37 protein-coding genes (1 of these 37 running past the window's edge) are annotated in these 57,671 nt (G+C 69.6%); 15 read left to right on the forward strand and 22 right to left on the reverse strand.

The window, feature by feature from the left end; all coding sequences use genetic code 11:
- Positions 1-780, reverse strand: a 780-nt coding sequence (locus GH747_RS00005) for a glycosyltransferase family 2 protein (RefSeq protein ID WP_323740617.1), incomplete at its 3' end; no start/stop codon positions are given.
- Entirely contained in the window at positions 665-2,566 is a 1,902-nt protein-coding gene (locus GH747_RS00010) for a glycosyltransferase family 2 protein (protein ID WP_149767114.1), read from the reverse strand. The genes GH747_RS00005 and GH747_RS00010, both read right to left, overlap by 116 nt.
- On the opposite strand from GH747_RS00010, the gene GH747_RS00015 reads away from it, so the two are divergent.
- On the forward strand, positions 2,556-4,793 hold the full coding sequence (locus tag GH747_RS00015; protein ID WP_149767116.1) for a CDP-glycerol glycerophosphotransferase family protein: 2,238 nt from the start codon (positions 2,556-2,558) through the stop codon (positions 4,791-4,793). The genes GH747_RS00010 and GH747_RS00015 overlap by 11 nt on opposite strands.
- Positions 4,790-8,035 carry a CDP-glycerol glycerophosphotransferase family protein gene (locus GH747_RS00020; RefSeq protein ID WP_149767118.1) on the forward strand — a complete coding sequence of 1,082 codons (3,246 nt, stop codon included), beginning with the start codon at positions 4,790-4,792 and terminating at the stop codon, positions 8,033-8,035. Before GH747_RS00015 ends, GH747_RS00020 begins: the two co-directional genes overlap by 4 nt.
- Before the next feature lie 26 nt (positions 8,036-8,061).
- On the opposite strand, the gene GH747_RS00025 is transcribed toward GH747_RS00020, so the two are convergent.
- Positions 8,062-9,741, reverse strand: coding sequence for a class I SAM-dependent methyltransferase (locus GH747_RS00025; RefSeq protein WP_163695203.1), 1,680 nt, complete (start codon positions 9,739-9,741; stop codon positions 8,062-8,064).
- Positions 9,742-9,882: 141 nt separating this feature from the next.
- Here GH747_RS00025 and GH747_RS00030 point away from each other — a divergent pair, with 141 nt between their 5' ends.
- From GH747_RS00030 to GH747_RS00040, 3 genes are read left to right on the forward strand one after another with little or no spacing between them, the layout of a single operon-like run.
- Complete coding sequence (locus GH747_RS00030) at positions 9,883-11,385, forward strand: glycosyltransferase family 2 protein (RefSeq protein WP_163695205.1); 1,503 nt, start codon at positions 9,883-9,885, stop codon at positions 11,383-11,385.
- On the forward strand, positions 11,297-13,534 hold the full coding sequence (locus GH747_RS00035) for a CDP-glycerol glycerophosphotransferase family protein (protein WP_149767116.1): 2,238 nt from the start codon (positions 11,297-11,299) through the stop codon (positions 13,532-13,534). The genes GH747_RS00030 and GH747_RS00035 overlap by 89 nt, the downstream gene beginning before the upstream one ends.
- On the forward strand, positions 13,531-16,776 hold the full coding sequence (locus tag GH747_RS00040; RefSeq protein WP_149767118.1) for a CDP-glycerol glycerophosphotransferase family protein: 3,246 nt from the start codon (positions 13,531-13,533) through the stop codon (positions 16,774-16,776). The genes GH747_RS00035 and GH747_RS00040 overlap by 4 nt, the downstream gene beginning before the upstream one ends.
- 26 nt (positions 16,777-16,802) lie before the next feature.
- Here GH747_RS00040 and GH747_RS00045 read toward each other — a convergent pair whose 3' ends face one another.
- Entirely contained in the window at positions 16,803-18,482 is a 1,680-nt protein-coding gene (locus GH747_RS00045) for a class I SAM-dependent methyltransferase (RefSeq protein ID WP_163695203.1), read from the reverse strand.
- Between the two features lie 141 nt (positions 18,483-18,623).
- Between GH747_RS00045 and GH747_RS00050 the strand changes: the two genes are divergently transcribed.
- Positions 18,624-20,714, forward strand: coding sequence for a glycosyltransferase (locus tag GH747_RS00050; protein ID WP_163695207.1), 2,091 nt, complete (start codon positions 18,624-18,626; stop codon positions 20,712-20,714).
- Here GH747_RS00050 and GH747_RS00055 read toward each other — a convergent pair.
- Both GH747_RS00055 and GH747_RS00060 read right to left on the reverse strand, forming a co-directional pair.
- A complete protein-coding gene (locus GH747_RS00055) occupies positions 20,704-23,244 on the reverse strand; it encodes a bifunctional glycosyltransferase/CDP-glycerol:glycerophosphate glycerophosphotransferase (protein WP_149767125.1) in 2,541 nt (846 codons plus the stop codon). The two genes, GH747_RS00050 and GH747_RS00055, sit on opposite strands and share 11 nt — an antisense overlap.
- Before the next feature lie 170 nt (positions 23,245-23,414).
- Entirely contained in the window at positions 23,415-24,656 is a 1,242-nt protein-coding gene (locus GH747_RS00060; protein WP_228552710.1) for a nucleotide sugar dehydrogenase, read from the reverse strand.
- A 98-nt stretch (positions 24,657-24,754) separates the two neighbouring features.
- Between GH747_RS00060 and wecB the strand changes: the two genes are divergently transcribed.
- Both wecB and GH747_RS00070 read left to right on the forward strand, forming a co-directional pair.
- Positions 24,755-25,834 (forward strand): non-hydrolyzing UDP-N-acetylglucosamine 2-epimerase, encoded by a 1,080-nt coding sequence (gene wecB / locus GH747_RS00065; RefSeq protein ID WP_149767129.1) that lies wholly within the window; start codon positions 24,755-24,757, stop codon positions 25,832-25,834.
- Between the two features lie 327 nt (positions 25,835-26,161).
- The gene (locus tag GH747_RS00070) at positions 26,162-26,779 is read left to right on the forward strand and encodes an FkbM family methyltransferase (protein ID WP_163695209.1); all 618 of its coding nucleotides are present in this window, start codon (positions 26,162-26,164) and stop codon (positions 26,777-26,779) included.
- Positions 26,780-26,818: 39 nt separating this feature from the next.
- On the opposite strand, the gene GH747_RS00075 is transcribed toward GH747_RS00070, so the two are convergent.
- The 7 genes from GH747_RS00075 to GH747_RS00105 all read right to left on the reverse strand — a co-directional run bounded on the left by GH747_RS00075 (position 26,819) and on the right by GH747_RS00105 (position 32,909).
- Entirely contained in the window at positions 26,819-27,154 is a 336-nt protein-coding gene (locus GH747_RS00075; protein ID WP_149767133.1) for a histone-like nucleoid-structuring protein Lsr2, read from the reverse strand.
- 53 nt (positions 27,155-27,207) lie between these two features.
- Positions 27,208-28,713: a lysine--tRNA ligase gene (gene lysS, locus GH747_RS00080; protein ID WP_149767135.1), complete on the reverse strand. Its 1,506-nt coding sequence runs from the start codon at positions 28,711-28,713 to the stop codon at positions 27,208-27,210.
- 31 nt (positions 28,714-28,744) lie between these two features.
- Complete coding sequence (locus GH747_RS00085; protein WP_149767137.1) at positions 28,745-29,515, reverse strand: type III pantothenate kinase; 771 nt, start codon at positions 29,513-29,515, stop codon at positions 28,745-28,747.
- 25 nt (positions 29,516-29,540) lie between these two features.
- Entirely contained in the window at positions 29,541-29,966 is a 426-nt protein-coding gene (gene panD, locus GH747_RS00090) for an aspartate 1-decarboxylase (protein ID WP_149767139.1), read from the reverse strand.
- The gene (gene panC / locus GH747_RS00095; RefSeq protein ID WP_149767141.1) at positions 29,966-30,835 is read right to left on the reverse strand and encodes a pantoate--beta-alanine ligase; all 870 of its coding nucleotides are present in this window, start codon (positions 30,833-30,835) and stop codon (positions 29,966-29,968) included. Before panC ends, panD begins: the two co-directional genes overlap by 1 nt.
- Entirely contained in the window at positions 30,832-31,755 is a 924-nt protein-coding gene (locus GH747_RS00100; RefSeq protein WP_149767142.1) for a Rossmann-like and DUF2520 domain-containing protein, read from the reverse strand. The genes panC and GH747_RS00100 overlap by 4 nt, the downstream gene beginning before the upstream one ends.
- A gap of 116 nt (positions 31,756-31,871) precedes the next feature.
- The gene (locus GH747_RS00105) at positions 31,872-32,909 is read right to left on the reverse strand and encodes a DUF6270 domain-containing protein (protein WP_149767144.1); all 1,038 of its coding nucleotides are present in this window, start codon (positions 32,907-32,909) and stop codon (positions 31,872-31,874) included.
- Between the two features lie 131 nt (positions 32,910-33,040).
- Between GH747_RS00105 and GH747_RS00110 the strand changes: the two genes are divergently transcribed.
- Positions 33,041-34,141, forward strand: a complete 1,101-nt coding sequence (locus tag GH747_RS00110; RefSeq protein ID WP_149767146.1) for a mannose-1-phosphate guanylyltransferase — start codon at positions 33,041-33,043, stop codon at positions 34,139-34,141.
- A gap of 92 nt (positions 34,142-34,233) precedes the next feature.
- Positions 34,234-37,317 carry a bifunctional glycosyltransferase/CDP-glycerol:glycerophosphate glycerophosphotransferase gene (locus tag GH747_RS00115; RefSeq protein WP_149767148.1) on the forward strand — a complete coding sequence of 1,028 codons (3,084 nt, stop codon included), beginning with the start codon at positions 34,234-34,236 and terminating at the stop codon, positions 37,315-37,317.
- A 619-nt stretch (positions 37,318-37,936) separates the two neighbouring features.
- On the opposite strand, the gene GH747_RS00120 is transcribed toward GH747_RS00115, so the two are convergent.
- The 5 genes from GH747_RS00120 to rfbA all read right to left on the reverse strand — a co-directional run bounded on the left by GH747_RS00120 (position 37,937) and on the right by rfbA (position 45,450).
- Complete coding sequence (locus tag GH747_RS00120; RefSeq protein ID WP_163695211.1) at positions 37,937-38,875, reverse strand: class I SAM-dependent methyltransferase; 939 nt, start codon at positions 38,873-38,875, stop codon at positions 37,937-37,939.
- Between the two features lie 176 nt (positions 38,876-39,051).
- Positions 39,052-39,999 (reverse strand): hypothetical protein, encoded by a 948-nt coding sequence (locus tag GH747_RS00125; protein WP_149767151.1) that lies wholly within the window; start codon positions 39,997-39,999, stop codon positions 39,052-39,054.
- A gap of 27 nt (positions 40,000-40,026) precedes the next feature.
- On the reverse strand, positions 40,027-42,165 hold the full coding sequence (locus tag GH747_RS00130; RefSeq protein ID WP_149767153.1) for an acyltransferase family protein: 2,139 nt from the start codon (positions 42,163-42,165) through the stop codon (positions 40,027-40,029).
- A gap of 61 nt (positions 42,166-42,226) precedes the next feature.
- Complete coding sequence (locus tag GH747_RS00135; RefSeq protein ID WP_149767155.1) at positions 42,227-44,527, reverse strand: CDP-glycerol glycerophosphotransferase family protein; 2,301 nt, start codon at positions 44,525-44,527, stop codon at positions 42,227-42,229.
- A 44-nt stretch (positions 44,528-44,571) separates the two neighbouring features.
- On the reverse strand, positions 44,572-45,450 hold the full coding sequence (gene rfbA / locus GH747_RS00140) for a glucose-1-phosphate thymidylyltransferase RfbA (protein ID WP_149767156.1): 879 nt from the start codon (positions 45,448-45,450) through the stop codon (positions 44,572-44,574).
- 69 nt (positions 45,451-45,519) lie between these two features.
- Between rfbA and GH747_RS21920 the strand changes: the two genes are divergently transcribed.
- The 3 genes from GH747_RS21920 to GH747_RS00155 are packed head-to-tail and all read left to right on the forward strand — an operon-like array spanning position 45,520 to position 49,697.
- On the forward strand, positions 45,520-47,286 hold the full coding sequence (locus GH747_RS21920; protein WP_205602706.1) for a glycosyltransferase family 61 protein: 1,767 nt from the start codon (positions 45,520-45,522) through the stop codon (positions 47,284-47,286).
- Between the two features lie 36 nt (positions 47,287-47,322).
- Positions 47,323-48,321, forward strand: coding sequence for a dTDP-glucose 4,6-dehydratase (rfbB, locus tag GH747_RS00150; RefSeq protein WP_149767158.1), 999 nt, complete (start codon positions 47,323-47,325; stop codon positions 48,319-48,321).
- Positions 48,318-49,697, forward strand: coding sequence for a sugar nucleotide-binding protein (locus tag GH747_RS00155; protein WP_149767160.1), 1,380 nt, complete (start codon positions 48,318-48,320; stop codon positions 49,695-49,697). Before rfbB ends, GH747_RS00155 begins: the two co-directional genes overlap by 4 nt.
- Here the strand turns inward: GH747_RS00155 and GH747_RS00160 are convergent.
- The gene (locus GH747_RS00160) at positions 49,685-51,952 is read right to left on the reverse strand and encodes a hypothetical protein (protein WP_149767162.1); all 2,268 of its coding nucleotides are present in this window, start codon (positions 51,950-51,952) and stop codon (positions 49,685-49,687) included. The genes GH747_RS00155 and GH747_RS00160 overlap by 13 nt on opposite strands.
- An 81-nt stretch (positions 51,953-52,033) precedes the next feature.
- On the opposite strand from GH747_RS00160, the gene GH747_RS00165 reads away from it, so the two are divergent.
- Entirely contained in the window at positions 52,034-53,821 is a 1,788-nt protein-coding gene (locus GH747_RS00165) for a glycosyltransferase (protein ID WP_149767164.1), read from the forward strand.
- A 33-nt stretch (positions 53,822-53,854) separates the two neighbouring features.
- Here the strand turns inward: GH747_RS00165 and GH747_RS00170 are convergent, their stop codons facing one another.
- On the reverse strand, positions 53,855-54,703 hold the full coding sequence (locus GH747_RS00170) for a TylF/MycF family methyltransferase (protein WP_228552793.1): 849 nt from the start codon (positions 54,701-54,703) through the stop codon (positions 53,855-53,857).
- 51 nt (positions 54,704-54,754) lie between these two features.
- Here GH747_RS00170 and GH747_RS00175 point away from each other — a divergent pair, with 51 nt between their 5' ends.
- Positions 54,755-55,672 carry an SAM-dependent methyltransferase gene (locus tag GH747_RS00175; RefSeq protein ID WP_149767168.1) on the forward strand — a complete coding sequence of 306 codons (918 nt, stop codon included), beginning with the start codon at positions 54,755-54,757 and terminating at the stop codon, positions 55,670-55,672.
- On the opposite strand, the gene GH747_RS00180 is transcribed toward GH747_RS00175, so the two are convergent.
- Together GH747_RS00180 and GH747_RS00185 are read right to left on the reverse strand one after the other, a co-directional pair.
- Positions 55,656-56,510, reverse strand: coding sequence for a class I SAM-dependent methyltransferase (locus tag GH747_RS00180; RefSeq protein ID WP_149767170.1), 855 nt, complete (start codon positions 56,508-56,510; stop codon positions 55,656-55,658). The two genes, GH747_RS00175 and GH747_RS00180, sit on opposite strands and share 17 nt — an antisense overlap.
- Before the next feature lie 12 nt (positions 56,511-56,522).
- A protein-coding gene (locus tag GH747_RS00185) for a long-chain fatty acid--CoA ligase (RefSeq protein WP_149767172.1) crosses the window boundary here: on the reverse strand, positions 56,523-57,671 show its 3' portion. It continues 486 nt past the right edge of the window; 1,149 of the gene's 1,635 nt are visible here — the last part of the coding sequence; the start codon falls outside the window, past its right edge; the stop codon is at positions 56,523-56,525.

Consider the following 57,671-nt stretch of genomic DNA (forward strand, 5'->3'; position numbering starts at 1 on the left):
CCAGCGGTAGCAAGGGTAGGACGCCAGCACCGACGCCACCGGCGCGCACGCGAACACCTGACCCATGAAGTGGTGATCCTCCAACCGCACCCGACCCTCCAGGAACCGGATCCCGTGCTCCATCAGGAACGACCGCCGAAACAGCTTGTGCACCGTCCGCGACTGCATCACCCCGTCGGCAACCAGATCCGCACGCTCCACGTCACGCCGCGCCAACCCCCAGTACGGCGTCCCCCCACCGACCCGCACCACCTTGCCCGCCACCACGTCCGACCCGTTGCGATCAGCCATCGCGACCATCCGCTCCAACGCCTCCGGGAACAGCTCGTCGTCCTGATCGGAGAAGAACACATACTCACCCCGCGCCCGCTCCAACCCCACGTTGCGCGGACGCCCCGGCCACCCCGAGTTCGCGATCGAGACCACCACCATGTTCGAACGCTCCGCCGCCCGCGCCCGCAACCACCCCAACGTCTCCCCATCACGAGACCCGTCGTCGACGAACACCAGCTCCACCGCACGCCGCCCCAACGACTGCGCATCCAACGACGCCAACAACGGCACGATGTTCTGCCCAGGCTCGAACACCGGCACCACCACCGACACCCGCGGACCACCCCACGGCAACAGCCGCCGTACCCACCCCGCCCGACCAACGACCACGTCAAGCCCCCACCACGTCGACGCTCTGCTCCGGTCGGGTCTCTGCACGCGTGCCCGAACGACCGTCGCGCAGCACGAGGACCAGTGCTCCCCTGGCGCCACGGCGCACCCGGGCACGCCGAAGCGCTCCCTTCGACCGCACGCGCGCGCGTCCCGCGAGTACGGCGTGCCCTGGCGGAAGCGGGACGGGCCGCACCGCACCGCGACCGATCAGCCGCGATCGCACGTAGAGCGTCCACCGCCCGGCGTCGAGCCGCTGCCCGAACGAGCCCTCTTGGGGATCGAGCGTGGCCTCGACGGTCGCCGTCTGCAGGATGTCGCCTGAACGAGGTGTCTCGACCACGCACCGTACGGTCGAGACCGGCCACTCGATCCCGGAGTCTCGCTCACGGATCGACAGCTCCGCCCAGCCCGCATCGGGCGAGCCGACCGCCAGCGCAGGCTCCGAGTACGCCGGCACGACGATCTCGGAGACCCCGTCCACGCCGGCGCTCGTCACCGTCCGGACCAGAGCGGGATCGGTCGTACGCAGGCGAGCCAGGACGACCAGCCGCAGCAGACCGTCGTCCCACGAGGCGTCGATCAGCTCGGCGTCGACGACCGTCGCGCGCGCCGCGCGCCGGATCGCGAAGAGGTCGCCGGCATCGCCGCGGCGGAGTGCGGAAACCTCCGCACGACGCCACACCGGCAGGTGGGGGTCGACTGACTCCGGGACAGAGCGGCGGACCAAGTCCGAGACCGCGTCGAAGATCTCGGCCGCATCATCGGCCGGGATACGGTCCACGTTCGCGACGACGGCCCGCCCCATGGCCTGGGCTGCACCGACCGTCCGCAGCGCGGTGACCACGGCAGGGTCTGCGCCCGGACGGTCCACCGCGTCGACCGCGCGACGGTAGTGCTCCCAGTACGCCGCCTGGGTCACCGTCGCGGCCGAGTTGTTGGTGCCGTCGCGGCGATCGATCCAGCGGTAGCAAGGGTAGGACGCCAGCACCGACGCCACCGGCGCGCACGCGAACACCTGACCCATGAAGTGGTGATCCTCCAACCGCACCCGACCCTCCAGGAACCGGATCCCGTGCTCCATCAGGAACGACCGCCGAAACAGCTTGTGCACCGTCCGCGACTGCATCACCCCGTCGGCAACCAGATCCGCACGCTCCACGTCACGCCGCGCCAACCCCCAGTACGGCGTCCCCCCACCGACCCGCACCACCTTGCCCGCCACCACGTCCGACCCGTTGCGATCAGCCATCGCGACCATCCGCTCCAACGCCTCCGGGAACAGCTCGTCGTCCTGATCGGAGAAGAACACATACTCACCCCGCGCCCGCTCCAACCCCACGTTGCGCGGACGCCCCGGCCACCCCGAGTTCGCGATCGAGACCACCACCATGTTCGAACGCTCCGCCGCCCGCGCCCGCAACCACCCCAACGTCTCCCCATCACGAGACCCGTCGTCGACGAACACCAGCTCCACCGCACGCCGCCCCAACGACTGCGCATCCAACGACGCCAACAACGGCACGATGTTCTGCCCAGGCTCGAACACCGGCACCACCACCGACACCCGCGGACCACCCCACGGCAACAGCCGCCGTACCCACCCCGCCCGACCAACGACCACGTCAAGCCCCCGGCATGTCGACAAACCCGAGACGGAACGAGACTCAGGATAGACTCGCTCGCTACCGGCGGAGGGCTTCCGAGGAGGAGGCGGTCGCGTGAGATGGGTGCTCGAGCGATCGCGTGCGCGCTCCTGGGGCCTGAAGGGCCGTCGGACGCCGACCCCGTCTGCACCCCCTCCCACGTGGACTGCCGCCCTCCGATCAGCGTCGTGGTCACCCGACGGGTCCTTGACCATCGCGGGCTGGGTGTACGTCGGGGGCGTCGCCATGGAGTCCATCCCCACGTCGGCGCGGGTCTCGCTGACAGATCTTGCGACCGGCCGCACGATCGACGTGCGCACACAGAGCCGGCGTGACCCCGAGGTCAACCACGTCGCGGCCGACCCTGACCACGACTACGCCGCCGGCGCCTTCGCGGCCGAGCTGCCTGTGCCCGACGGCGCTCCCGGGACGGACTGGGACGTGCGCATCGCGCTCGGGACGGGCGCCCAGCGGTGGTCCGGCCCGCTGACGACCCTCTTCCGACGTGCGTCGGCCGGCTGGATCCCCCGTCGGCTCCTCGACGACGGAGCACAGGTCGTGCCGACCTGGCTGCCGGACCGAGGACTTGTCCTCCGCCTCGTACGACGCCAGGTGACCGCCCGGTCCTCGTCGGTGTCGGAGGGGCGATGGACCATCGGCGCCACCATCACCGGGCGGCGCCCGGTCGCTGCGCAGCTGGTCGGGCCGGAAGGTGCCGTGCTCGACGGCGAGGTCGAGGACGGCGCCAAGGTGGAAGGAGGGTGGCGCGCCAGCCTCCGGTTTCCCCTCCCGGCCGCAGGAAGCGGTGTCTGGCAGCCTCACGTGGGCCTCGCCGGGGGAAGCCGCAGGCCCGTCCACTGGTCCGAGGAAGACGCGCCCGCACAGGCCGGGTCGTTGAGCATCGTGGTGACGCCGACCGGCAAGCTGGACGTCACCCACCCGGCCGACGAGGTCGTCGTCGACGAGGTCGAGGTCGTCCCCGGGGAGCTTCCGGAGCTGCTCCTGCGTGGCCGCGCGGCGGCCGGCTGCGAGACCTTCACGCTCGTCCTCAGCGGACCTCGCACCGACAGCACCGCGCACGTCTCGGTCACAGACGGACGGTTCGCCGCCAACGTCCCCCTCTTCGCGGCGTCACAGCTCTGGTCGACCGACGCGCTTCCGCTGCCGATCGGAACGTACCGCGCCGACGCGGTGCGTCCCGACGGCGTCCAGGTCCTCGTCCGGCTCACCGAAGAGGCCGTCAGACGCGCCTGTGGCCGGTGGACGTCCGCGCCTGCCGTGATGGTCCGTCCAGAGCGCGGCCCCCGCAACCGTCTTGAGGTCAGGCTGGCACCGCCGCGCGAGGCCGAGGAGTGGAGCGAGCTCGGTCAGCGCCGCGAGGATGCCGCGTATCGCTCGCGGCACTACGCACCGGAGGATGCCGTGCTCTTCGAGAGCTTCCTCGGCAAGCGAGCAGCGTGCAACCCGCTGGCGATCCGCAACGAGGTGGCGCGGCGGCAGCCGGAGCTTCGACGCGTGTGGAGCGTGTTCGAGGCCTCTGTGCCCGTTCCCGAGGGCGACGAGAAGGTGCTGATCGGGACCCGGAGGTGGCGGGACGCCCGAGGGTCCGCCCGCTACATCGTGACCAACGACTGGCTCCGTCGTTTCGAGCACCGTCCGTTCCAGACGTTCGTCCAGACGTGGCACGGCACACCATTGAAGAAGCTCGCGCTCGACCGCCGCCCGCGCGGCCTGGACGCGGACTACCAACAGCTCGTGCGCGACGAGGTCTCGCGATGGGACCTTCTCGTGAGCCAGAGCCCGTTCATGACCCATGCGCTGCGCAGTGCATACAGGTACGAAGGGCCTGTCCTCGAGGTGGGCTACCCGCGCAACGACATCCTGAGCGGCCCACCCGACCCTGAGCGGGTCCGTCGCGTCCGCGAGCGCCTGGGACTCTCGGCTGAGTCCCCGGTGATCCTGTACGCGCCGACCTGGCGGGAGGACAACGAGCGTCGCACACCGCTGCCACCCGATCCTCAGACGCTCGTCGCGCGCCTGGGCTCGTCGATGACGTTGCTGGTCCGCGGCCACGCAGAGAACATCCGCCACGACCGACGGATCCACGGGCCGAACGTGCTCGACGTGACGTTGTACCCCGACATCTCCGAACTGTTCCTCGTCACCGACGTGCTGGTCACCGACTACTCGTCGCTGATGTTCGACTTCGCGGTGACAGGGCGTCCCATCGTCTTCTTCGTCCCGGATCTCGACGAGTACCAGAACGTCAGCCGCGGCCTGTACCTCGTGCTCGAGGACATCGCACCAGGCCCCGTGCTGCACACCAGCGAGGACGTCGCAGAAGCCCTGTCGGACCTGCAGTCGTTGCGAGCGGAGCACCGCAGCGCCTACGCCGCCTGGCGCGAGCAGTTCGTTCCCTTTGATGACGGTGGCGCGACCGCCCGCGTGGTCGATGCCGTGTGGCCGGGCTCCGTCACATCGTGAGCGGCATCGTCCTCGGCCGTCGGCGGGGCGGCCCGACCCGGTCTCCGGAGAGTGCGTTGAGGCTCCGGCTGACCGGCGACCACCTGTGCGTCGAAGTGACCCTCGCTGATCGCTCGCGGATCGAGGGATTGCTGCTGCGACACCGCGACACCGGGCGCGAGACGACGGTCGTCCCTGTCCGGGAGGAACGGGGAGACGGCACCGTCGGCTTCGACATCGACATCTCCGCCGCGGTCCGGGCGGACCCCTCGTGCGAGTGGATCGACCTGTGGATCAAGGTCTCCGGCGAGGATGACCCTCGTCGTCTCGGCCGGTTCGCGTCGACCGATCGCGGCGGGGCCGTCTCACCGACAGAGGTCGACGGGCTGACCGCGACCGTTCACATGACGCACAAAGGCAACGTCAGCATCCGCGTACAGGCCGAGCGCTCCCGTGAGGTGGCGCTGTGGACCCGCGAGATCTCCCTGCGCCACGGCCGGATCGCCTTCGCTACCGACGTCGTCACGCACAACGTCCGCGTGGTCTCGGCCGTCCTGGCGGTGATCTCGCGTGAGAGCGGGGACGCCACGCGGCTCTCCGTGGGCATCCGGCCGCTGGAAGAGGACACACGTCGCCTCCACGGCCTGCTCCGCTACCGCGTCGACGCAGACTTCGACGTGGGTGTCCTTGCTCGGGCCGGGGAGCACGACAGCGACATCTACGACCTCGCTCTGCTCCTCACGCTCGAGGGCTTCGACGAAACCGTCGAGCGAGGGATCCGCATACCGCCGTACCGGGTAAGACGCCGTCTGCGCGCGGTCGAGGTGTCCGCCGGTGACACAGGCCACCTCGTCACTCCCTACTTCAGCTTCAAAGCACAGCGGCTCTGCCTGAGGGTCGAGCAGTTCTCGAGTGCCGACCTCGAGTTCATGCGCCGCGTGCTACGGCTCGGCTGGGCGTTCGCCCTCGTCCGCCCGTTCAGCAGGATCTGGCTGATCGGGGAGCTCCCGTACAAGGCGCAGGACACCGGCTTCCACTTCTTCCGGTGGATCCGCACGAGCCACCCCCGTCGACGCGCGTACTACGTCATCGAGCGTGACTCCCCTGAGCGTGCGAACGTCGAGCCGTACGGGAACGTCGTCCTGCACCGCTCTCGCCGTCACATCCTCTACTCGTTGCTCGCGTCGCGGCTTGTCGGTTCGCACCACGCCGAGTACCTGCTCGCCTCGCGCAGCCCTCGCTTCGTACGGTGGTCGCGCGGAGTGCGTGTGTTCCTGCAGCACGGGGTGATGGGCACGAAGAACATGACCGGCAACTACGGCCGCCGTGCGTCGACGGACTTCCGGACCGACCTGTTCCTGGTCAGCTCCGAGCGCGAGCGCGAGATGGTGGTCGATGACTTCGAGTTCTTCCCCGGCCAGGTGCGAGTCACCGGTCTCTCGCGCTTCGACGCGCTACTCGCCGACGACGTGGACGTCGAGCGCGCCCTGTTGATCATCCCGACCTGGCGTGACTGGCTGAGAGCGCGTGACTTCGGCGAGAGTGAGTTCTTCGAGCAGTGGAACGGGCTGCTGACCTCGGCGAGGTTCCAGGAGATGATCCGCCGCCACGGGCTGGCCGTCTGGTTCATCCTCCACCCGAACATGCGCGAGTACGCAGAGCGCTTCGACGCCCCCGGCGTCGTCGTCCTGCAGCAGGGCGACGCGCCGGTCCAGGACCTCCTCAAACGCAGCGCCGTCATGCTCACCGACTACTCCAGCGTGGGGTTCGACTTCAGCTTCCTCCACCGTCCGGTGGTCTACTTCCAGTTCGACCGCGCGCGGTTCCTCGGTGCCCGTGGCTCACACCTCGACCTCGACGCGCACCTTCCGGGCGAGATCGCCTTCTCGCACGACGAGGCGCTCGATCGGCTGGACGAGGTGCTCAAAGCAGGGATGACGATCTCCGAGCGCAACCGCGCGCGGGCCGACGCGTTCCTCGAGCGCCGCGACCGCGACAACAACGAGCGGATCTACGAGGTGGTTCGCCGCGCCTGGTCCCCACTGACGCCGGTGCGGCGTCTGCGCAGCGCCTCCCCGTCACGTGCTCTCTTCAACCGGTTCCGCAAGAGCCGCTTCTACTTCCCCGCCATGCGCGTGCTCTACCGCCTGGCGACGCTGCTGCCGCGACGCGACCTCGTCGTCTTCGAGAGCGCGAACGGGAAGCAGTACGGCGACAGTCCTCGCTACCTCTACGAGAAGCTGCTCGAGCGTGGAACCGAGAGCACTCTCGTGTGGGTCAACGACTCGACCGTCCGGCTCCCCGACCCGAGCACGCGCAAGGTACGGCGGTTGAGTCCGCGATACTTCTGGCTGCTGGGTCGGGCGAGCCACTGGGTCAACAACCAGAACTTTCCGCACTACCTGCGCCCGGCCCACGGGACCCGCTACGTGCAGACCTGGCACGGCACACCGCTGAAGAAGATGCAGCACGACCTGGAGCAGGTCCACGGTCGCCGCGACGACTACCTCGAGCGCGTCACGAAGATGACCGGCTACTGGGACGACCTCGTCTCCCCGAGCCCGTACGCCACGGCGGCCTTCCGTAGCGCTTTCCAGTACAAGGGTCGCGTTCTGGAGTGCGGCTATCCCCGCAACGACGTGCTGCACTGGCCGGACGCCGACGAGCGAGCGGACCTCGTCCGCCGCAGGCTCGGGATCCCGGCCGAGAAGCGCGTCGTCCTCTACGCGCCGACCTTCCGAGACGACCGTACGAGCGGCGGGGGGTTCGCGGCGCAGGCCGAGCTCGACCTCGCGCGCCTGCACGACCGGCTCGGCGACTCCGTCGTCGTTCTCCTGCGGATGCACTCGGTCGTTCGTGGGCGGGTCACGGTCCCCGAGGACCTTCGCCGATTCGCCATCGATGCGTCGCGCTACCCGGACACGCAGGAGCTCCTGCTGGTCGCCGACGTGCTGGTCACGGACTACTCATCGGTCATGTTCGACTTCGTAACGCTGGACCGGCCGATCGTGTTCTACACCTACGACCTCGACCACTACCGCGACGACCTCCGCGGTTTCTACTTCCCGTTCGAGGAGCAGGCACCCGGGCCGCTCGTCCGCACGAGCGACGAGGTGGCCGACGCACTGTCCGAGGCGCTCTCCGGGAGCGAGGGCTACGCCCGCGCCCGTGCTGACTTCCGTGCCCGGTTCGCCCCGCTCGACGACGGCTCGGCCTCCGAGCGGGTCCTGGACGCCGTGTTCGGGCGATCCGACGACCGCTGATGGGCGGGTGCCCTTCTGCGGTCCAGTCAGCCTCGCCGAAAGATCGTCGCTCGCTTCTGCAGGCGGAGGTCCTCGCGCGAGAACCCCGGCAGGAGCTCCTCCCACATGCGAGCGACCTCCTGCTCGTCGTTGCGAATCATGTCGTCGAGGACGACCGACACCCGGTCGGCGAACCGGTCCCGCATCATCGGCACCGCCGGGAAACGGGCGTGCACTCCGGTCGCGGCCGGCGGGCCGTCGACGAGGAGCAGTCCGACATCGGAGAGAGTCTCGAGCGCCGCGGGGTCGTACCAACGGCCGCGGTAGCCGGCCACATCGACCTCGGTCAGGGGAGCGTCCCGGACCTCGGCAACGTCGCCGAGGCCATGGCGAGCGAGGACGGCTCGCGTCTGCTCCCCGAAACCTTCGTGGTGCTCGAGTGCCACGACCTTGCAGTCGAGACCGAAATGGCGGATGGCGAGGCCGAACCAGAGCGTCGAGACACCACTTCCGCACTCCACGATGAGCGACGGCCGGCGCGAGAGCAGCTCGTCGACGACTACTTCCACCAGATCCGGCGAGGCCGCCCATCCACCCATGGCGGGAACCCTGCCCTCGACAGGGAGCAGAGAGAACAGGTGGATGGCCGACTGGATCTGGGCGAGCTGAGCGGAGTTCTCGACGGTCCGCCTGCTGACATCCCTGTTCAAGCCCGTCTCGAGTGCCCGGACGGCCGTGGCGGTACGAGACTGCCCCACCTCGAGGCGTCGCACCGAGACCTGGAGCTCCTGCCACTCCTCGGCATGCCTGGTCCGTTCGGACTCGAGGTCCTCCGTGAGCTCGGCGTGCCGCTCTGCCAACATCTCGAGCGCCTTCCGAACGGCATGACGTTGACCCTGCGCGACGGACGCAGCGCGTCGCACTGCCCACAGGACAAGTGCGAGGGAGGCGACAGCGCCGACGAATGCACAGGCAGCAACGATCCCCGCGCCGATGCCGCCGGCCGCCGCGAGCCAGCCCACCGCAACCGCGACGACGACGAAGGCCGCAGCACCGGCAACGGCGACGACCGGGCGCCCTCCCAGTCGGCGCACCATCGCCGAGGACGCACGCGAGACGCGCGCAACGCGGGATCGCTCTACCGCCTCGCGCCGGCGCTCGGCCTTCGCGCGGGCGGCCTTCTCGTTCTTGAGCCGCGCACGGACGCGCTGAGCACGCTCGCGCTGAGCAGCGAGCCGCTCGTTCTTCACCTCGAGACTGTTGCGCAGGTCGGCCACAACCGACCGCAGGCGCGTGACATCCTCACGCTCACGGCCCACTGCTCGCCGGGGATCATTCATCAGGAGGCGAGCCCACAGGTCGTCGACCTCGCCCGCCGTCCGCGTCGATCCCACCGACATGGCCACCACCGGCACGTCGCCGAGCCAACCCACGCCATCGACACCGAGCGGAGCGTACGAGCTCAGATCCCCGTCGAGCCGGCCGAGGTCCACGAAGAGCTGCAGCTGCGGCTCTTCGGCGACGCGCGCGACGGCGAGCCGTACGAGGTCGGCGGGAAGGCTCCCTGACAGAAGGAAGCCCGACACCACCCCGGCACTGCGGGGAAGCTCGCCGTCGGACACGACGACGTCGTCACAGCTGTCACGGAGCTCACCCACGGTCGCCCCAGGCTGGGTCGAGACCACCACGAGCTGCCCTCGGACATGGATGTCGTACCTGCCGTCCACGTGTCCTCCTCGTCGCCGACCCGCGAGACTCATCCGGGCCTCGGATAGCATTGCACGGGCCCCGCCGCGGGCCTGACCGGCCCTGCCTCGAAAGCCCCCGGGGGAACTGTGACCCAGCACGACCGAAGCCATCAGCCGACGGTGACCGTCATCGTCCCGAGCTACCTCGGCGCCAAGCTCCTGCCGACCAGCCTCGGCTCGCTGGCGCGGCAGACCCTCGCACCACGAGAGTTCGAGGTGGTCGTTGTCCTCAACGGTCCCGAAGACGAGTCACGGACGGCGATCGACGATGTTCGCACCGCGTTCCCTGAGCTCCGCCTACGCATCGTGGAGGCCTCGACCGCAGGTGCAGGCAACGCGCGCAACCTCGGCCTGGACGCGGCCGCAGGGCGGTCCGTGACGTTCGTCGATGCTGACGACGAGGTCACGCCGGGCTACCTGAAGGCGCTGCTCGCGCACGCCGGGCTGGGGATCGTCCCCGTCGCCTCGGTCGCCGACGTCACGGACGGCGGCGCGGCGCCGACCTTCGACAACTACCTGTCGAACCGCCTCCTGGCCCGGGCCGGCGAGGTGACCGACCCGACGCAGATCCCGTCCTCCCTCGGTTTCGTGGCCGGCAAGATCATCCCGACCGCGGTGGCACGTGCCAGCAGGTTCGACACGACCCTGCGCAGCGGGGAGGACGTGGTCTACTGGTTCGACGTGTTCGAAGCCGCCCCGTTCCGGATCCGGCCCGTCGCCCTCGACTCCGACGGTGTCTACCTCCGTCACGTGGTGGCGAACTCGATCTCCCGGCAGGCGCGCTCCTATGACTTCTCGGTGACTCAGCGGCTCGACGTCATCGAACGGCTCTGGTCCCGACCGGCCGAGGAACCCCGAAGCCGCAAGCTCCGTGCGTCCTTCATCTCCGGGCAGGTCTCGCTCGTGAATGCCCATCTACGTGTCGAACCGGACGACCACACGAGGGTCGTGGAGGACATCCGGTCCCGCGGGCTCGAGGACGCGATCCCGTGGCGCCGCCTCAACGCGGGCATTGCGCGCGACCTCGGGATCCTCTACTCGTTCCTCCCCTACGCCGACACCAGTGCACTCGTCGCCGCGCGTCGCATCCGCGATCGCGGTGTCGTCGTCGACGTCGTGTCCAACAAGATGGGAGCGGACAAACCCACCGACTGGTCCGCAGGCGTCATCGCGCGCGAGAACCTCGAACACCGGCACCACCACCGACACCCGCGGACCACCCCACGGCAACAGCCGCCGTACCCACCCCGCCCGACCAACGACCACGTCAAGCCCCCGGCATGTCGACAAACCCGAGACGGAACGAGACTCAGGATAGACTCGCTCGCTACCGGCGGAGGGCTTCCGAGGAGGAGGCGGTCGCGTGAGATGGGTGCTCGAGCGATCGCGTGCGCGCTCCTGGGGCCTGAAGGGCCGTCGGACGCCGACCCCGTCTGCACCCCCTCCCACGTGGACTGCCGCCCTCCGATCAGCGTCGTGGTCACCCGACGGGTCCTTGACCATCGCGGGCTGGGTGTACGTCGGGGGCGTCGCCATGGAGTCCATCCCCACGTCGGCGCGGGTCTCGCTGACAGATCTTGCGACCGGCCGCACGATCGACGTGCGCACACAGAGCCGGCGTGACCCCGAGGTCAACCACGTCGCGGCCGACCCTGACCACGACTACGCCGCCGGCGCCTTCGCGGCCGAGCTGCCTGTGCCCGACGGCGCTCCCGGGACGGACTGGGACGTGCGCATCGCGCTCGGGACGGGCGCCCAGCGGTGGTCCGGCCCGCTGACGACCCTCTTCCGACGTGCGTCGGCCGGCTGGATCCCCCGTCGGCTCCTCGACGACGGAGCACAGGTCGTGCCGACCTGGCTGCCGGACCGAGGACTTGTCCTCCGCCTCGTACGACGCCAGGTGACCGCCCGGTCCTCGTCGGTGTCGGAGGGGCGATGGACCATCGGCGCCACCATCACCGGGCGGCGCCCGGTCGCTGCGCAGCTGGTCGGGCCGGAAGGTGCCGTGCTCGACGGCGAGGTCGAGGACGGCGCCAAGGTGGAAGGAGGGTGGCGCGCCAGCCTCCGGTTTCCCCTCCCGGCCGCAGGAAGCGGTGTCTGGCAGCCTCACGTGGGCCTCGCCGGGGGAAGCCGCAGGCCCGTCCACTGGTCCGAGGAAGACGCGCCCGCACAGGCCGGGTCGTTGAGCATCGTGGTGACGCCGACCGGCAAGCTGGACGTCACCCACCCGGCCGACGAGGTCGTCGTCGACGAGGTCGAGGTCGTCCCCGGGGAGCTTCCGGAGCTGCTCCTGCGTGGCCGCGCGGCGGCCGGCTGCGAGACCTTCACGCTCGTCCTCAGCGGACCTCGCACCGACAGCACCGCGCACGTCTCGGTCACAGACGGACGGTTCGCCGCCAACGTCCCCCTCTTCGCGGCGTCACAGCTCTGGTCGACCGACGCGCTTCCGCTGCCGATCGGAACGTACCGCGCCGACGCGGTGCGTCCCGACGGCGTCCAGGTCCTCGTCCGGCTCACCGAAGAGGCCGTCAGACGCGCCTGTGGCCGGTGGACGTCCGCGCCTGCCGTGATGGTCCGTCCAGAGCGCGGCCCCCGCAACCGTCTTGAGGTCAGGCTGGCACCGCCGCGCGAGGCCGAGGAGTGGAGCGAGCTCGGTCAGCGCCGCGAGGATGCCGCGTATCGCTCGCGGCACTACGCACCGGAGGATGCCGTGCTCTTCGAGAGCTTCCTCGGCAAGCGAGCAGCGTGCAACCCGCTGGCGATCCGCAACGAGGTGGCGCGGCGGCAGCCGGAGCTTCGACGCGTGTGGAGCGTGTTCGAGGCCTCTGTGCCCGTTCCCGAGGGCGACGAGAAGGTGCTGATCGGGACCCGGAGGTGGCGGGACGCCCGAGGGTCCGCCCGCTACATCGTGACCAACGACTGGCTCCGTCGTTTCGAGCACCGTCCGTTCCAGACGTTCGTCCAGACGTGGCACGGCACACCATTGAAGAAGCTCGCGCTCGACCGCCGCCCGCGCGGCCTGGACGCGGACTACCAACAGCTCGTGCGCGACGAGGTCTCGCGATGGGACCTTCTCGTGAGCCAGAGCCCGTTCATGACCCATGCGCTGCGCAGTGCATACAGGTACGAAGGGCCTGTCCTCGAGGTGGGCTACCCGCGCAACGACATCCTGAGCGGCCCACCCGACCCTGAGCGGGTCCGTCGCGTCCGCGAGCGCCTGGGACTCTCGGCTGAGTCCCCGGTGATCCTGTACGCGCCGACCTGGCGGGAGGACAACGAGCGTCGCACACCGCTGCCACCCGATCCTCAGACGCTCGTCGCGCGCCTGGGCTCGTCGATGACGTTGCTGGTCCGCGGCCACGCAGAGAACATCCGCCACGACCGACGGATCCACGGGCCGAACGTGCTCGACGTGACGTTGTACCCCGACATCTCCGAACTGTTCCTCGTCACCGACGTGCTGGTCACCGACTACTCGTCGCTGATGTTCGACTTCGCGGTGACAGGGCGTCCCATCGTCTTCTTCGTCCCGGATCTCGACGAGTACCAGAACGTCAGCCGCGGCCTGTACCTCGTGCTCGAGGACATCGCACCAGGCCCCGTGCTGCACACCAGCGAGGACGTCGCAGAAGCCCTGTCGGACCTGCAGTCGTTGCGAGCGGAGCACCGCAGCGCCTACGCCGCCTGGCGCGAGCAGTTCGTTCCCTTTGATGACGGTGGCGCGACCGCCCGCGTGGTCGATGCCGTGTGGCCGGGCTCCGTCACATCGTGAGCGGCATCGTCCTCGGCCGTCGGCGGGGCGGCCCGACCCGGTCTCCGGAGAGTGCGTTGAGGCTCCGGCTGACCGGCGACCACCTGTGCGTCGAAGTGACCCTCGCTGATCGCTCGCGGATCGAGGGATTGCTGCTGCGACACCGCGACACCGGGCGCGAGACGACGGTCGTCCCTGTCCGGGAGGAACGGGGAGACGGCACCGTCGGCTTCGACATCGACATCTCCGCCGCGGTCCGGGCGGACCCCTCGTGCGAGTGGATCGACCTGTGGATCAAGGTCTCCGGCGAGGATGACCCTCGTCGTCTCGGCCGGTTCGCGTCGACCGATCGCGGCGGGGCCGTCTCACCGACAGAGGTCGACGGGCTGACCGCGACCGTTCACATGACGCACAAAGGCAACGTCAGCATCCGCGTACAGGCCGAGCGCTCCCGTGAGGTGGCGCTGTGGACCCGCGAGATCTCCCTGCGCCACGGCCGGATCGCCTTCGCTACCGACGTCGTCACGCACAACGTCCGCGTGGTCTCGGCCGTCCTGGCGGTGATCTCGCGTGAGAGCGGGGACGCCACGCGGCTCTCCGTGGGCATCCGGCCGCTGGAAGAGGACACACGTCGCCTCCACGGCCTGCTCCGCTACCGCGTCGACGCAGACTTCGACGTGGGTGTCCTTGCTCGGGCCGGGGAGCACGACAGCGACATCTACGACCTCGCTCTGCTCCTCACGCTCGAGGGCTTCGACGAAACCGTCGAGCGAGGGATCCGCATACCGCCGTACCGGGTAAGACGCCGTCTGCGCGCGGTCGAGGTGTCCGCCGGTGACACAGGCCACCTCGTCACTCCCTACTTCAGCTTCAAAGCACAGCGGCTCTGCCTGAGGGTCGAGCAGTTCTCGAGTGCCGACCTCGAGTTCATGCGCCGCGTGCTACGGCTCGGCTGGGCGTTCGCCCTCGTCCGCCCGTTCAGCAGGATCTGGCTGATCGGGGAGCTCCCGTACAAGGCGCAGGACACCGGCTTCCACTTCTTCCGGTGGATCCGCACGAGCCACCCCCGTCGACGCGCGTACTACGTCATCGAGCGTGACTCCCCTGAGCGTGCGAACGTCGAGCCGTACGGGAACGTCGTCCTGCACCGCTCTCGCCGTCACATCCTCTACTCGTTGCTCGCGTCGCGGCTTGTCGGTTCGCACCACGCCGAGTACCTGCTCGCCTCGCGCAGCCCTCGCTTCGTACGGTGGTCGCGCGGAGTGCGTGTGTTCCTGCAGCACGGGGTGATGGGCACGAAGAACATGACCGGCAACTACGGCCGCCGTGCGTCGACGGACTTCCGGACCGACCTGTTCCTGGTCAGCTCCGAGCGCGAGCGCGAGATGGTGGTCGATGACTTCGAGTTCTTCCCCGGCCAGGTGCGAGTCACCGGTCTCTCGCGCTTCGACGCGCTACTCGCCGACGACGTGGACGTCGAGCGCGCCCTGTTGATCATCCCGACCTGGCGTGACTGGCTGAGAGCGCGTGACTTCGGCGAGAGTGAGTTCTTCGAGCAGTGGAACGGGCTGCTGACCTCGGCGAGGTTCCAGGAGATGATCCGCCGCCACGGGCTGGCCGTCTGGTTCATCCTCCACCCGAACATGCGCGAGTACGCAGAGCGCTTCGACGCCCCCGGCGTCGTCGTCCTGCAGCAGGGCGACGCGCCGGTCCAGGACCTCCTCAAACGCAGCGCCGTCATGCTCACCGACTACTCCAGCGTGGGGTTCGACTTCAGCTTCCTCCACCGTCCGGTGGTCTACTTCCAGTTCGACCGCGCGCGGTTCCTCGGTGCCCGTGGCTCACACCTCGACCTCGACGCGCACCTTCCGGGCGAGATCGCCTTCTCGCACGACGAGGCGCTCGATCGGCTGGACGAGGTGCTCAAAGCAGGGATGACGATCTCCGAGCGCAACCGCGCGCGGGCCGACGCGTTCCTCGAGCGCCGCGACCGCGACAACAACGAGCGGATCTACGAGGTGGTTCGCCGCGCCTGGTCCCCACTGACGCCGGTGCGGCGTCTGCGCAGCGCCTCCCCGTCACGTGCTCTCTTCAACCGGTTCCGCAAGAGCCGCTTCTACTTCCCCGCCATGCGCGTGCTCTACCGCCTGGCGACGCTGCTGCCGCGACGCGACCTCGTCGTCTTCGAGAGCGCGAACGGGAAGCAGTACGGCGACAGTCCTCGCTACCTCTACGAGAAGCTGCTCGAGCGTGGAACCGAGAGCACTCTCGTGTGGGTCAACGACTCGACCGTCCGGCTCCCCGACCCGAGCACGCGCAAGGTACGGCGGTTGAGTCCGCGATACTTCTGGCTGCTGGGTCGGGCGAGCCACTGGGTCAACAACCAGAACTTTCCGCACTACCTGCGCCCGGCCCACGGGACCCGCTACGTGCAGACCTGGCACGGCACACCGCTGAAGAAGATGCAGCACGACCTGGAGCAGGTCCACGGTCGCCGCGACGACTACCTCGAGCGCGTCACGAAGATGACCGGCTACTGGGACGACCTCGTCTCCCCGAGCCCGTACGCCACGGCGGCCTTCCGTAGCGCTTTCCAGTACAAGGGTCGCGTTCTGGAGTGCGGCTATCCCCGCAACGACGTGCTGCACTGGCCGGACGCCGACGAGCGAGCGGACCTCGTCCGCCGCAGGCTCGGGATCCCGGCCGAGAAGCGCGTCGTCCTCTACGCGCCGACCTTCCGAGACGACCGTACGAGCGGCGGGGGGTTCGCGGCGCAGGCCGAGCTCGACCTCGCGCGCCTGCACGACCGGCTCGGCGACTCCGTCGTCGTTCTCCTGCGGATGCACTCGGTCGTTCGTGGGCGGGTCACGGTCCCCGAGGACCTTCGCCGATTCGCCATCGATGCGTCGCGCTACCCGGACACGCAGGAGCTCCTGCTGGTCGCCGACGTGCTGGTCACGGACTACTCATCGGTCATGTTCGACTTCGTAACGCTGGACCGGCCGATCGTGTTCTACACCTACGACCTCGACCACTACCGCGACGACCTCCGCGGTTTCTACTTCCCGTTCGAGGAGCAGGCACCCGGGCCGCTCGTCCGCACGAGCGACGAGGTGGCCGACGCACTGTCCGAGGCGCTCTCCGGGAGCGAGGGCTACGCCCGCGCCCGTGCTGACTTCCGTGCCCGGTTCGCCCCGCTCGACGACGGCTCGGCCTCCGAGCGGGTCCTGGACGCCGTGTTCGGGCGATCCGACGACCGCTGATGGGCGGGTGCCCTTCTGCGGTCCAGTCAGCCTCGCCGAAAGATCGTCGCTCGCTTCTGCAGGCGGAGGTCCTCGCGCGAGAACCCCGGCAGGAGCTCCTCCCACATGCGAGCGACCTCCTGCTCGTCGTTGCGAATCATGTCGTCGAGGACGACCGACACCCGGTCGGCGAACCGGTCCCGCATCATCGGCACCGCCGGGAAACGGGCGTGCACTCCGGTCGCGGCCGGCGGGCCGTCGACGAGGAGCAGTCCGACATCGGAGAGAGTCTCGAGCGCCGCGGGGTCGTACCAACGGCCGCGGTAGCCGGCCACATCGACCTCGGTCAGGGGAGCGTCCCGGACCTCGGCAACGTCGCCGAGGCCATGGCGAGCGAGGACGGCTCGCGTCTGCTCCCCGAAACCTTCGTGGTGCTCGAGTGCCACGACCTTGCAGTCGAGACCGAAATGGCGGATGGCGAGGCCGAACCAGAGCGTCGAGACACCACTTCCGCACTCCACGATGAGCGACGGCCGGCGCGAGAGCAGCTCGTCGACGACTACTTCCACCAGATCCGGCGAGGCCGCCCATCCACCCATGGCGGGAACCCTGCCCTCGACAGGGAGCAGAGAGAACAGGTGGATGGCCGACTGGATCTGGGCGAGCTGAGCGGAGTTCTCGACGGTCCGCCTGCTGACATCCCTGTTCAAGCCCGTCTCGAGTGCCCGGACGGCCGTGGCGGTACGAGACTGCCCCACCTCGAGGCGTCGCACCGAGACCTGGAGCTCCTGCCACTCCTCGGCATGCCTGGTCCGTTCGGACTCGAGGTCCTCCGTGAGCTCGGCGTGCCGCTCTGCCAACATCTCGAGCGCCTTCCGAACGGCATGACGTTGACCCTGCGCGACGGACGCAGCGCGTCGCACTGCCCACAGGACAAGTGCGAGGGAGGCGACAGCGCCGACGAATGCACAGGCAGCAACGATCCCCGCGCCGATGCCGCCGGCCGCCGCGAGCCAGCCCACCGCAACCGCGACGACGACGAAGGCCGCAGCACCGGCAACGGCGACGACCGGGCGCCCTCCCAGTCGGCGCACCATCGCCGAGGACGCACGCGAGACGCGCGCAACGCGGGATCGCTCTACCGCCTCGCGCCGGCGCTCGGCCTTCGCGCGGGCGGCCTTCTCGTTCTTGAGCCGCGCACGGACGCGCTGAGCACGCTCGCGCTGAGCAGCGAGCCGCTCGTTCTTCACCTCGAGACTGTTGCGCAGGTCGGCCACAACCGACCGCAGGCGCGTGACATCCTCACGCTCACGGCCCACTGCTCGCCGGGGATCATTCATCAGGAGGCGAGCCCACAGGTCGTCGACCTCGCCCGCCGTCCGCGTCGATCCCACCGACATGGCCACCACCGGCACGTCGCCGAGCCAACCCACGCCATCGACACCGAGCGGAGCGTACGAGCTCAGATCCCCGTCGAGCCGGCCGAGGTCCACGAAGAGCTGCAGCTGCGGCTCTTCGGCGACGCGCGCGACGGCGAGCCGTACGAGGTCGGCGGGAAGGCTCCCTGACAGAAGGAAGCCCGACACCACCCCGGCACTGCGGGGAAGCTCGCCGTCGGACACGACGACGTCGTCACAGCTGTCACGGAGCTCACCCACGGTCGCCCCAGGCTGGGTCGAGACCACCACGAGCTGCCCTCGGACATGGATGTCGTACCTGCCGTCCACGTGTCCTCCTCGTCGCCGACCCGCGAGACTCATCCGGGCCTCGGATAGCATTGCACGGGCCCCGCCGCGGGCCTGACCGGCCCTGCCTCGAAAGCCCCCGGGGGAACTGTGACCCAGCACGACCGAAGCCATCAGCCGACGGTGACCGTCATCGTCCCGAGCTACCTCGGCGCCAAGCTCCTGCCGACCAGCCTCGGCTCGCTGGCGCGGCAGACCCTCGCACCACGAGAGTTCGAGGTGGTCGTTGTCCTCAACGGTCCCGAAGACGAGTCACGGACGGCGATCGACGATGTTCGCACCGCGTTCCCTGAGCTCCGCCTACGCATCGTGGAGGCCTCGACCGCAGGTGCAGGCAACGCGCGCAACCTCGGCCTGGACGCGGCCGCAGGGCGGTCCGTGACGTTCGTCGATGCTGACGACGAGGTCACGCCGGGCTACCTGAAGGCGCTGCTCGCGCACGCCGGGCTGGGGATCGTCCCCGTCGCCTCGGTCGCCGACGTCACGGACGGCGGCGCGGCGCCGACCTTCGACAACTACCTGTCGAACCGCCTCCTGGCCCGGGCCGGCGAGGTGACCGACCCGACGCAGATCCCGTCCTCCCTCGGTTTCGTGGCCGGCAAGATCATCCCGACCGCGGTGGCACGTGCCAGCAGGTTCGACACGACCCTGCGCAGCGGGGAGGACGTGGTCTACTGGTTCGACGTGTTCGAAGCCGCCCCGTTCCGGATCCGGCCCGTCGCCCTCGACTCCGACGGTGTCTACCTCCGTCACGTGGTGGCGAACTCGATCTCCCGGCAGGCGCGCTCCTATGACTTCTCGGTGACTCAGCGGCTCGACGTCATCGAACGGCTCTGGTCCCGACCGGCCGAGGAACCCCGAAGCCGCAAGCTCCGTGCGTCCTTCATCTCCGGGCAGGTCTCGCTCGTGAATGCCCATCTACGTGTCGAACCGGACGACCACACGAGGGTCGTGGAGGACATCCGGTCCCGCGGGCTCGAGGACGCGATCCCGTGGCGCCGCCTCAACGCGGGCATTGCGCGCGACCTCGGGATCCTCTACTCGTTCCTCCCCTACGCCGACACCAGTGCACTCGTCGCCGCGCGTCGCATCCGCGATCGCGGTGTCGTCGTCGACGTCGTGTCCAACAAGATGGGAGCGGACAAACCCACCGACTGGTCCGCAGGCGTCATCGCGCGCGAGAACCTCGACAGGACTTTCGAGGTCGACGCGCGTACCGCGGCCTTCGAGTGGGGCCCGTTGAAGACGTTCACCCGCCGTGCGCTGGCCAAGGTGGCCGAGTGGGAGGACGAGAAGGGCCTCTACCGGAGCGTCTACAGCAGGACGATGTGGCCGGGGTCCAACCTCGTCGCCGCCCTGCTGAAGCTCCGCCGACCGGAGATCCGCTGGATCGCGGAGTTCTCCGACCCCCAGCTCTTCAACGCGTACGGGCAGCGTCGCGTCGGTCAAGCGAGCACCGACTCCCTGTGGAAGGAGCTTGCCGCCGGGCTGGCATCGGCAGGCGTGGACGCGCCCGCTGACCGCAACATCCCCCATCTCGTGGAGCTCCTGGCCTACGCGCTCGCGGACGAGATCGTCTTCACCAATCAGCACCAACGCACGTTCATGCTCGACTACCTTCCCGAGCAGCAGCTGGTCGAGCGCGTTCTGGAACGCTCACGGGTCTCGCACCACCCGACGCTCCCCGAGTCCTTCTACCACCGCGTCGACGGTGAGTACCCGCTCGAGCCGGGTTTGCTCAACATGGCCTACTTCGGCGCCTTCTACGCCACGCGTGGCCTTACTGAGGTCGTCGAGGCGCTGAAGGCGCTGACGCCTGCCGAACGGACGAAGGTTCGCCTGCACGTGTTCACGTCGGATCCCGCGACCCTGTCACAGGAGCTCGAGGCACACGGTCTGACGGACGTCGTCACTGCAAACCCGTACGTCTCCTACTTCGCATTCCTCGAGCTGACCACCCGCATGGACGTCCTTCTCGTCAACGACGCCCGGACTCGCGACCACTACGACGTCAATCCGTTCCTGCCATCGAAGTGGTCCGACTACGCAGGCAGTGGCAGCGACGTCTGGGCCGTCGTCGAGGAAGGCAGCATCTTGTCGACGATGCCGACGGCCTACCGGTCGCCTCTCGGCGATCCCGGGGCCGCCGTCGCCGCGGTGCGCCGGATGCTCGCAGATCGCGGTCTCGCGGACGCGCCGGACCTCACTCGTTGAGGTCGGGCGCGCGGTACTTCCGCGCGGACCCCTCGATCGCGGCGACGACGCGCTCGCGGCAGCGCCCGTCCCGCTGGGGGAACGTCGCCGCGACCCGGTCGAGGTAGAGCTGGTCGGGAGCGTGTCCGCGGTCGACGATGTCGACCGCGGCGGCGACCGCGGCGTCCGCGGTCTCGGTGACCGGTCCGAAGCCGTCCCGGTCGTACTCAAAGTAGCCGGCCCGTCCGACGTGCCCGCCCTGCGTCATGCGCTCTCGGTCGAACTGGAAGTACACGACCGGCCGGTCGAGGTAGGCAGCATTGAAGGCGACCGAGGAGTAGTCCGTCACCAGGACGGCGGACCGGGCGAACAGCTCACGGACGTCGCGGCCCTCGAAGCTCATGACCTCGACGTGGTCCGGAAGGTCGAGTCGGCCCGCCAGCACGTCCATGTTCGGGTGCGGGAGGAACGCCACCTTGAGACCGTGCCGGGCTGCCGCGTCGGCCAGCTCCTTCGACCGCAGGACGGCCAACCACTCCTGTACGTAGTCGGTCTCCTCGATGCCGTCGATGAGGTCCCGTCGTTGAGAGCCGCGCTTGAGCGGAGGAACCAGCCAGACGCGCCAGGTCGGGCACACCAGCACGAGGTCCCGCTCATCGGGTCCGAACCGCTGGCCCTGCTCGAACAACAGGTCGAACCGCGGAAGACCGGTCAGCTTCGTCTCTCGCTCGGTGTAGATGTACGGGGTGTCGTCCCCGACGATCGAGTCGTGCTCCTGCTGGGTGCTGGTGATGAACACGTCGAGCGGTCGGTGGTTGAGCCAGCTGGACAGGTCGTCCTTGATCACTCCGTGCTGCAGGAAGGTGAACCGGTAGGCGGGCGTCGCGAGCGCCGTGATCGCCGGCGGACGACACACCGCGATGTCAGCGTGCGACGACACCAGGTGCCGGCAGTTGAGCATCAAGATCTTCCACAGCACGGAGCCGTGCGCGACCACCCGGCGCCCGTACGCTGCACGCAGGCGCTTCCAGTCAGGCGTTCCTCGCTGGACGGTGAAGTACGCGTCGATGTCCTGGCGGTTCTCGCGGACGTACTGGAAGAGATGCTCGGCACTGTCATCAGCGTTGTGGATGCGGTCCATCAGCACCCACGAGCTCCGGAGCCTCCGGCTCACGGGCCGGCTTCTGGCCACACGGAGGAGAAGCCGGTCGCGCCAGGCCATGGCGTTCGCACCGCCGGAAGCCTTCCGGCGAGGCTGCAGCGCCTGTCGGAGGCGCGAAGGCGAGAGCGTCCTTGCCGGGACCGGTGGCTGCGCGAACCGGAGCTCACGCACACGACCGGCGACAACCAGACGCAGCGCCCGCGTGGCCGGCACCCAGTGGAGGCGCTCCCGCAGCAACGGACGACCGTGGTAGTAGAGCGCGCGGACCTTCGTGTAGGCCGGTGGCGTGGCTTCACCGCCCGACAGGATCTCGTCGTCAGGCGCCTCCCCGGTGAACCGATAGGCGATGCGGACCAGACCCTGTCGGGAGTCGAGCCGCTCGGCGAGGGCGTACGAGGAGATCCAGGGCTCTTCCCGGTAGGCGTGCAGGAGAACGTCGCGAGAGGCTCCCCGAAGGGGCACGAGCGAGAACGATTGCACCACCTCGGGATCGAGAAAGTCGACGATCTGGGTCATCAGGGCGTGGAACTCGTCGGCCTGGGCGGACGGGGCGACCACCTTCGAACCCGAGTCCTCGGCCGCGAAGTAGTAGCTGAGCTCGTACACGACGAAGTTCTGAAGCCACTCGGGAACATGTCCGAGGTCGCGCTTCGCCGTCTCGAGGGCATCGAGGTAGCCGTGGCGGAGGACGGCCGTGAACCTGCCGGGATGCCGCTGCGAGCTCTGCAACGTGGAGCTCTGGTCGCTGCGCTTGCGGTACTGGTAGCGCGCAGTCGCCAGGAACGCCACCGTCGGTTCCGGCGTGAGCAGCAGGTAGCGGCAGCTGAAGTGACCGTCCTCGAAGTTGGGGCGGATCCGGTGGTCGAACCGCAAGCCGCTCTCACGGAGCCGGTCGACGCGATAGAAGGCGGCCGGTGCACTGCCGTGGAAGTGGTCGGGAAACGTCGTCAATCGCCGTGCGCGGTCACCAGCTGCGAAATGACGGCGCAGCGGGTGCTTGTCCGCGACATTGCCCGTGGAGTCGTTGAGAAGGACACGGTTGGTAGCCACCATGTCGATATCGTCACGACCGTCGAGGAAGTCGACGACGCTGCGGATGTAGCCGGGCTCGAGGATGTCGTCGGGGTCGGGAAACGTGACCCACTCGCCGAGCGCGACCTCGAGACCCGCATTGCGTGCGGCGCCCTGGCCGGCGTTCTGCTGGGTGAGGACACGCACCGTCCCAGGCCGTCTGCTCTCCCAGGCGCGGAGATCCGCGAGGGTCTCGTCGTTCGACCCGTCATCGACCATCACGACTTCGAGGAGCCCTGGGTTCTCAGCCATCTGAACCTCGACGGAGGCGATGAAGTCGGGGAGGTAGCGTGCCACGTCGTACGCGGCAGAGACCATCGAGAACCGTGGTCGCGGTGAACCGTCCACTCGGACAAGACCTTCCGTCGGAATTCGCACAGGGGGCCGGCAGCGCGGCCGGACGAGGGTCGATCGTACCTACCCGCTCGACGACGCCCAGCATCGGCACGCGAGGGCCCGCGTGCCCACGATGCACCCGGGCCGCTGCGTCAGAGGCGTTCGACTCCTGGCTCGTCGACGACACCACGCAGGTCCAGGAAGCGGCGTGCCGCCTCTGCCAGGGCACGGAGGTCGAAGCCTGCGTGGTTCTGGACGAGCACCACGACATCCGCAGTGGCGGCGGCCTCGAGGAGCGACTCGCCCCCGACCGGACGGGCCCCTTCCACCTCCCAGTCGTCGACGTACAGGTCGTGGTAGCTCAACGATGCCCCCTGGGCGAGCAGCTGCTCGGCGAGGGGCTTCGCGGGGGTCTCACGCTGGTCGGCGATGTCCGGCTTGTAGGTGATACCGAGAAGCAGGACCTGGGCCCCCCGCAGGGCGATGGCGTCGTGGTTGAGCAGGTCCTGGATGCGCTGGACGACGTAGCGCGGCATCCCGGCGTTGATCTCCTGCGCGAGCTCGACGAAGCGGAACGGGTAGCCGAGCTGCTCCTTGACGCGGTGCGAGAGGTAGTTGGGGTCGATCGGGATGCAGTGTCCTCCGACGCCGGGGCCTGGCCGGAAGGCCTGGAAGCCGAACGGCTTGGTCGCGGCCAGGTCGATGACGTTCCAGAAGTCGATGCCGAGCTCGTGAGAGAACCGTGCCATCTCGTTGACGAGCGCGATGTTGACGTGGCGATAGGTGTTCTCCAGCAGCTTCGCCATCTCGGCCTCGCGGGTGCCCCTTGCGGGAACGACCTGCTCGACGAGCTGCGCGTAGAAGGCTGTGGCCTGCTTGCCGCACTGATCGGTGAGGCCGCCGACGACCTTGGGTGTGTTGGCGATGGTGAAGGTCTGGTTGCCGGGATCGACTCGCTCGGGCGAGAACGCGAGCGCGAAGTCCTCGCCGGCCATCAGGCCGGACCGCTCCTCGAGAACCGGGCGGAGGACCTCATCGGTCGTCCCCGGGTAGGTCGTCGACTCGAGGACCACGAGGGTGCCCTTCGTCAGGTGCTCGCCGATCGCGCGCCCTGCGGACAGCACGGCCCCCAGGTCGGGGCCCCCTGCCGGGCCCAGCGGGGTGGGAACGCAGATGACCACGGTGTCGGCCGTCGCCACTACGGAGCTGTCCGTCGTCGCTCGGAAGCCGCCGTCGAGCATCTCGGAGATCTCAGCATCGCTCAGGTCGTCGACGTGCGAGACGCCGGCGCTCAGGCCCTCGACGACTCGGCGCGACGTATCGAGCCCGATGACGTCCAAGCCCTTGCGGACGGCCTGCTGTGCCAGGGGCAGGCCAACATAGCCCATACCCACGATGACTAGAGTGGTCAACTCAGAACCTCTTTCGCTGTGTCGCGCCCAAGTCTGACACAGTGCCCCACCCCGCCCTCACGTCCAGCCCAGAAGGAACCATGTCAGACCTCGTCATGCACATCACCGGTGCGCGGCCGAACTTTCCCAAGGCTGCTCCGGTCGTCGCCGCGCTCGCAGAGCGTGGGGTTGCGCAGAAGCTCGTCCACACCGGCCAGCACTACGACGACAACATGTCCGCCGTGTTCTTCCGCGAGCTCGGACTCCCGCATCCCGATGTGAACCTGGGAGTCGGCTCGGGTAGCCACGCGTCGCAGACTGCTGCGATCATGACCGCGCTCGAGGCCGTGGTGCTGGAGGACCGTCCAACACTGGTCATGGTCTACGGCGACGTCAACTCCACACTTGCTGCCGCGCTCGTCGCTTCCAAGCTGGGCATCGGGATCGCGCACGTCGAGGCGGGCCTTCGGTCCTTCGACTGGACGATGCCCGAGGAGATCAACCGGGTGGTGACGGACCGTCTGGCGGACCGCCTCTACGCCACGAGCGCTGACGCGGTCGCCCACCTGGGCAACGAGGGCGTCTCCGCCGACAAGATCCGCCTGGTGGGCAACCCCATGATCGACACACTGCTGGCCCACCGCGACAGGTTCGACGGCTCACGGGTGCGCGACGAGCTCGGTCTCGCCGACAGGTACGGCGTCGCAACCCTTCACCGCCCGGGCAACGTGGACGATCCGGCAGCTCTCAAGCCGCTCGTCGAGGCGCTCACCTCGGTCGCCGACGAGATCGACATCGTGCTGCCGGTTCACCCCCGCGGCGCCGCACGCCTGGAGCAGTCGGGCCTCTTGGCGCATCCACGGGTCCACGCCGTCGATCCTGTCGGCTACACCGAGTTCCTCGGGCTGGTCGCCGACTCCGCGCTCGTCGTCACCGACTCCGGCGGCATCCAGGAGGAGACGACCGTTCTCGGCGTCCCCTGCCTGACTCTTCGTCCGAACACCGAGCGCCCGGTCACCATCACGGACGGTACCAACCAGCTGGTGAATCCTCAGTCCCTGCCGGCCGCAGCCGCCAAGGCGCTCGCCGCTGGTCGCCCGACCACGTGGCCCGTTCCGCCGCTCTGGGACGGCCACGCGGGGGAACGCATCGCCCGCGACGTGGTGAACATGCTCGACTGAGACCTGCCGAGCGGCTTCCCACCTCCCGTGGTTCGTGGGTACTGTGATCCGAATTCCTACCCCTGGGACGGAGTCCACGTGAGCTCGACCGTTAAGCGAACCGCGACAAGGATCGTCAAACCGATCGTCGGCGACAAGACTTGGCAGCGGCTTCGGCGACTCGGGGGTGCGCCTCAACCCCAGCCGCCTGCGGTGTCTTCGCGTTCGCAGGCGCCTCCGCCGTCACCTCCCCCCTCGGGCGCGACTGTCGATGCATCGACTGCACGAGCGTGGTTCGAGCGACGCCGTCCCACGTACGTCCACCTGGCCAAGAGCGTCCAGCCCTATGTGCCGGTCGACGGCGTCGTGTTCGACGTCGGCGGCAATATCGGATTCTTCACCGAGGTTCTGGCCGAGACGGTGGGTTTCCGCGGCACGGTCCATCTGTTCGAGCCGCTCCGCAACCTTGCCGACCTCTGCACAGAGAATCTCTCGGGCAAGGCCTACACACCGATCGTTCACGCCTACGGTCTCGGCGCACAGGACGAGTCAACCGAGATCTTCGTCGCCGCCGACGGGAACCTGGGCTGGAACACTCTGATCGCTGACAAGACGCAGCCGGAGATGACGACGACACCGATCGCGATCCGCGCATTCGACGGCACAGGGATCAAGGATGTCCCGGACTTCGTCAAGATCGACGTCGAGGGCGCGGAATACCTTGTCCTCCGCGGGCTCCTCCCGGCGCTGCAGACGTGGGAGACCCTCCCGGTGATTCTCTGCGAGATCGGCTGGGGAGAGAGCCACCCGGCTTGGGACGAGGAGCTGGCAGTCTTCGACGAGCTCGCCAAGCTCGGCTACAGCGCCCAGGATCTCGACGGCGGGCCGATCGAGGTCGCCGCGATCAGGAAGACGACGGACGTTCTGCTCGTCCCCGGAGATCCGGCAGCGCAGACCGCCGAGTGACAGGCTTTGCGGGCGCCACCGCCCGCAAAGCCTGAGCAGTTACTGTGCGGCTTCGTACGCCGCCCGCAACTCCTCGGACACCCGTCCGCGCTCGGAGACCTCGTAGCCGTTCTCGCGCGCCCACTCGCGGATTTCGGACGCCGACGACGACCCGCTCGCGCGACGTTTCGCGCTGCCTCCGCTGGAGCGTCGCCGGGCACCTCGGGCCTTGCGAGCCTCCGCGACGTACGGGGCTACAGCATCCCTCAGCTTCTTCGCATTCTTTGCCGAGAGGTCGATCTCGTACGAAACGCCGTCGAGAGCGAAGGAAATGGTTTCTTCGGCTTCTCCGCCGTCGATGTCGTCGACCAGGATCACCTGAATTTTCTGGGCCATGAGGGGAAATATACGCCGCCATTTCTTCGGCGACAATTCACGTGCTCAGGAGTTCATACTTCGCGGGCCGCGGGAAAAAGAATTGCCTCCCGAATTCCTACGCCCATCAGGAGCATGACCAGTCGATCGACGCCGAGACCCATCCCTCCGGCGGGCGGCATGCCGAACTCGAGCGCGCGGAGGAAGTCCTCGTCGACCTCCATCGCCTCGGGGTCGCCGGCAGCGGCCAGCTCGGCCTGCTCGACGAGCATCGCACGCTGGAGGACCGGGTCGTTCAGCTCCGAGTACGCGGGCGCCAGCTCGACGCCGTTGATGATGAGGTCGAACGCCTCCGCCAGGCCTGGCTTGCTGCGGTGCGGCTTGGCCAGCGGTCGGACCGACTGCGGATAGTCGGCGACGAACGTGGGCTGGATCAGTGTGTGCTCGACGAGCTTCTCGAACAGCTCCAGGACGATCTCCCCGGCACCCCAGCCGTCGCGCAAGGCGACGTCATGCTCCGCCGCCAGCTTGCGCAGCGTGGCTGCGTCGGTGTCGACGTCGACGACGGCCCCGACCGCCTCGCCGACGAGCTCGTGGATGGTCGCCCAACGCCAGTCGGCCTCGAGGTCGATCTCCACGCCGTCCCGCCCGGGAACGACCGTGCGATCCAGGGCACGAGCCGCGTCGCGGACGAGGTCGCGCAGGAGCTCCGCCATCGTGTGGTAGTCGCCGTACGCCTGGTAGGCCTCGAGCATCGCGAACTCCACATTGTGGGTGTTGTCGACGCCCTCGTTGCGGAAGGTCTTGGCGATCTCGTAGACCCGATCGACGCCCCCGACGAGCGCGCGCTTGAGGTGGAGCTCCAGCGCGATCCGCAGCAGCATCTCCTGGTCGAAGGCGTTCATGTGCGTCTTGAACGGCCGCGCGGCAGCGCCGCCGTTGGTGAACTGGAGCACCGGCGTCTCCACCTCGACGAAGTCGCGGCCGTCGAGCGTGCGTCGCAAGGACTGCAGGATCTTCGCCTTGGCCCGGACGATCTCACGGGCCTCGGGACGCACGACGAGGTCGACGTAACGCATCGTCGCCCGCAGGTCGTTCGACAGCGGGTTGTGCTCGTTCGGCAGCGGACGCAGCGTCTTCGCGGCTACCTGCCACCGGCGGACCGCGATCGAGAGCTCCCCCCGGCGGCTCGTGATGACCTCCCCCTCCACGGCGAGGTGGTCGCCGAGGTCGACGAGCGCCTTGAAGTCTGCGAGCGACTCCTCCCCCACCTCCGCGAGCGAGAGCATCGCCTGCATCTCGCTGCCGTTGCCCTCCCGAAGCCGGACGAAGCAGAGCTTGCCGGTGTTGCGGAGGAAGATCACCCGGCCCGCCGTGGCGACCTCGAGGCCGGTGTGCGCGTCCGGGCCGAGGACGTCAGCGTCGTGGGTCCCGACGATCTCGGTGATGGTGTGGGTGAACGGAACCGTCAGCGGGTACGGGGCGACGCCTGCGTCGATCATGCGCTGACGCTTCTCGAGCCGGACGCGCATCTGCTCCGGGAGGTCGTCAGTGTGCTGGGGCGGGACGGCGTCGGTCATGCCGACCAGGGTAGTCGGGGGCCCTGGCGGGTCAGGCGTTGCGTTCGGCCACGATGCGCAGGCCGATGAGTGTGAGGTCCGGGACGTGCGCGGTGACGGTCGTGCACTCGCCGAGCACGACGTCGGCGTTGCTCCCCGTCGCGACCACCGCGACGTCGTCGGTGCCGAGCGCCTCGATCATGCGAGTCACGATCCCGTCGACCAGTCCGGCAAACCCGAAGACCATGCCTGACTGGATGGCCTCGACCGTATTCTTGGCGACCACGCCCCGAGGGCGGACGAGCTCGACCGATCGCAGCTGAGCGCCGCGCCGAGCGAGCGCGTCCAGCGAGATGCCGATGCCCGCCGAGATCGCGCCGCCGACGTACCGTCCCTGAGCATCGACCACGTCGAAGGTCGTGGCCGTGCCGAGGTCGACGACGATGCAAGGTCGCCCTGCGTACAGGACGCCGGCTGCGGCGGCGTTCACGATACGGTCCGCGCCGACCTCGCGGGGGTTGTCCATCAAGATCGACACCCCGGTTCGCGTGCCCGGCTCGACGATGGAGACCGCGCAATGGCCGTAGTGGCGCTCCAGCAGCAGGCGCATCTCGTGCAGGATCGCGGGCACCGTGCACGACAGCGCCACTGCTTCGACCGGCCCAGCGGCGCTCTGCGAGAGCAGTCCCTGGACGAGCAGGTGCCACTCGTCCGCGGTCCGCGAGTCAAGCGATGCCACGCGCCAGCTCGCGGTCAGCTCGTCACCGTCGAAGACGCCGACGACCGTCTGGCTGTTTCGGACGTCGAGGCAGAGCAGGCTCACTGCCCCATCATGGCGCAGCGGGTGCTCAGGCGGTCGGGGTGGCCGTGAGATCACCGCGCACCGTGGCGCTGCCGGGGACCGGCGCGGCCGGGTCGGAGCCGGTGCCGAGGATTCGGTTCTCGGTGTCGACGAACACTACGCGCGGCTGGAGCTCTCGCGCCTCGGCATCTGTCACCTGTGCGTATGCGATGAGGATGACGAGGTCGCCGGGGTGCACGAGGCGGGCGGCTGCACCGTTGATGCCGATCACGCCCGAGCCGCGCTCGCCCTCGATCGTGTAAGTCTCGAGCCGCGCACCGTTGTCGATGTCGACGATGTGGACGAGCTCACCGGGCAGGATGTCCGCGGCGTCCAGCAGGTCTGTGTCGACCGTCACCGAGCCCACGTAGTGCAGGTCGGCCTGGGTCACTGTCGCCCGGTGGATCTTGGACTTCATCATGGTCCGCAGCATCAGGTGTCCTTGTCCGCGCCGAGGGAGACGGCGACGTTGTCGATCAGGCGGGTCGACCCGAGACGAGCCGCCACCAGCAGCCGCGCCTCCTGACCGGGGAGCGGGTCGGTGAGGTCGGCCGCGCGGAGGGTGAGGTAGTCGACGTCCACGCCATCCGCCTCCCCGAACGCCTTCTGCGCGGCGTCGAGGACCGCGACCGCGCCGGAGGGACCGGCGTCGGCACCCGCCCGCAGCGCTCGCGACAGCGAGACGGCGAGCTCGCGCTGGGCGTTGTCCAGATAGCGGTTGCGCGACGAGAGGGCGAGGCCGTCGTCCTCTCGGACGGTGGCGCATCCCACCACGACGACCGGGAGACAGAGCGTGCGCACCATCTGCCGGATGAGGACGAGCTGCTGGTAGTCCTTCTCGCCGAACACGGCGAAGTCCGGCCGCGCCAGGCCGAAGAGCTTGGCGACCACCGTGAGGACGCCGCGGAAGTGCGTCGGCCGGACGGCACCTTCGAGCTCGGACCCGAGCGGCCCAGGGTCGACGTTCACGCCGACGGCACCGGGCCCCTCTGGGTACATCTCGGTGACCTCGGGGTGGTAAACGACGTCGGCTCCGGCTCGGGAGAGCTTCTCGAGATCGGCGTCGAAGGTACGTGGGTAACGGTCGAGGTCCTCCCCCGCGCCGAACTGCGTGGGGTTGACGAAGATCGAGACCACGACCACGTCGGCGAGGTCACGGGCTCGAGCGACCAGGGCGAGGTGACCGTCGTGCAGAGCGCCCATCGTCGGCACCAGGGCGACCGTCAGACCCTGCGCGCGTGCAGGAGCGAGCGCGGCGTCGAGCGTGCCACGCGTGGAGACGACCACCGGGCCGATACTCATGCGCCGGTCCGCGAGTCCTCGTCGGCGACCAGCGTGGCGAGGAGATCCCACTCGGACTCACGCAGCACCCTGCGGATCGCGCGTGCGCGAGACTCGTCGAGCCGCCCGTCTGCGACGGCGTGCGCCGTGGTCGCGCGCGCCATCGCGACGTACGCGTCCATCGTGGGCGCGGGCTGCTCCTCGAGAGCGGCGAGGTGGGCGCGCACGGTCTCGACGTCACCGCGTACGACCGGTCCGGTGAGTGCCGCGTCCTCGTAGAGGAGCGCGTTGTCCAGCGCGGCCGTGAGGAGGGGGCGTAGGACCGCCGCAGGATCCTCGGCGCCGGTACGGCGCAGGACCTGCATGGCCTGCGACACGATCGTGACGAGGTGGTTGGAGCCGTGCGCGAGTGCCGCGTGGTACGTCGTACGGTCCTCGTCGCGAATCCACATCGGCCGTCCGCCGAGGTCGGCGACAAGACCTTCGGCGATCGCGCGGTCGTCTGCGGCGGCGGTGAGGCCGAAGACGCAGCCGCTGAGCCGGGCGAGGTCGACATCGGTGCCCGTGAAGGTCATCGCGGGGTGCAACGCGACAGGGCGCGCACCGACGTGCGCTGCGGCCGCGAGCACGCTGAGGCCGTGCCGTCCGCTCGTGTGCACGACGACCTGGCCCGGGCGGAGGTGACCGTCCAGGGCGAGCCCGGCGACGAGGCCTGCGAGCGCGTCGTCAGGGACGGCGAGGACGAGGACGTCCGAGCGGGCCGCTACCTCGGCAGGGCTGAGGAGCGGGACACCGGGGAGGAGGGTGTCGATGCGGGTCTGCGATGCGGCGGATCGGCCGCTGGCGGCGACGATCTCGTGGCCGGCCTCGCGCAGCCGGGCGGCGAGCACCGCTCCGACGCGACCTGCACCGACCACGCCTACGGCGTGGAGGGACTTCATCGAAGTGCCTTTCGTTCCAGTCCCACGGGCGGGGTACCAGACAAACGGACGCTTCTAGTCTACGTGCGCGAAACCTCGCCGTAACCCGCCTGTGGCGCGCCTCACATCTCGATGCGTCAAGCCCGGCTACGGCGGAGCCGAGAGACGGCACGACGCAACGGAGTGCGCTCGAGGCGCGCGACGCGCTCACGCAACCGGGCTGTCGCCTCCTCGAGCTCGCCGTACCGCCGCGTGATCTCGTCGAGCTGCTCCGTCCGGGCAGACAGATCCCGCTCGAGAGTCGAACGCGCGCCACTCTCGATCTCCGCCACCATCTGCGGTGAGGCCGTCCCTTCGTCCGCAACGACGATCTTGTGCATCTCGGCGAGGAAGCGCCGGTAGTAGTCGTCGGGATAGTGCACGTAGAACGGTCCCCACGGATGCTCGTCGTAGGTCGGGAACACGTCGCCCGTGAGATCGATCGAGGCCGCACGGAGGACTTTCACGGCTCGCGCGTCCATGCGGCTCCACAACGCGTTCGCGGAATCCACGTCGATCTTGTGGAGCCGTCGCGCTCGACGGTGCTCGCCACGCAACGGAACCAGGTGCGGCCGGTCGGGAAGATCCAGCCAACCGGTGTGATGGCCGTGGTGGACGATGACCTTCGACCGAGGGAGGTGCTCGGCGAGGAAGCCGGCGAAGCGGTCGAGCGCCTCTGACCACAGGGCGAAGTAGGCATCGGGATCCTCGCGGCCCCGAACCTGCTCGAGACGCCCCTCGTCGCGGAGCCGTCGGTAGAGATCGGTGTGACGGACCTTCCACCGGTTGTCGGTCAGGAAGCGACCATCGGGGAGTCGTACGCAACCGAAGTGGGCATCACCAAAGAAGTCCACGACGAGGTAGGCGGGCTGCAGCCGGACGACGTCGACCAGGAACGACTTGCTGAGCTCCGTGCGAACGTTCCAGAGGTCGTACTCGGACATGACCCGCGTGGGCTCCCATGCCTCGAGGACGGGCTCCGACATGAGGCTGAGGAGCGACATCTGGTTCTGCAAGAGATCGCACCGATAGGTCTCCTTGTAGCCCGGGTTGAACCGCGAGTTGAAGCAGTCCCGGGTGATGCAGCTGCCGAAGACCGCCACGCTCCTTGGCTCGGCGTCAGGCGTACGGTCCATGCTTGCGAGCAACCTCTTCGTCGGTCGTGCGGCGCTCCCGGGAGGGCGAGCGAACGCCTCCGGCGATCGTACATCCGCAGACGACTAGTCTGGACCCGCACGTGTGGAGGACGCAGAGGAGGAACCGCCCGGTGGAAGACGTTGTGCCATCGCTGCACGCCATCATTCCTGCCGGCGGGGCCGGCACCCGACTGTGGCCCGTGTCACGCGCAGGACACCCGAAGTTCCTCATCGACCTCACCGGCAGCGGTCGCAGCCTCCTGCAGCAGACGTACGACCGCCTCGTACCGCTGGTGGGGAAGGCAGGGGTCAACGTGATCACGGGTGCGCGCCATCGCGAGGCCGTCGTCGCCCAGCTTCCCGACCTCGCCGACGAGCAGATCGTCGCCGAGCCGTCGCCTCGCGACTCGATGCCGGCGATCGGCCTGATGACTGCACTGATCCACCGACGCGACCCGGACGCACTGGTCGCCTCGTTCGCAGCCGACCACCTGATCCTCGACGAGCCAAGGTTCCTGGATGCGGTGCGACAGGCCGCCGACGTCGCTCGGGAGGGCTTCGTCGCCACGATCGGCCTTCGCCCGCTCTCGCCGTCGACGGCCTACGGCTACATCGAGACAGGCGACGCGCTGCCTGCCGCCTCGGATGCTGCCGCCGTGCTTCGCTTCGTCGAGAAGCCCGAGGCAGCGCAAGCACTCGAGTACCTCCGCGCAGGAACGTTCCGCTGGAACGCCGGGATGTTCGTCTCGCGCGCAGACGTCATGCTCGACCACCTGCGCCGTGAGCAACCGCGGTTGCACGCCGGAATCGAGGAGATCGCCGCGGCGTGGGACGGGCCCGACCGTGACGAGGTGCTTGAAGGCACCTGGCCGACGTTGACGAGGATCGCCATCGACCACGCCCTCGCCGAGCCGGTTGCCGCCGCTGGAGGTGTGGCCGTGATCCGGGCCGACTTCGGTTGGAGCGACATCGGCGACTTCGCAGCAGTCTCCCAAGCCGTACTCGGAACGGAGCGAGACCTCGGCATCGTCGGTGACCCCCGGGACGTCGCTGCGGTCGACAGCAGCGGGATCGTGGTGACGTCTGGACGTGCCGTGTCCGTGCTGGGCGTCGAGGACATCGTCGTGGTCGACACGCCCGACGCCCTCCTGGTCACCACGCGGGCTCGGGCCCAGCAGGTGAAGCAACTCGTCGACCACTGGCGGGACGTCGGACGCGAGGACCTCCTCTGAGCGCCCGTCGCGCCCGTCGCGCGCGTGCCGCCGACGCTGTCCGCCGACTCGCCCGGGCAGCGCGAGGCCGCAACCGTCGACCGGCGCTGAGCGTGGTCGTTCCCGTCTACAACGTGGCCCCCTACCTCGACGAGTGCCTCGAGAGCGTTCTCTCCCAGAGCCTGCGCGAGATCGAGGTCATCGCCGTCGACGACGGCTCGACCGACGGCTCGAGCGAGATTCTCGCCCGCCACGCCAGCAACGACCATCGCCTGAGGGTCGTACGCCAGGAGAACGCCGGGCAAGGACCGGCGCGCAACCTCGGCGTCACGCTTGCCAGGGGCACCTTCCTCACGTTCCTGGACGCCGACGACACCCTCCCCGCGACGGCCTATCAGCATGCCGTCCAGACCCTGCAGCGCACCGGTTCGGACTTCGCCGTGGGCGAGGTGAACCGGGTGCGCAACGACGCCCGCTCGGCGGCGCCATGGGCCGCCTCCGTCCATGAGCGCGACCGCCTCGGCATCACCATTGACGACTTCCCGGACGCGCTACAGGACGTGATCGCCTGCAACCGGGTCTTCCGACGACGGTTCTGGGTCGAGGAGGTCGGAGGTTTCGAGGGTCGCGGCGCCTACGAGGACCACGTCCCCATGGTCCGGGCCTATGTCCGGGCAACGCGCTTCGACGTGCTCAAACGAGTCACCTACTACTGGCGCATCCGCGAGAACCAGACCTCGACCGGTCAGCAGAAGCATCAGCTCGCGAACCTCCGTGACCGGGTGGCCGTGAAGGCACAGGCACAGGACCTCCTCGAGCGTGAGGCGTCGGAGACCGTCTTCTCGACATGGCTCGGTCGGGTGCTCGACCTCGACTTCCCGCCGTACGTCAAGCACGCACTGATCGCCGACGACGAGTACCGCGCCGTCCTCGCGCAGGCCTACCGACGACACGTCGCCATGGCCACCCCCCACGCCTGGCGGTCGGTCCGGGTTTTCCACAAGCTGAGAGCATGGCACGTCGCAATGGAGCGGTGGGACGACGTCGAAGCGATCCAGCAGCACGTCCGCGACTACGGCCGGCCACCGAGGGCGCTCGTCCACGACGGACGGGTTGTGGCCGACCTGCCCATCGCGGACGACCTCGATCCGGACACACCTCACGAGCTCTTCGAGCTTTCCGACAGCGAGACGGCGCTCGACGCGCGGCTGCTTCGGGCGTCGTGGGACGATCCGGCTCGTCTGCGCCTTCGCGGCTGGGCCACCGTGCGTGCCGTCGGCCACGGTGGGGACGAGCACCGGATGACACTGTCGCTGCGATCGACAGGCGGGGAGACGATCGTCCTCTCACCTGTCCACGTCGACGAGCCGCGGGCGAACGCCGCCATCGCCGAGCCCGAGGCCGACCATGCGCCGGCGGGGTTCGAGGTCGTGATCGACGTGGAACAGCTGCTCCGTACGCGAGGCGGGCGCACCGGCCGGTGGGTCCTCGAGACTGAGGTCTCCGTCGGCGCGGTGACTCGAGCCGGGGTGTTCTCGAGCCCGGTCGCGGGCGGCTCCGCCGCGCCCCAGAGCCTCACGTCAACTGATGTCCAGGGACACCGGTTGACGCCGTCGTGGGACGCACGCGAGGGCTTCGTGCTGGATCTGGAGCCGCCGAAGCCACCCGCTGAGGAGGGCCCCTCGGGCGTGTCGATCGATGACGCAGCCACCGGTAACGGCTCTCTCGCGATCACGCTCACCGGTGCCGCCGCTGACGAGGCCGCGGTCCGACTCGTTGGTGAGCGCCTCGCCGTCGCAGCCACGGTTGCGGGGAATGTCGGGCTCGGCCGCCGTCTCCTCCTTCCGCTGCGAGCCTCCGTGCTGGGCGGCCCCGAGCAGCCCCTCCCGTCCGGCTCGTACTCGCTCCGGTTGGGCGACGGGACACCCGTGAGTGCCACCACCGGGTTCCGCGCCCGCCTCCCGCTCGAACAGGTGACGCCTGATACCACTGTCCGCTGGACCGTCACTCGAACCGGCGAGGCCCGGCTGACCGTCATGTCCGGGCTCGGGCCGCTCGAGCGGAGCCGCTGGGCCCGCCGACAGGTTCTCCACGGCTACGAGCGCTCGGCGGCCCCCGCTGCCCGCCAGCTGCTGCTCCACAGTCGCGGCGGTCTCGCCGCCGCCGGTTCGCCCGCGGCGATCGCCCGCGCGGCCGCCGACCTCGATCCAGGCCTCAAGGTCGTGTGGTCCACGTCCGACCGCTCCGTCGCCATCCCCGACGGCACCCGACGCGTGATCATCGGAAGCGCTGAGTGGGCCGACGAGGTCCGGCGGTCATGTCTCGTCGTCGCTGACGGACCCCTCGACAACCTCCTCCCGCCCTCCGGGCGACACTGGATGAACCTTGCGGCGCTGCATCCCATCAGCTCGCCCGGGCGCGCCCGCTGGGCGGCCAACGGCTTCTCGCCGGGACATGTGCGCGAGGAGGAGCAACGGCTTGCACGCTGGGACATCCTCGTCGCCGCGGCGCCGTACGCAGAGACCGCCATCCGCTCCGACCTCGGCTTCGGCGGCGAGATCGCCGTGCTGGGCGACCCGGAGGCAGATCTCCTCGTATCGGCCGACGGCGCGGTCGCAGAGCGTGTGCGTGAGCGGCTCGGCCTTGCCCCTGATGCGTTCGTCGTGCTGTACGCGCCCGCCGATCGCCCGGACCGCGCGACCAGCGCACGCACCGCCCGCCTCACCCACCTGCTCGACGTGCAGAAGCTCCAGTCATCCCTCGGCCCGTCGTCGGTGGTCCTCGTCCGGGGAGGGCCGGCGGTCGCTCAGGGCGGCGAGCGCATCCTCGGAGTCCGAGGCGTGGTGGACGTCACCGACTACCCGAACGAGGCCGAGCTGGTGCTCGTGGCCGACGCTGCTGTGCTCGACTACACACCGCTACGACTCACGTGGGCACTCACACGCAAGCCTGTCGTCCTGTTTCAACCAGATCTCGAGGAGTACTCCGCTCTCCACCCCCCGCTCGTGCCGTGGGCGAGGTCCGAGACGGGGCCCGTCGTCACATCGACGCTAGAGGCAGCACACGCGCTGACGGATCCTGCAGGGCTCGTCGAGACCTACACCGATGCGTTCGAGGACGTCAACCGCACCTTCAACGCGCACGCTGACGGTCACGCGGCGGTGCGGGCGGCGGAGCTCCTGCTGAGTCGCCTTTAGACGGTGATGGCCGCCGACAGCGAGTTCACCCCAATTGGTACGTCGCCTCGGTTGCTTGCCTGGTGTCAGCAACCTGCCTGGGCTCGGGCTTGCGGGTGAGATCGGCGACTGGCACCGGTTCACCGGCAGGCCATCCGTGACCGCTGGGAGCTCGCGTCGCCAGCCGCTCGCGCTCGTGGTGATGCAGGCAACCGGCGACTCCACGCCCGATGGAACGCCGTCCGGCAGCACGCAAGCGGCACGTCGTGGTCCAACGTCGCGATCGCCCGCGAGCCGGCCGGCGGGTGCTGGTCGTTGGCCGTCCTCGAGGAGCAGACCCCTCACAGATCGCTTCATGGACCACCACGTGGTGGAAGCAGCGCGCGGAACCACCCGCGAAACAACTATGAGCAGCCCGGTCCTGCCGGGCGACGCCCGACTCTAGGCACCCGGACCTGCTCATGCCGAACACCCCGTCCGGCGGTCACCAACCCGCGCATCTCAGTCTGACCGCGCGTCGCCAACGACACGCTCACCACCGACTCGTCGACGAAGCAGAGGCGCCCACCCCCACCTCCGGGGACGGGCGCCTCACCCTGCCGCTTGACAGGAAGTCGCTACCTATCAGCTGTCCTCGTCCTCACCCGGCCACCCGGGTCAGCCAGATGGAGGACGTCCCAGGCCCGATCAGGTCGAGCGACTCGACGTCTTCCAGCTCCGCGCCGAAACGCCACATGAAGTCCGTCCAGATGTGGACGGTGAAGCACGAGTTGAACATCAGGAATGCTCGCAGGAAGTACGCCTCGTTCCAGGAACGGTTCTGCTCCGCGAGCCAGCTCATGGGGTAGTCGAACGGATATGGGATGTCGTGCAGGTGGATCTTCACGCCGACCGGTACCCGGGGGAGGATGTCGAAGATCTCGGTGAGGACGTCGCTCCCCGTCTTCGCCAGATGGGTCGAGTCGATGAACAGCACATCACCCGCCTCCAGCTGGTCGAAGACGGCGAGGTCCACAGCCTGGATCTCCTCCGGGATGATCGTGCTGGTGGCGCGGTCGGCGTCGCGGAGGAGTGACTCGAGCCGCTCTGGATGAGGGTCGATGAACGTCAGCTCGATCGGGTCGTCCGACCGCCACTCGTCGTTGATGTCCAACAGGACGGCTGAGCTGAATCCGGAGCCGACCTCGATGTAGCGCCGGGGCTGCGCGGCACCGATGGCGCCCGCGAGCAGCCGGGCGCTCTGAGTGCCGAACATCGAGTTCGAGTGGTACCGACGAGTCTCGCTGCCCTCGCCCGCCCGCCACCGGCGTACGTACGGGACCCACGTGGCCCACGCGGCAGCCTGTGCATCGAGGTCCAAATGGATGCCGGCGATGCTCGCACGTCCCTCGATGTCACTCCCCCGGCCGCGGAGCCGGCGCACATCGACGATCGGCGAGTAGTAGTGCCCGGGTGGGACGAACAGAGGCGCACCGGAGTCGTTCTGCTGATCGCGTTCTCGCTGCGGAATGGCCGGAGGAGCGTCGCGTCGCGGCGGGGAGGGCGTGCGTCCGAGGACGAGGTCCTTCGTCGATCTCATCAGCGCGCGAGCCGCCTCGTCACGCGGCGCCGGTAGTCGATCCGCCAGGGCCGCCGCGGCCCGACGACTCATGGTCCGTGCACTTCTCCTACCTGACATCCGAGCACCCTAGCGTGTCGAGGGCGCACGGACGAGGTCCGCTCGCCCGGAGCGTGCGGCCCAACCCCGCAGCCGTGTCATACCTGCCAGTGGATGCCCGACGCGATGCCGAGGTCAGCCGGGTCGGCCGCCCGGCGCCACCAGCGCGCGGGCCTCTGCTGAAGAGCCCGCATCACAGTCCCCCAGTCGCCCGGTGCAGCCACGATCGTCGACACGATGCGGCGCAGCTCGTCGGCGGGGACGGCGACGTGGCCCGATCCCCACGGCCGTTCGACGGTCCACACCCGCCGTCGCTCCAACCCGGACTCCAGGAACGGTTCCATGTGCACGGTCCGGTGGGTGTCACCCGTGTTCTGGATGTAGAGCACCCGGTTGCGCGCCTCGGCGTACACCGGTCGGAGGTCGGACCCGACGGATGCGAGGGCATCGTCGACCGCTGCGTCGTCGCCCGCGCCCAGGCACATCCGCGCATACCGCTCGACGTGAGCCCGGGTGTAGTTCGCGATGATCGTCTGAGGATTGACCGCGACCGAGAGCACGTCCTCCTCCGGCGCCCCGTAGAAGAGCGCGGCGAACCCTCCACCCGAACCCCCGAAGTACAGCCGACGGGTACCCCCGGCGGCGCGGTGGAGGTGGTCGATCAGCCGGGGAAGCTCGTGCTGGAGATCGAGCGTGTCGGTGCCGGCGTACCAGGCGAGCGTCAACGACTCGTGCCTGTACAGCGCGGGGTCCGCAATCAGGATCCGGTTGACCGGGGTGTCGCCGTGGAGGCTGCCGCCCGTGAAGTAGGGCAGAGAGACGCCGGTCCTCATGATCGCGGCGTGGAAGCTGACGATCGTCGTTCCCGCTCCGCGGGGGTCGTAGAGGACGTCGATCACGGTGTCTGCGGCGCGCACCGCCAGGACGCCGCCAGGCGGATGCGGGTCAGCGATCAGCGCGTCGATGGAGGGGTAGTCGTGGACAGGCCGGTTCCACCTCGTCGGGTCTCGTCGTGCTGGAAGTCCGTCCACAGTCCGCATATCCACGGAGCCACCCTAGCGACACGGGCACGGTCAGCCCCGCGCCAGCGCCTTCATGAGCGGGCGCTCGAGAACGGGTGCGAGCGTCCGGGCGTACGTAGCCGTGAGGTGGGACCCGTCGAAGTACACGACCACACCCCCGACTGCGCCGTCACAGCGTTCCGACCTGCAGATCCGGTCGTTGAGATCAGCAAGCACGATGCCACGGTCGTCGAGGTCGTGGACAGCGTCCACCACGGGCTCGGCGGGCTCCCACCTGTCACGGGGCGCCGAACACCTGGTCAGGTCGGAGGCGTTCTCGGCGAGGCAGTCCGGGATGATCGTGCCAGGTGCCGGCGTGTCCCGGATGACGGTGATCGGCACACCGGACGCTCGGACGCTCGACAGGACCTTCTCGTAGCCTCGGCGATAGTCGTCCTGGCTCCCGGCGATGTCGTTCCCGACCGACGGGACCGAGATGCGATTCGTGTAGACGACCAGGTCGTAACCGCCCGTGACGATACGACGTGTGACCCGCTTGACCCATCCCGAGCAGCGCCCCGACTTGTCCGCAGTGTCGAACTGCTGCTCCGTCTCGGCCGCCGCGCACTGGGATGCGAGGTAGGTCGTGATGCGCCAGCCGCGTGCTCGAGCGATCTCTTGGAGCGCCGGCAACCACTGTCCAGCGTGCGAGTTGCCGGTCAAGGCGACCGAGGTCTCGGCGTCGGGGTCACCGAACTCGCACACGGTGACGGGGAACCGCGGGGCGCTGGCCCAGCAGTCCTTGCCGCCCGAGACCTCCTCGTACGCATCGGACTTGTCCTTCAGTGCCTGCGCGGGCGCAGGCACGACTGGACCCTCCGTGGTCCGCGGGCAGCTGACTCCGGGAGCGAGCGCCGATGCTCCGAAGCACGGGTCGTCGTCGGCGATCGCTGCTGCCAGCGCACGACGGGCAGCGTCCTCGCCGCGGTCGACCTCGACCAGCTGGGCAGCGGCCATCGCAACGACGACCGCCATGCCGGCGATGCCGAGGACGTAGGACTTGCGGAGAGGTCGTCCCCACTCCGGGCTCCGGAAACGATCCTCGACGTAGCGTTTCGTCCACGCAGCGAGGACCAGCGAGGCCACGAGGATCGTCAGCTTGTCGAGCAGCCCGAGCGGCGACCCGGTCGCGTACGGGACGAGGACGATGAGCGGCCAGTGCCAGAGGTACACCGAGTAGGACACGTCACCGAGCCACTGGACCGGCCTCATCGCCATCAGCCCGGCCGGTGAGCCGGGGGCCTCGGGGGCATTGGCAGCGATCACAGCGGCCGCGCCCAGCACCGGGACCGCCGCATGCCACCCGGGGAACGGTGTCGCTCCCGTGTATGTGAAGGCCGTCCAGACAATCGCAGCGAGGCCCGTCCAGGCGAGGACCGCCCGTGCCGCAGGGGGCCAGGCTACGGCTTCGACCGATCGGCCGCGGCCGAATCCGTTCTTCCCGATCAGCACGGCCAAGAGACCGCCGACCCCGAGCTCCCACACGCGCGTCGGGGTCACGAAGTACGCCCTGGCCGGCTCGGTCACGGTCTCGTGCACCGAGTAGGCGAAAGATGCGGCGACCACTGCGCCCAGGCCGACGGCCACGACCAGAGTTGGCGACCTGCGTACTCGGGACGCGAGCGCGACGAGCACCAGGATCAGCAGCGGCCAGCCGATGTAGAACTGCTCCTCGACCGACAGAGACCAGAAATGCTGCACCGGGGTGGGTGAGTTCTCCGCAGCCAGGTAGTCCACGGCATCGGAGGCGAGGAGCCAGTTCACCACGTAGAGGGCCGCCGCACCGGCCTGCTTGGCTGTCGCAGCCCACTGCGTCTCCGGCGCCACCAGGCGCGAGGCCACGAGCGTGACCGCGAGCACGAGAAGCGACGCCGGGAGAAGACGGCGGATCCGCCGCGACCAGAAGCCCGCGAGGTCGCGTCCGCTGCGTGGTGGCCTGCCGATCAGGTGCGAGGTGATGAGGAACCCGGAGATGACGAAGAAGACGTCGACACCTGTGAAGCCTCCGGTCAGCCGGTTGGGCCACAGGTGGTAGATCAGGACGAGCGAGACGGCGACGGCGCGGAGCGCCTGGATGTCGGCGCGGGTTCCCAACGCTGCGCGCTCGTCGCGCACTCGCGGCGAGCGCTCGGCCAGGGACCTGCTGCTCACGTTGCTCTACCTCAAGGTCTCGTCAGGGTCCGGGGCGTTCTCGTCGATGATAGGTGGCGCCTCAACGGTCGTCGTACAAGGCATCGACCACGCGGGCCGCGGCCCGGCCGTCGTCCAAGGGGTTGTACGTCGCCACCCACGCGTCGTACCGGTCCGCGAACCCCTCACGGGTCGCGTCCAGGTCGCGCAAGACCTCGACCACCTGCTCCGTGGTCCGGACGACCGGGCCCGGGCCGGACTCCTCCAAGTCGAGGTACGTGCCCCGACGACGGTCCCGGTAGTCGGCGAGGTCCGGAACCAGGAAGACGAGAGGCTTCCCGGTCACCGAGAAGTCGAACATGATCGACGAGTAGTCGGTCACGGCGACATCCGCGGCAAGGAACAGGTCGTTGATCTCCGGGTAGCCCGTAACGTCGAGCACGTCGCGTCCGCCGATGCGGGTCGCCCAGCCGGAGATGTTCATGTGGCCACGCACCAGCACGGTCACATCGCGCCCCACGCCACGAACCACCGCATCGGTATCCAGGAACTGGTCCATCACGCGGTTCCCGTCACGCCACGTCGGCACGTACAGGACGACGAGCCGGTCGTCCTCGATGCCCAGCGCGTGCCGCGCTCGCTCGACGTCCGCGGCTCCCGCGCGGGCGAGAGCGTCGTTGCGGGGGTAGCCGAGCTGGAGGACAGGACCGTCGTAGCCCCAGACCCGCCCGAACACGTCGGCGCTGTGCGGGTTTCCTGCGAGAAGGGCGTCCCACCGGGCAACGCTCCACACGGTGGCCGGACCGGCCTCTTCGTCCGGTCCGAAGGTGGGACGGTCGCTGCCGAGGCGCTTGAACGGGGTTCCGTGCCAGGTCTGGACCACCGTCTGACCAGGCCGGCGGCGCAGTCCATACGGGAGACCGGCGTTGAAGGTCAGGAATCGCGCGCGGGACAGGACCTCCCACCACTCGCGCGAGTCCCGGAGGACCGCGCGACCCCCCTCGGGAACGGTCACCGAGCGATCGGCAACGCCCCACACCAGCTCCAGGTCGGAACCCCGCCGGCGCAGCTCCTCGTGGATCGCCCGCGCGCTGTCCGTGGCGCTCGTCCCGTAGTAGCACTCGAAGTACGCCATCCGCCGCGGCGCCGGGGGCGAGGTCGCGTACGCGTGCTCCAGCAAAGCCTGCGCGCGAGCCCCCCGCTCGTCAACGGCGAGCGGGGGCGCGGCCTCGAGCATCATCCGGCCACCTTGACCGCGCAGGACACGCACGCGAACGGCTTCGGAGTCCTCCCACGTCCCGAGCGAGTCGACGAGTCCGTCGTCGAGCTCCACCGGTGCTTCCCCGTCCTCCGACACCACCCAGACCTGGTAGCGGCCAGAGGGCAGCGGGACCCTCCTGCCCTGCCAGATGCTGACAGTCGTGGGGATCACGACGGTCGTCTCCCCTCGCACCAGGTCGAGTTCGACCTCGACCCGTGCGCGGGAACCCCGTACCTCGAGGACCGCACCGTCCGGGAGCCCCTCGGCTCGGCCCGTGACCATGATGCTCGACGCGGTGGCCTCGAGCGCGGACACGGCGAGAACCGGTCCTCGCCTCAGCTCCACCGCTCCAGACGGTCGCGGAACGAGGCGCAGGCCTCCGTCGGCGACCGCGTCGCCGGACGACCACCCTGCCGGGACGACGACGCGGGCGATCGATCCATCGGCGCCGACCGTCACCAAGGTCTGACGAGCTGACGACGCGTCAGCGGCTGTCAGGGAGGCACTCCCGACCCTGCCGACCACCGTGGTGACCCGCCGGGGTCGAGCACCCGTGCCGTCGCCGATCAGGGCCAGATCGGCGCCAGGACCCGTCCTGACCTCGACGTGCAGTGTCTCGCCGACCGCCTCCACCTGTGACAGCGTCGCTTTCACCCCAACCTTGGTCAGCTCCAGTCCTTCGACATCGGACCAGCCGAGCTTGACGTTGAATCCGTCCTGCGCCCCCGAGGCACGCAGGTGCCTCGCAGCAGAGCCAGGCGGACGAATCGTGAACGGGCGACGGACGAGCTGGCCCCCGTCGCACGAGACGACCTCGATGACGACCCGGCCGGCTCCGCGCCACGTCGTCAGGTCGACCTCCGCCTCGAACGCGGCGTCAGCATGCGAGACCCGCTTGTCTCCGGGGTACAGGTCGGCCGAGTCATCGTGCACGCGTGAGGCAGCCCCGTCGGCGACCACCTGACCGACGCCCCCGACGGCGACGACCGAAACCACCGCGAGCGCCTCCGCACCGTCGACGTAGGCCCATCCACGCAGGACCAGCGAGCCCCGGTCCTGGCACCGGGCACTCGCGAGCACGACCACGGCCTCGGTCTCGGCGCGCGGAGGAGCGAAACGCATGGGCGGGCGCGGGCGTAGGCGCCGAATCACACGGCGGAGACGGCTCAACGGCTGAGGTCCTTGGACTCCAACAGGCTCAGCAGATAGTCCCCGTAGCCGCTCTTCACCAGTGGCTCGGCCCGCTCGCGCAGCTCGTCGTCGCTGAGGAAGCCCATGCGCCACGCCACTTCCTCGGGGCATCCGACCTTGAGGCCCTGACGGCTCTCGATCGTCCGTACGTAGTTCGACGCGTCGTTGAGCGAGTCGAACGTCCCCGTGTCGAGCCACGCCGTCCCGCGCGGCAGGATCTCGACCTGAAGGCGACCCTCGTCCAGGTAGACCCGGTTCAGGTCGGTGATCTCCAGCTCACCTCGGGCAGACGGGCGAAGCCCGCGAGCGATCTCCACGACGTCGTTGTCGTAGAAGTAGAGGCCCGGGACCGCATAGCTGCTCTTCGGCCTCACTGGCTTCTCCTCCAGCGACAGCGCGCGACCGTCTTCATCGAACTCCACCACTCCGTACGCGGTGGGATCGGTCACCTGGTAGCCGAAGACCGCAGCCCCGTCGAGGTCGTGGAACCGGGCGAGCTGGGTCCCGAGCCCCGCCCCGTAGAAGATGTTGTCGCCGAGCACGAGCGAGACGTTGTCGCTGCCGACATGGTCGGCGCCGAGGAGGAAAGCCTGCGCAAGGCCCTCCGGCCGCGGCTGCACGACGTAAGTGATGGCGACGCCGAACCGCGAGCCGTCGCCGAGCAGACGGTTGAACTGGGAAGCGTCCTCGGGGGTCGTGATCACGAGGATGTCGCGGATCCCTGCGAGGATCAGGGTCGACAGCGGGTAGTAGATCATCGGTTTGTCGTACACGGGCACGAGCTGCTTGCTCGTGCCGAGCGTGATCGGGTGCAGGCGAGAGCCGGTGCCGCCAGCCAGGATGATGCCCCTCATGCGCAGATCGTACGGGCCCCGCCGCTCGGCCTGTCCCGAACGACCCGTTCGCGCGGCACAATGTGCGCCATGGAAGAGGAGACGCTGGACGAGATCGGTCGACGCCGTGGGGCGCGCCAGTCCTCCGACAGCCTCGGCTACCTCGCCGCGTACGAGGAAGCGCTCGCGAAGCTTCGCGAGTTCCCCGAGACGATCGCCCTCGTGCTCGGCCGGGGCGGGATAGACACCGCGAGCACTTTCGCGGAGCGGTTCCCTGCGGCGACCGTCCACCTGCTCGCCCACGGTGACGCAGCCGCATGGTCGTCGACAGCCGACGCCTCGACACCCGCGAACGTCATCGTTCATCCCTGTCGTTCCGCCAAGGATCGGGACGCGGTCCTCCTCACGACTCCGCGACCCGGGCTGCTGGTCCTGGGGCACGCCACGCGGTCCAGTCGCCGCATCGGGAGCATCCGCCGTCATCAGGGTTTCGTGGCGGCTGGGGGTCTTCTCGCCATCGAGCAGGTCGACCGCGAGGGCCGCGACAGGCGCGGCGCATCCCCGGAGACCTCAGCCCGCGTGGTGCTCGAGAAAGCCCTCGCGAAGTCACACCTCCCGTTGCCGCAAAATGGCTGGACGACGTGGACCGACGCCCTTGCCCTCTCGCTGGACGACGTGAGGTTCTACGACGACCTTGCGTTGGTCACCAAGCGACTGGCACTCACAGCGGCCCTGAGGTCCGCCGAGGCCGCGCCCGTGCTTGCCGCGCGCTTCGGTGACGACAACCCGCTCGAGACCCTCGTCAGGCGCCCGGCACGGGAGTTCACCTCTCGCGGCCGGATAAGGACGCACGGCCGGGGTCCAGATGTCGTTGCCGGCGACATCGCCGTGCCGGAGCTGGAGCTCCGGCGCTATCACGATGTCGTCGCCTACCCTCGTCAACGGCTCCGATTCGGTGACTACTGGCTGCCCGACACGTTTCGCCATCAGCACTCGCGGCGCCTTCACCACCGGTCGATGATCCGCTCCGGAGTGCACACCGCCGCGACACGGCCCGAGTGGGAACCCACCACCCAGGATCGCTGGAACGGACCTCTCTACTACCTCGACACGGAGTTCCCTGGCCATTTCGGGCACGTGTGCACCGAGGTGGTCTCCCGCTTGTGGGGATGGGACCGTGCTCGGCAGGAGCACCCCGACCTCCGTCCCATCGTCAGTCTGCGTCCTGGGCAGCACGATGCGCCTGGCTTCCTCCGTATGATCCTCGACGCCTACGGCATCGACAGCACCACACTCGTGGTGCAGCCGAGCGACCAGGCGCTCGAGGTAGACACCCTGTACGCCGCCGACCCCGAGTTCGAGAATCCGCGCTTCGTCGCGCCGGAGGTCACTGAGACGTGGGCCCGCATCCACGCGGGCTTCGACGACGTCGTGCCTCCGATCCGCTCGGAGCGCATCTTCATCGCGCGCGGACGTCGGCGGGTCCCCCGGGAGCAGGCACAGATCGAGGCCTTCTTCGCGAGCCACGGTTTCACGGTCCTGCGGCCCGAGCAGTACCGTTTCGACGAGCAGGTCGCCCTCTTCTCACAAGCGCGGATCATCGCCGGATACGCCGGCAGTGGGATGTTCACCATGGCGTACGCGCCGCAGGCCCGGGTGATCCTCATCGCTGGGGACGGATACCTCGCCCAGAACGAAGCCCTGATCGCCGCGGCGCAAGGGCAGGACGTTCACTACTTCTGGGGTCGCACGCAGCGGTCAGCACCGGACCTGACGAAGTACCGGGCGGCCTTCGCCGACGACTTCACATTCAACCTGCGTCGGCGGTCATGGGCGCTGCGCCGTCTGCTGCGATGAGGCGTGGGCGCCCACCGAACTCGCTAGACTCCTCGCGTGCGCAGCATCCTCGTCACCGGCGGCGCCGGCTTCATCGGCTCGAACTTCGTCCACCACGTCGTCGACAGCACCGACGCGTCGGTGACCGTGCTCGACAACCTGACGTACGCGGCGAGCCGGGAGGCCATCGACGGCCTTCCCGGTGACCGCGTCGACCTCGTCGTCGGCGACATCGCCGACGCCGACGTGGTCGACCCGCTGGTCGCCGAGGCAGACGCGGTCGTCCACTTCGCCGCAGAGTCGCACAACGACAACTCCCTCAACGACCCGAGCCCGTTCGTCCGCACCAACCTCGTCGGCACGTTCACGCTGCTGGAGGCGGTGCGCCGTCACGGGACGCGCTTCCACCACGTCTCGACCGACGAGGTCTACGGCGACCTCGAGCTCGACGACCCGGCGCGCTTCACCGAGACCACCCCGTACAACCCGTCCAGCCCGTACTCCTCGACGAAGGCCGGCTCCGACCTCCTCGTCCGCGCGTGGGTCCGGTCGTTCGGCGTGGCTGCGACGATCAGCAACTGCTCCAACAACTACGGCCCGTACCAGCACATCGAGAAGTTCATCCCGCGCCAGATCACGAACGTTCTCGACGGCCGCCGTCCGCGTCTGTACGGCGAGGGCCTCAACGTCCGCGACTGGATCCACACCGCCGACCACTCGAGCGCGGTGTGGGCGATCCTCGAGCGGGGCCGGATCGGTGAGACCTACCTGATCGGCGCCGACGGCGAGGAGACCAACCGCGACGTCGTCGAGACGATCCTCGACCTGATGGGTCAGCCGACCGACGCGTACGACCTCGTGACCGACCGACCGGGTCACGACATGCGCTACGCGATCGACTCCACGAAGCTCCGCACGGAGCTCGGCTGGGCTCCGCAGTTCACCGACTTCCGCTCCGGCCTGGCCGCGACGATCGACTGGTACCGCGCCAACGAGGCGTGGTGGCGTCCCAGCAAGGACGCGGTCGAGGCGCGCTACGCCGAGGCGGGCCAGTGACCTCGGGCCTCTCCCTGCGGACGACGCCGATCGACGGGCTGCTCGTCGTCGACCTCCCCCTGCACGGGGACAGCCGCGGCTGGTTCAAGGAGAACTGGCAGCGCGAGAAGATGCTGGAGCTCGGGCTGCCCGACTTCGGACCCGTCCAGAACAACGTCTCGTTCAACGCGAGCGCCGGCGCGACGCGCGGCATCCACGCCGAGCCGTGGGACAAGCTGGTGTCGCTGATGACCGGACGGGCGTTCGGCGCCTGGGTGGACCTGCGGCCCGGACCCGGCTTCGGCACCACGGCGACCGTCGACCTGCACCCCGGTGTCGCGGTCTTCGTGCCGCGCGGCGTGGGCAACTCGTACCAGGCCCTCGAGGACCGGACGACCTACGCCTACCTCGTCAACGAGCACTGGCGGCCCGACGTCACCTACACCGCCGTGGCGCTGGACGACCCGGCGCTGGCGATCGCATGGCCGATCCCGATCGCCGACGCCGAGGTGTCCGAGAAGGACCGCAACAACCCGCTGCTCGCCGACGTGACGCCGATGGAGCCACGACGCACGCTGATCCTCGGGGGCTACGGCCAGCTGGGGCGGGCCCTGCGCGAGGTCCTCCCGAAGGCCGACGCGGTCGACCTCGACACCTTCGACATGACCGACGCCGCCGCGTACGCGGCCGTCGACTGGTCGCGCTACGACACCGTCGTCAACGCCGCCGCGTACACGGCCGTCGACGCCGCCGAGACCCCGGACGGCCGACGCGACGCGTGGTCGGCCAACGCGACAGCCCTGGTCCACCTGGCTGCGGTCGCCGCGAAGCACCGGCTCACGGTGGTGCACGTCTCCAGCGACTACGTCTTCGACGGCACCCGCGACGTGCACGACGAGTCCGAGCCGTTCTCGCCGCTCGGCGTGTACGGGCAGAGCAAGGCGGCCGGCGACGCCGTGGTCGCGACGATCGCGCGCCACTACGTCGTACGCACCAGCTGGGTGATCGGGGACGGGGCCAACTTCGTCCGCACGATGGCCCGCCTCGCCGGCGACGGCATCAGCCCGGCGGTCGTCGACGACCAGGTCGGGCGCCTGACCTTCACCGCCGACCTGGCGCGGGGCATCGTCCACCTGCTCGACACGCGGCCCGCGTACGGCACCTACAACCTCAGCGGGGCCGGCGACCCGACGTCCTGGTACGACGTCGCGCGCGAGGTCTTCGTCCGCTGCGGTCGCAGCGCCGACGACGTCACGCCGACCTCCACCGAGGCGTACGGCGAGGGCAAGGTCCTCGCCCCCCGGCCCCGGCACTCGGTGCTCGACCTGACGAAGATCGAGGCGACCGGCTTCGTGCCGACGCCGGTGAGCGAGTCGCTGGACGCCTACCTGGCCTGAGCCGCGTACTCCGCCGGCACGACCGCACGGTCCGGTCCGGCCAGGACGTGGAGCACCTCGCGCAGCCGCAGGCCGTACGCCTCGACGAGCGCGGGGGCCGCGGCGACCGCGGCGGAGCCCCGCATCGCTGCCAGGTCGGCCACGAGGACGTCGACGTCGAACGCGTCGAAGTCGAAGGTGTGAGCCTGGTAGGCGATGCGGCGCAGCTCGGTCGAGCGGTCGACCTTCGCGCCGAGGCGCACCGCGGCGGTCTCGATCACACCGAACCCGCTCGAACGACGGCGGTCCAGCGTGGTCGGGGCCGCGAACAGGTGCCCCTCGAGGTCGAGCGCTGCGAGCGGCGCAAGGTCACGGTCCACGACCGCCGCCGTGGTGAGCATGACGGCGCGATCGACGTCGGGGAGCAGGTCCGGCAGCGTCAGGAAGACGTCGACGACACTGCCGTCCGTCTCGATCCGTCGCACCTCGAGGTCGGGCTCTGCCGCCACGTCCACGTTTCCGGCTCCGGGGCCGACGAGCGTCACCCGGGCGGAGTGCCGGCTGTGCTCGGCCAGCGAAGCGATCAGGGGCCCGACCTGGTCGGCCGTCCCGGTGCCACCGCCCCGGCCGACCAGCACGACCACTTCCTCGCGATCCAGCGCGGTCCTGGCCGGCGCGTCGGTCGCGGCCAGCGGCGACAGCGTACGGCGGTCGATCACGGCGGGCAGCGGGCGCGTCCGTGCGGCGGTGGCTGCGGGGGCGTCGTGGCGGGCACGCGCCTGTGCCACGCGGTCGGCCGTCACGGTCCGCCACAGCGCGTAGACGTCGTCCGGCGCGGCACCCCCCAGGATCGCGTCCAGGACGGGCTCCAGGAGCCCCGTGATGCCGGTCCGGATGTCGGAGAGCCGCTGGTCGTCCATCGGCGTGAGCCCGGCGAAGCGCGGGTCCGACGGCTTCGGCGGGACGAACTCCGCGTCGATGCCCAGCGACCGAGCCGGCAGGTAGGCGTGGAGGCGGCTGGTGACCAGCCCGCTGTGCTGGGTCCGGTAGGTCTCCAGCAGCGCCGCCGCGCGACGCAGGTTGTCGACGAACGGGGTGGTCCGGATGCGGTCGTCGCCGTGACGGTACGTGACCCCGCCCTCCGGCACCTGGTCCGCGGGAACGTCGACGTACGCGCGGGGGGCGTCTGCCGCCGGGCGTTCGGCGAGGTCGGGGAAGACGGTGCTGACCGTGGTCGTCACGCAGCCCGAGAAGAACGCCGGGACGTCCATCGACAGCAGGAGATCCACCGTCGTCCAGTCACGGCAGCCGATCGGCCCGTGGCGTCGCAGGTAGTCGACGACCTCGGGGTTCAGCAGATCGCGCTTGCTGCAGTGGAACGACACGAACACCGGCAGGAGGTTCGCGTGGAACGGGAGGCCGTACCGGCTGGTGCCGAACAGGGCGTGCATGTACCAGCCGAAGGCGATCGTCCAGGTCTGCGGCGGCACGGCGGCGTAGGCGGAGGCGTCGCGGTCGACGGTGATGACGGAGACGTCGGCGTCCGTGGTGTCGTGGCGCATCCGCTCGGGGACCCGGCCCTGGAGCTCGGTGAGCGCAGCGGCGAGACGCTCGTCGCCCGCGAAGCGGAGCTTGCTGCGGCGAACCACGTGGCCGAGCATCGCCAGGCTCTGGACGTGGTCGCCGATGTTGGCCGACGCACGACGGCGGCCGGGGTGGCCGTACGCGAGGACGGCGAAGGAGACGGTGCCCGGCGGGACCGCCGGCGCCGAGGCCGAGACGGGGTCGCGCTGGACCCAGTCACGCATCCAGTCCCGCGACTCGCGCACGCGACGACCGGCGCGGGCCCGCGTGGAGACCGCATCGTCGAAGCGGGCGAACAGCGTGCGAGCGAGGTCGCTCTCGCCCTCGGCGAAGGCCAGCCCGACAGCGACGTCCCACGACGCAGGCGACAGCCTGATCGCGGGGTCGGTGGCCAGGTCGCGCAGGTCCGCGACCACGCGGTCGCGGTCGTGGGCGAGCCCAGACCGCAGGTACTCCTCGAGCGCCCAGCGACGCCAGTCGGCAGCGGGGACGTCCGCGAACCGAGCCCAGGCGAGTCCGAGGTTGCCCGCCTCGTACGCGTCGACCGCGTGGACTGTCGTCGGCGGGGCGGTCGGGCGACGACTCGCCGGACGCGCCTGCGGGATGAGCGTCGAGATCACGGGCACCCGGCGCAGCCGGGCCGCCCATCGCCGTGCACTGCGGCGGATCCGACGGGGGGTCGTCGTGGTCATTCACACTCCCGACATCTGGCGTTTGGAATCTGGTGCGCGCAAGTGCCGGTGACTGACGGCTGGCACCCCTACGCTAGCGGCGTGACGAGCAACAGGATGGCACGGGACGGCCGAGAGCCCGTGTCCGCACTCCCCGATGGCACCTACATCGCTCTCGCCGCCCGGGTCCGGCTCAACAAGGGCGGGCGCACCGGCGCCATGCTGATGCGGGCGAGGATGCTGTCGGAGCTCGGCGGCAGGCGCTCGCTGGTCGCGACCTACGACGACTACCCCGACTACGCCGAGGTCCGCCGTACGCTGTTCGAGCAGGGGAAGCTGCACGACCCGGCTGACTTCGTGAATCTCTTCGAGTTCTACCGAGACCGGGCCCCCGCGGACCTGGGCACCGGCTCGAAGCGCCTCCCCCGGGTCCCCGGGACGACGACTCGTGACGAGCCCGGACCGGACGGCGCGCCGGCCCGACGGCACCACGTCGACGCCGCCGGATCGATCGTGGTCACCGACCACCTCCGTCCCGACGGCTCCGTCTTCATGCGCGCACCCCTCGAGGACGGAACGACCCCGTTCACGCTCGTCGACCATCGCGAGAGAGTGGTCCGGACGTGGCGCCACCGGCGCAGCATGGTCCGGACCTGGCTCACGGACCTGGTCCCGACCGGCGAGGTCTTCGTCGTCACCGACAGCAGGTACACCGGCTCCCTCCTCATGCGGCTGCGGTCGAGCCGGTTCCGTGTCCTCGAGGTGGTCCACAACCCGCACACGACCCCCGACTACCGGTGGGACCGGCCCGTGCTGGAGACCTTCCGCCGCGTCTTCGACCACATCGACCGACTCGACGGACTGGTCCTCCTCACCGACCGGCACCGCCAGGACGTGGCGTGGCGCTTCGGGCCCACCAACAACCTGTTCACGGTCCCCAACCCCGTCATTCCTGTGGAGAGCCCCGGCCTCGCCGAGCGCGACCGGGCGGAGTTCGTCGTCCTCGCACGGCTCGAGCGCCAGAAGCGGGTCGGCCACGCGCTGCGGGCCTTCGCGGTCGCGCGACGCTCGGTCCCCGAGGCCAGGCTGAGCGTGTACGGCGACGGCCGCCAGCGCGAGCACCTCGAGGGCCTGGCGCGTCAGCTCGACGTCTCCGACCACGTCACCTTCTACGGGTACGACCCCCGGGCGCGCGAGAAGCTGCGCTCGGCGACGGCGCTCATGGTCACGAGCAGCCACGAGGGCTTCCCGCTGGGCACGCTCGAGGCGATGAGCAGCGGGTGCCCGGTCCTGGGCTACGACGTGAAGTACGGCATGCGCGAGCAGATCACCGACGGCGTCACCGGGTTCCTCGTCGACGAGGGCGACTTCCACCGCCTCGCAGCACGGATGGTGGAGATGGCGAACGACCCCGCACTCGTCGAGAAGATGGGCGTGGCGGCACGCCACCGCGCGGACGAGCACTCTCCCGAGCAGATCTTCCCCCGGTGGGTCGACGTCCTCGCGCGCGTGCACGAGCAGGCAGGCTCACGGACCAAGCTGGTGGGCAGCAAGCTGGTCCGCGCGTCGCTCGGGAGGTCGCGCCTCCCGTGGTCGTCGGGCCTCCCGTTCCAGGCCACGGTCTCCCTGCTCGGCAAAGGGCCGCGCCCAGGACCCCAGAGCGTGAGTGCGTCGCTGGACCTCATCGTCGACGAGACCGCCGAGGTCGTGAGCACGCCGCTGAAGGTTGCCCGGCGATCCGGGGCCCTCCGGCTGAGCGGCCACGTGCCCGCGTCGGCGCTCGCACCGGTCGCCGACGCGGCGGGCAGTGCACGGCTCGTAGTGGTCTGGCAGAACACCAGCCGCGAGTTCCACCTCGCGTCCGGCAGGCTGGCCGAGCTGAAGCGCTGACGCCGGCGCGACCCGCGAGCTGACCGGACCCGCCTATGCGCCGGGGGTCTCGCGCACGAGGTGGAGCTTGGCGCGCTCCTCGCGACGCCAGCCGGCGCGGCCCTCGAAGTACTCGTCGACGGCCGTGCGGCAGCCGGACCAGGCGTAGTAGTCGTCGAGGATGATGCGCCCGCCAGGCACGATCAGGGGTGCCAACCGCTCGAGGCAGGTCATCGTCGACTCGTACCAGTCGCCGTCGAGGTGGGCGAGGACGACGGGCTCGTCGAGCGTGATCGTGTCCGCGAAGAGGCCCTTGACGAGCTCGACCGAGGACGACTCGACGGGGCTGCCGTGGCGCGCGAACGACTCCTGGACCTCGGTATAGAGGTCGTCGCGGTAGCCGTAGTAGGTGGATCCGCCGATCCCCTTCGCGCCACCGGCCGTGATCTTCTCGTAGCGGCGGTGCACGTCGGTGCCGTCGGAGTCGGTCGGGGGCGGGATCATCCCGAAGACGTCGTAGACGTACATCGGGCGGGCAGCGCTCTTGGCCGCGGCCATCACGATCGCCGACCCTCCGCGGGCCGTACCGGCTTCGACGACGGCGCCGGGCAGCCCGCGCCGCTCGGCGTCGAGGACGGCGAGGGCGAGCGTCCGGAGGTACGTCGGGTTCAGGTAGCTGAGGTTCTCCTCGCGGACCCCGGCGAGGACCTTCTCGACGTCGTCCGGCAGCACCAGTCCGCTGCGGGCCGCAGTGAGCTGTGCCTCCGCCTCCGCCAGGTCGCGGCGCGAACGCCGCAGGGCACGCTGGGTCTTCTTGAGCTTGGCACGGAGGTCGTCGAGGTCACCTGGGGCCGACTGCTGATCCGCGTGGCCGAACCACCGGGTCGGTCGGAGCTGTCGCATACGCACCCCGCCATCGAACACCATCGGGCGTCCTCCTGCTAGCGTCTCGGCGTGATCGACTGGCGCGAGGCCTGGGAGGCGGCGCTCTACGGGGTCGACGGGTTCTACCGTCGCGAGTCCCCGGCCGCGCACTTCCGTACGTCGGTGCACGCCTCCGGCGCGTTCGCGGCCGCGATCTTGGCGTACGCACGACGCCACGGCCTGCGGTCGGTCGTGGACCTGGGCTCGGGGCGGGGCGAGCTCCTCGCCGCGCTCGACGCCCTCGCACCCGGCGAGCTCGCGCTGCACGGTGTCGATCTGCGGCCTCGGCCCGCCGACCTGCCGGCACGTATCGTCTGGAGCAGCGAGCTCCCCGACCAGGTGTCCGGCCTGCTGTTCGCGAACGAGCTGCTCGACAACGTCCCCTGTGACGTGGTCGAGCGCGACGACGACGGTGTACTGCGCAGGGTGCTCGTGGACCCCGTGAGCGGGGACGAGCGGCTGGGCGACCCGGTGCGCACCCCCGAGGCCCTGGCGTGGCTGGAGCGGTGGTGGCCGTCGACCCGCGCCGGTGAGCGGGCCGAGGTCGGCACCACGCGCGAGGCACTGTGGCGGGACGCGGTGGCACGGCTCGAGCACGGTACGGCGATCGCGGTCGACTACGGCCACCTGCGGACCGACCGACCGCCGTACGGCAGCATCCGCGCGTACCGCGACGGGTCGGAGGTCTCCGCCGTCCTCGACGGGACCTGCGACGTGACCGCGCACGTCGCGGTGGACGCCCTCGCCGACGCCGTCGGAGGGTCGCTGGTTCGCCAGCGGGACGCGTTGCGCGACCTGGGGATCGACGGCGCGCGTCCGCCGCTCGCGCTCGCGTCCTCCGCCCCCCGCGCCTACCTCGCCGCGCTCGCGGCGGCCTCCGAGGCTGCCGAGCTGACCGCTGCGGGCGGGCTCGGCGACTTCTGGTGGGTCGTCAGCGAGATCCGCTGACCCGCCTCCGCAGCTGACGCACCTCGCGCCGCACCCTGCGACGCGCCTTCCAGAACGCGTCACGCACCGGCTTCGGGACGGCCGCCCTCACGCGGCGGTGCAGGGCGTCGTCGGGCTGCACCCGTCTGGCCCGCGCAGCCTGCACCGCCGGGTCCCAGCTCGCCAGACCCGTCTTCTCGTGGGTGGGTGGCGACACCGCGCCACGCTCGAAGACGACGATGCTGTCGTAGAAGTGCATCGACCGCGTCGTCCGCGCGAACTCGTCGACGACGAAGTCGGGCTGCCGGCTGTGGTAGGCGTTGAGGCCGTCGGTGAGGTTCTTCGCGTACTCGATGAACGTCCCCTCCCTCCGGAGGCCGCCGTCGTAGGACGGCCAGTAGCTCGTGTGGAGGTCCTCGATGAGAAAGACGCCGTCCGTGGACATCCGCGGGTAGAGCTCCTCGAACGTGGCGATCTGCTGCGCCGGTCGGTGGCCGCCGTCCTCGATGAGGATGTCGATGGTGCCCGCGGCGTCGCCGACCGTCCTGAGGAACTCGCGATCGGCCTGGTCGCCGATCATGATCGTGGTCTGCGCGTCCTCCCAGGACCGGCAGCGCGGGTCGATGTCGACACCGACGAACCTCGCCTCGGGCCCGAAGTAGTCCTGCCACATCTGCATGGACCCGCCGAACTGCACGCCGAACTCCACGACGGTGACGGGGCGCCCGCGGAAGCGGCTGAAGTGGCGGTCGTACACGTCGAAGTAGTGCAGCCACTTGTGGATCTGGCGACCGCCGTTGTGCCGGAAGTACCGCTCGAGGTCGTTGGACCTCCCCATGCCCTCACCCCTGTTCGTCATCCGTGCTGTTCGTCATCCGTGCTGGACATCCAGGCCGCCGTCGGCGTACCGGCGGCGGAGCACCTTCTTGTCGAACTTGCCCACCGAGGTGCGCGGGACGGCGTCGATGAACGTCCACGCGTCGGGCAGCTGCCACTTCGCGAACGAACCCGCGAGGTGGTCCCGCAGCTCCTCGGGAGTCACCGTGGCGCCGGACCGGACGACGACGGTCGCGAGCGGGCGCTCCTGCCACTTCTCGTCGGGGATGCCGACGACCGCCGCCTCGACGACGTCAGGGTGCCCCATCAGGGCGTTCTCGAGCTCGACCGACGAGATCCACTCGCCACCCGACTTGATGACGTCCTTGGCTCGGTCGGTCAGCGTGATGAACCCCTGCCGGTCGATCGTGCCGACGTCACCGGTCCGAAGCCACCCGTCGCGGAACTTCTCCGGGTCGTCGTCGAGGTAGTACGCGCCGGTGATCCACGGGCCACGCACCTCGACCTCGCCGACCGCCTCGCCGTCGTGCGGGAGGATCTCGCCGTCGCCGCCGACCAGGCGTCCCTCGACACCGCCGAGCAGCCGCCCCTGACCGGCCCGGTACGGCCACGCCTCCTCGTCGCTCAACCCGACCGGCGGCTTGCCGGAGGTGGCGACGGGCGACGTCTCGGTCATCCCCCACGCCTGCTGGATGCGTACGCCGTGGCGGTCCCAGAGCGCCCGCTGCAGCGACTCCGGCACCGCGGATCCGCCGCAGAGCACCGCACGCAGGGACCTGAGGTCGGACGGGTGCTCGTCGATCCAGCCGAGCACGTCGTTGAAGATCGTCGGGACGCCGCCCGCAAGCGTGGGACGGGTCTCCTGGATCAGGCGGACGAGCGGCTCGGCCTGCAACCAGCGGTCGGGCATGACGAGGGACGCGCCCACCAGCACCGCGGCGTACGGGAGACCCCAGGCGTTCGCGTGGAACATCGGCACCACGGGCAGCACGCGGTCGTCGGGTCCCATCCCGGCGTTGTCGCCCATCGCCATCGACATCGAGTGGAGGTACGCGGAGCGGTGGCTGTAGACGACGCCCTTCGGGTTGCCGGTGGTGCCGCTGGTGTAGCACATCGCGGCCGCGTCACGCTCGTCCACCTCCGGCCACGCGAAGTCCTCGGACGCGGCCTCGAGCACGTCCTC

This window comes from Mumia xiangluensis (assembly GCF_010994095.1).
Classification (GTDB): Bacteria; Actinomycetota; Actinomycetes; order Propionibacteriales; family Nocardioidaceae; genus Mumia; species Mumia xiangluensis.

Coding starts and splice junctions, on each gene's coding strand:
- GH747_RS00035 (WP_149767116.1), top strand. CDS start 11,297: ATGGAGTCCATCCCCACGTCGGCGCGGGTCTCGCTGACAGATCTTGCG.
- GH747_RS00105 (WP_149767144.1), bottom strand. CDS start 32,909: ATGGACCGTACGCCTGACGCCGAGCCAAGGAGCGTGGCGGTCTTCGGC.
- GH747_RS00055 (WP_149767125.1), bottom strand. CDS start 23,244: ATGGTCTCTGCCGCGTACGACGTGGCACGCTACCTCCCCGACTTCATC.
- GH747_RS21920 (WP_205602706.1), top strand. CDS start 45,520: ATGGAAGAGGAGACGCTGGACGAGATCGGTCGACGCCGTGGGGCGCGC.
- GH747_RS00180 (WP_149767170.1), bottom strand. CDS start 56,510: ATGACGAACAGGGGTGAGGGCATGGGGAGGTCCAACGACCTCGAGCGG.
- rfbA (WP_149767156.1), bottom strand. CDS start 45,450: ATGAGGGGCATCATCCTGGCTGGCGGCACCGGCTCTCGCCTGCACCCG.
- lysS (WP_149767135.1), bottom strand. CDS start 28,713: ATGACCGACGCCGTCCCGCCCCAGCACACTGACGACCTCCCGGAGCAG.
- GH747_RS00075 (WP_149767133.1), bottom strand. CDS start 27,154: ATGGCCCAGAAAATTCAGGTGATCCTGGTCGACGACATCGACGGCGGA.
- GH747_RS00160 (WP_149767162.1), bottom strand. CDS start 51,952: ATGACCACGACGACCCCCCGTCGGATCCGCCGCAGTGCACGGCGATGG.
- GH747_RS00170 (WP_228552793.1), bottom strand. CDS start 54,703: ATGCGACAGCTCCGACCGACCCGGTGGTTCGGCCACGCGGATCAGCAG.
- GH747_RS00015 (WP_149767116.1), top strand. CDS start 2,556: ATGGAGTCCATCCCCACGTCGGCGCGGGTCTCGCTGACAGATCTTGCG.
- GH747_RS00100 (WP_149767142.1), bottom strand. CDS start 31,755: ATGAAGTCCCTCCACGCCGTAGGCGTGGTCGGTGCAGGTCGCGTCGGA.
- GH747_RS00010 (WP_149767114.1), bottom strand. CDS start 2,566: ATGGACTCCATGGCGACGCCCCCGACGTACACCCAGCCCGCGATGGTC.
- wecB (WP_149767129.1), top strand. CDS start 24,755: ATGTCAGACCTCGTCATGCACATCACCGGTGCGCGGCCGAACTTTCCC.
- panC (WP_149767141.1), bottom strand. CDS start 30,835: ATGAGTATCGGCCCGGTGGTCGTCTCCACGCGTGGCACGCTCGACGCC.
- GH747_RS00120 (WP_163695211.1), bottom strand. CDS start 38,875: ATGAGATCGACGAAGGACCTCGTCCTCGGACGCACGCCCTCCCCGCCG.
- panD (WP_149767139.1), bottom strand. CDS start 29,966: ATGCTGCGGACCATGATGAAGTCCAAGATCCACCGGGCGACAGTGACC.
- GH747_RS00135 (WP_149767155.1), bottom strand. CDS start 44,527: ATGCGTTTCGCTCCTCCGCGCGCCGAGACCGAGGCCGTGGTCGTGCTC.